At 45.7% G+C, this 40,467-nt stretch carries 34 protein-coding genes (1 of these 34 cut by a window edge); 10 read left to right on the top strand and 24 right to left on the bottom strand.

The annotated features are described in order from the left end of the window. The coding region (locus tag QUA62_RS07460; protein ID WP_333403291.1) for a DUF4347 domain-containing protein at positions 1-3,464 on the bottom strand (3,464 nt) is incomplete at its 3' end. 330 nt (positions 3,465-3,794) lie between these two features. Continuing rightward, on the bottom strand, positions 3,795-4,844 hold the full coding sequence (locus QUA62_RS07455) for a lysylphosphatidylglycerol synthase domain-containing protein (RefSeq protein ID WP_333403290.1): 1,050 nt from the start codon (positions 4,842-4,844) through the stop codon (positions 3,795-3,797). Positions 4,845-5,098: 254 nt separating this feature from the next. On the opposite strand from QUA62_RS07455, the gene QUA62_RS07450 reads away from it, so the two are divergent. Further along, positions 5,099-7,144, top strand: coding sequence for a S8 family serine peptidase (locus QUA62_RS07450; RefSeq protein ID WP_333403289.1), 2,046 nt, complete (start codon positions 5,099-5,101; stop codon positions 7,142-7,144). A 168-nt stretch (positions 7,145-7,312) separates the two neighbouring features. Here the strand turns inward: QUA62_RS07450 and QUA62_RS07445 are convergent, their stop codons facing one another. From QUA62_RS07445 to QUA62_RS07425, 5 genes are all read right to left on the bottom strand, one after another. Beyond that, positions 7,313-7,792, bottom strand: coding sequence for a hypothetical protein (locus QUA62_RS07445; RefSeq protein WP_190660196.1), 480 nt, complete (start codon positions 7,790-7,792; stop codon positions 7,313-7,315). A 177-nt stretch (positions 7,793-7,969) separates the two neighbouring features. Beyond that, positions 7,970-9,640 (bottom strand): glycosyltransferase family 39 protein, encoded by a 1,671-nt coding sequence (locus tag QUA62_RS07440; RefSeq protein WP_333403288.1) that lies wholly within the window; start codon positions 9,638-9,640, stop codon positions 7,970-7,972. 124 nt (positions 9,641-9,764) lie between these two features. Continuing rightward, the gene (gene pruA, locus QUA62_RS07435) at positions 9,765-12,740 is read right to left on the bottom strand and encodes an L-glutamate gamma-semialdehyde dehydrogenase (protein WP_333403287.1); all 2,976 of its coding nucleotides are present in this window, start codon (positions 12,738-12,740) and stop codon (positions 9,765-9,767) included. 84 nt (positions 12,741-12,824) lie between these two features. Then, a complete protein-coding gene (locus QUA62_RS07430; RefSeq protein WP_333403286.1) occupies positions 12,825-13,748 on the bottom strand; it encodes a hypothetical protein in 924 nt (307 codons plus the stop codon). A gap of 199 nt (positions 13,749-13,947) precedes the next feature. Then, positions 13,948-16,617 (bottom strand): protein-arginine deiminase family protein, encoded by a 2,670-nt coding sequence (locus tag QUA62_RS07425; RefSeq protein ID WP_333403285.1) that lies wholly within the window; start codon positions 16,615-16,617, stop codon positions 13,948-13,950. A 338-nt stretch (positions 16,618-16,955) separates the two neighbouring features. Between QUA62_RS07425 and QUA62_RS07420 the strand changes: the two genes are divergently transcribed. Further along, positions 16,956-17,966, top strand: a complete 1,011-nt coding sequence (locus tag QUA62_RS07420) for a serine protease (RefSeq protein ID WP_333403284.1) — start codon at positions 16,956-16,958, stop codon at positions 17,964-17,966. Positions 17,967-18,193: 227 nt separating this feature from the next. Here QUA62_RS07420 and QUA62_RS07415 read toward each other — a convergent pair whose 3' ends face one another. Then, complete coding sequence (locus QUA62_RS07415) at positions 18,194-18,808, bottom strand: COP23 domain-containing protein (protein WP_333403283.1); 615 nt, start codon at positions 18,806-18,808, stop codon at positions 18,194-18,196. 126 nt (positions 18,809-18,934) lie between these two features. On the opposite strand from QUA62_RS07415, the gene QUA62_RS07410 reads away from it, so the two are divergent. Next, the gene (locus tag QUA62_RS07410; RefSeq protein WP_333403282.1) at positions 18,935-19,132 is read left to right on the top strand and encodes a type II toxin-antitoxin system HicB family antitoxin; all 198 of its coding nucleotides are present in this window, start codon (positions 18,935-18,937) and stop codon (positions 19,130-19,132) included. Positions 19,133-19,309: 177 nt separating this feature from the next. Here the strand turns inward: QUA62_RS07410 and QUA62_RS07405 are convergent, their stop codons facing one another. From QUA62_RS07405 to QUA62_RS07395, 3 genes are all read right to left on the bottom strand, one after another. Next, entirely contained in the window at positions 19,310-20,719 is a 1,410-nt protein-coding gene (locus tag QUA62_RS07405) for an NAD(P)(+) transhydrogenase (Re/Si-specific) subunit beta (protein ID WP_333403281.1), read from the bottom strand. Further along, complete coding sequence (locus tag QUA62_RS07400; RefSeq protein ID WP_006633295.1) at positions 20,716-21,009, bottom strand: NAD(P) transhydrogenase subunit alpha; 294 nt, start codon at positions 21,007-21,009, stop codon at positions 20,716-20,718. Before QUA62_RS07400 ends, QUA62_RS07405 begins: the two co-directional genes overlap by 4 nt. A gap of 292 nt (positions 21,010-21,301) precedes the next feature. After that, entirely contained in the window at positions 21,302-22,450 is a 1,149-nt protein-coding gene (locus QUA62_RS07395; protein ID WP_333403280.1) for a Re/Si-specific NAD(P)(+) transhydrogenase subunit alpha, read from the bottom strand. A 445-nt stretch (positions 22,451-22,895) separates the two neighbouring features. Between QUA62_RS07395 and QUA62_RS07390 the strand changes: the two genes are divergently transcribed. After that, the gene (locus tag QUA62_RS07390) at positions 22,896-23,408 is read left to right on the top strand and encodes a DUF2808 domain-containing protein (RefSeq protein ID WP_190738368.1); all 513 of its coding nucleotides are present in this window, start codon (positions 22,896-22,898) and stop codon (positions 23,406-23,408) included. 288 nt (positions 23,409-23,696) lie between these two features. Next, complete coding sequence (locus tag QUA62_RS07385; RefSeq protein ID WP_333403279.1) at positions 23,697-24,968, top strand: MFS transporter; 1,272 nt, start codon at positions 23,697-23,699, stop codon at positions 24,966-24,968. A gap of 309 nt (positions 24,969-25,277) precedes the next feature. On the opposite strand, the gene QUA62_RS07380 is transcribed toward QUA62_RS07385, so the two are convergent. The 4 genes from QUA62_RS07380 to QUA62_RS07365 all read right to left on the bottom strand — a co-directional run bounded on the left by QUA62_RS07380 (position 25,278) and on the right by QUA62_RS07365 (position 29,556). Beyond that, positions 25,278-26,045: an ATP-binding cassette domain-containing protein gene (locus QUA62_RS07380; RefSeq protein WP_333403278.1), complete on the bottom strand. Its 768-nt coding sequence runs from the start codon at positions 26,043-26,045 to the stop codon at positions 25,278-25,280. A 153-nt stretch (positions 26,046-26,198) separates the two neighbouring features. Continuing rightward, a complete protein-coding gene (gene glyQ / locus QUA62_RS07375) occupies positions 26,199-27,077 on the bottom strand; it encodes a glycine--tRNA ligase subunit alpha (RefSeq protein WP_333403277.1) in 879 nt (292 codons plus the stop codon). Positions 27,078-27,189: 112 nt separating this feature from the next. Further along, complete coding sequence (locus tag QUA62_RS07370) at positions 27,190-28,467, bottom strand: NACHT C-terminal helical domain 2-containing protein (RefSeq protein ID WP_333403276.1); 1,278 nt, start codon at positions 28,465-28,467, stop codon at positions 27,190-27,192. Between the two features lie 66 nt (positions 28,468-28,533). Beyond that, positions 28,534-29,556 (bottom strand): NACHT domain-containing protein, encoded by a 1,023-nt coding sequence (locus QUA62_RS07365; RefSeq protein ID WP_333403275.1) that lies wholly within the window; start codon positions 29,554-29,556, stop codon positions 28,534-28,536. 161 nt (positions 29,557-29,717) lie between these two features. Here QUA62_RS07365 and QUA62_RS07360 point away from each other — a divergent pair, with 161 nt between their 5' ends. Together QUA62_RS07360 and QUA62_RS07355 are read left to right on the top strand one after the other, a co-directional pair. Next, positions 29,718-29,888 (top strand): hypothetical protein, encoded by a 171-nt coding sequence (locus QUA62_RS07360; protein ID WP_333403274.1) that lies wholly within the window; start codon positions 29,718-29,720, stop codon positions 29,886-29,888. Continuing rightward, on the top strand, positions 29,889-30,047 hold the full coding sequence (locus QUA62_RS07355; RefSeq protein ID WP_333403273.1) for a hypothetical protein: 159 nt from the start codon (positions 29,889-29,891) through the stop codon (positions 30,045-30,047). A gap of 177 nt (positions 30,048-30,224) precedes the next feature. On the opposite strand, the gene QUA62_RS07350 is transcribed toward QUA62_RS07355, so the two are convergent. From QUA62_RS07350 to QUA62_RS07320, 7 genes are all read right to left on the bottom strand, one after another. Beyond that, on the bottom strand, positions 30,225-30,512 hold the full coding sequence (locus tag QUA62_RS07350; protein WP_333403272.1) for an NfeD family protein: 288 nt from the start codon (positions 30,510-30,512) through the stop codon (positions 30,225-30,227). Between the two features lie 112 nt (positions 30,513-30,624). After that, entirely contained in the window at positions 30,625-30,912 is a 288-nt protein-coding gene (locus QUA62_RS07345; protein WP_333076309.1) for an NfeD family protein, read from the bottom strand. A gap of 933 nt (positions 30,913-31,845) precedes the next feature. Next, the gene (locus QUA62_RS07340; RefSeq protein ID WP_333403271.1) at positions 31,846-32,316 is read right to left on the bottom strand and encodes a GNAT family N-acetyltransferase; all 471 of its coding nucleotides are present in this window, start codon (positions 32,314-32,316) and stop codon (positions 31,846-31,848) included. 280 nt (positions 32,317-32,596) lie between these two features. After that, positions 32,597-33,976: an amidase gene (locus tag QUA62_RS07335; RefSeq protein WP_333403270.1), complete on the bottom strand. Its 1,380-nt coding sequence runs from the start codon at positions 33,974-33,976 to the stop codon at positions 32,597-32,599. A gap of 211 nt (positions 33,977-34,187) precedes the next feature. Then, positions 34,188-34,631, bottom strand: coding sequence for a hypothetical protein (locus tag QUA62_RS07330; RefSeq protein ID WP_333403269.1), 444 nt, complete (start codon positions 34,629-34,631; stop codon positions 34,188-34,190). 229 nt (positions 34,632-34,860) lie between these two features. Further along, the gene (locus QUA62_RS07325) at positions 34,861-35,910 is read right to left on the bottom strand and encodes a DUF1611 domain-containing protein (RefSeq protein ID WP_333403268.1); all 1,050 of its coding nucleotides are present in this window, start codon (positions 35,908-35,910) and stop codon (positions 34,861-34,863) included. A 158-nt stretch (positions 35,911-36,068) separates the two neighbouring features. Next, a complete protein-coding gene (locus QUA62_RS07320) occupies positions 36,069-37,148 on the bottom strand; it encodes a dipeptide epimerase (RefSeq protein ID WP_333403267.1) in 1,080 nt (359 codons plus the stop codon). 121 nt (positions 37,149-37,269) lie between these two features. Between QUA62_RS07320 and QUA62_RS07315 the strand changes: the two genes are divergently transcribed. Together QUA62_RS07315 and QUA62_RS07310 are read left to right on the top strand one after the other, a co-directional pair. Continuing rightward, the gene (locus QUA62_RS07315; protein ID WP_333403266.1) at positions 37,270-37,983 is read left to right on the top strand and encodes a hypothetical protein; all 714 of its coding nucleotides are present in this window, start codon (positions 37,270-37,272) and stop codon (positions 37,981-37,983) included. A 48-nt stretch (positions 37,984-38,031) separates the two neighbouring features. Beyond that, a complete protein-coding gene (locus QUA62_RS07310) occupies positions 38,032-38,478 on the top strand; it encodes an NADAR family protein (RefSeq protein ID WP_333403265.1) in 447 nt (148 codons plus the stop codon). 453 nt (positions 38,479-38,931) lie between these two features. Here the strand turns inward: QUA62_RS07310 and QUA62_RS07305 are convergent, their stop codons facing one another. Together QUA62_RS07305 and QUA62_RS07300 are read right to left on the bottom strand one after the other, a co-directional pair. Continuing rightward, positions 38,932-39,636: a hypothetical protein gene (locus QUA62_RS07305; protein WP_333403264.1), complete on the bottom strand. Its 705-nt coding sequence runs from the start codon at positions 39,634-39,636 to the stop codon at positions 38,932-38,934. A gap of 168 nt (positions 39,637-39,804) precedes the next feature. Further along, positions 39,805-40,011, bottom strand: coding sequence for a hypothetical protein (locus tag QUA62_RS07300; RefSeq protein WP_333403263.1), 207 nt, complete (start codon positions 40,009-40,011; stop codon positions 39,805-39,807). Between the two features lie 388 nt (positions 40,012-40,399). Between QUA62_RS07300 and QUA62_RS07295 the strand changes: the two genes are divergently transcribed. Continuing rightward, on the top strand, positions 40,400-40,467 hold the 5' portion of the coding sequence (locus QUA62_RS07295; RefSeq protein WP_333403262.1) for a tetratricopeptide repeat protein. It continues 3,088 nt past the right edge of the window; only the first 68 of its 3,156 coding nucleotides appear in the window; it begins with the start codon at positions 40,400-40,402; its stop codon lies beyond the right edge, outside the window.

Here is a 40,467-nt window from a genome sequence, read left to right as displayed (position 1 = left end):
GGAGTTGGTGGAGTCGGCGTCGGAGTTTCCGCAGGAGTTGGAGTTGGTGGAGTCGGCGTCGGAGTTTCCGCAGGAGTTGGAGTTGGTGGAGTCGGCGTCGGAGTTTCCGCAGGAGTTGGAGTTGGTGGAGTCGGCGTCGGAGTTTCCGCAGGAGTTGGAGTTGGTGGAGTCGGCGTCGGAGTTTCCGCAGGAGTTGGAGTTGGTGGAGTCGGCGTCGGAGTTTCCGCAGGAGTTGGAGTTGGTGGAGTCGGCGTCGGAGTTTCCGCAGGAGTCGGAGTTGGCGTTGGTGGAGTCGGCGTCGGAGTTTCCGCAGGAGTTGGAGTTGGTGGAGTCGGGGTCGGAGTTTCCGCAGGAGTCGGAGTTGGCGTTGGTGGAGTCGGCGTCGGAGTTTCCGCAGGAGTCGGCGTCGGAGTTTCCGCAGGAGTCGGCGTCGGAGTTGGCGTCGGAGTTGGCGTCGGAGTTGGTGTTGGTGGAGTTGGCGTCGGTGGAGTTGGTGTCGGAGTTAGTGGGTTGACGGTAATATTCACACGATCGCTATCGGTTTGAGCACCGCCTAATTCTGGCGCTCCGCGATCGTTTGTCGTCAAAGTCAGCGTATCCGTTCCAACAAAGTTCGGATTGGGCGTATAAGTTAAACCCTCTAAAGCAGCATTAATATCAGCCTGTTTTCCCGTATAAATCAGGCTGTTGCTGCCATTCCCCGATCCCGTTAAACCTGTCAGCGAATTGAGCGTAATAATTCCGCTGGTAACGCTGAGATTAACTTCGACAGACTCACTATCGGAATCCGATACAGAGATACTATTACCGTTGCTAGCAGAGAAGATGCGAGGAGTATTTTCAGTCGTCGTTTCTTTGCCATCAGTAGTAATGTTGACACTCCAGCTAGCAATATTTCCCGGAGTAGTAGCACCGGAAGCTTTACTATTCTCTTGGTTGGCATCAACTGCATACAATTTCCAACTACCATTGGGGTTAGTTTTATTAAAAACAGAAAGAGTCGAACCGTAAGGCCCTTCTGGTGCCCCGGTCGGTGTTTGCGTATTGTTGTTATACAAAAAGGGATAAATATCGCGAAAACCGTTTAACGAATAGTTACTCGGTTTGTACTTGCCTGAAGTAATAATCGGCAAAGTAGTAGGGTATGGCTGACGAAGAAACGCAGCCGCATTATCATCGAAGTTCAGCCTGATGTTGTTAAGTGGTGCAGAGCCCACCTGAGACATTAACACTACATTTTGTCCCTCTGGGCCAACTAGCAAGAGGTTGATTACCTGCGATGAACCATCCAAGCCATTAAAAGTTTGGACATTGTTGAGAGTGGCTGTAACGCTGTCTACATTTCCCGTCACGCCTGAAACCTCGATCTCAGACGGATACGGTGTCGCTAAAACGTTATATACCAAGTCTCCGCTGTTGAGGGTAATATTGTTAGAGTTAGTTGTGGTAGTAGTTGTTTTTCCCGGTACAGTGTTGACTGGTGGTTGAGTGCGGCGAAGGGAAAATTCCGAGGTATCCCCTGTAGTTTTGTTAGTAGCAGTAGCGGCGAGAACCGGTTTGCCTGCTACTGGAGAGTAGGCGAAGTTGATATTAGCATTGCCAGCACTATCTGTCGTAACGTCTTGGAAACCTAGAAAAGTTTCACCTTGACCTGCACCTGCCGGGTGATAACTGGTATTTGCAAAGAATTCGACGCGGAAGGTGGCGTTAGGAGTGCTGTTGAGAATGCCGCTGACTGTGTTGCCGCTAACTGAGGTCAGAACCGGGAAATTTTGCAGATTATTGCTACCTGTATCAGCGTCGCCTAAATCGTTGGGAGTGATGCCAGTATTGCCGAGTAAGTCAATTCCTAATTCTTTGTTGTTAAAGATGCTATTCCCTTGAATAGTGTTGCTGGCGGAACTTGCAATAATTTCAATACCACTACCATTATTGTTAGCAATGACATTTCCTTCTCCGGCTGCAGTACCGCCGATGATCGTATTATTCGCGTTGCGGTAGGAGATAAGAATGCCATCGCCATCGTTGCCTAAAGCTATTGTCCCCGTGGCATCAGTCCCTATGTAATTGCCAGTAATTTTGGTGTTTGTGACTCCCCCTGAATCTGTTCCAGCAATAAATATACCTGCAATACCTTCGTTACCAGAGATGACGTTTCCCGAGATAATATTGCCTGTTAGGGTGGTGACATTAGGATAATTGTTTTGAGTGTAACTTTGGATGTGGACGCCATAGCCAGTGTTGCCTACAGCCGTCGTACCGCTAATATCAGTACCAATGTAGTTGTCTTGGATGGTATTGTTATTAGTTGTAATCAGAATGCCCTTGCCAGCGAAATTTGAGCCCTTTCCAAATCCGTTAATAACCAATCCTTCAATGGTACTGCCACGGGAATCTTCTGCGCCGACAAAAGGGCTTTTCCCTAACTCTAAACCAGCGACATAGGGAGACGAAGGAGACGAAGATCTTTGTACTAAACTACCATTTAGTTCGATAAGGGGTTTACCAGCATATCCAGGTTGAGATCTGCCATTGATCCTAACTGGGCTGGTGATGACAGGTAAGGCTTCATTTAGGGTAATCCTATGAGGCCCTGGGTCGGTAATGTTAAATTCAATTATGTCTAATCCGGGATTGGAATTAGCTTCGTTAATGGCCTGTCTTAGAGAACCTGTACCGCTATCGAAAATATTGGTAACGATGGTAGCCAAAACAGACGCATAATTTTGCATCGCGTTTGACTCGAATGCTAGGGGCGATTTAATGTTGCCGATTTTTTCTTCTAGTTCCCAATTCCCACCTAATTTTGCACTCCCCGTGAGATATTTAGATGCGGCGATATTTGCACCGGTGAGGGATGCAATGCGGTGGAGGAATTGGACACCATCTACGGCTTGTTCATCGAGTCCGCCGTTCGTTTCCACCCCCGTCTCATAGCAAAAGTCCTCTTTAGAGGACTGTTTAATGAAATTGTTTTTAGTCGGTTTCAACCGACTTTCGCTTTGAGACAGGGAATTTATTCCCTGGCGGAATTTCTGACAAGCGGGGGATGCTGCTGCTACGTTGCAGCCGTAAATCAGGATGTCTGCATCAATTGTTAAAGCGCGTCGCCATTGCTGAAATTGCTTGCTATAAGCTTGTAGGTTATCGACAGACAGTCTGGTTTTACCGAGTTGCAAGCTTCCCGGTTCGCCGTGGGAAACTAGATGAATGCTGTCAATATTAGTGCGATTAGCTAGCACTTCGCTAATTTGTTCGACTCCATCTCTGTGGGAGTCGATAACTATTGCTTCTACTCCCAATTTCACTCCATCTAGAAGTGTTTGATAGTCTGCTACTGCCGCATCTATAAATACTATTGTACTGGGGTTATTGGGCCGATCGCTCTTTTCCCCAAAACTCCCCTTGTCGGCGTTGATTTGATTCGGAAGTTTGCTCGCACCTGCTGATAAAACTGGCATCATGGCTGTGTACCCTATAGCTTAAAGTTAACAATTTTTCATAAATCTAGGACAAGCACACCGGAACTAAAAAAAAACGTTTTCTTCACGGTAGAAATCCCTAAAACTGTGATTTTATGAGAGCAACTCGGTTTGTTTGCAGGTCTTAAATTTATTGAATCCGACTCTATTGTTTGTGGCTTTTTTTTTAGCACCCTAAACAAATGAGTTGAGATTTTTTTATTAACTCAACTATACCCAGCATACGTACGTATGTAAAAAATTTTAATAAAAATACATATTTTCGACTCCTCCTAATCGCGGTCAGTCCGCTAGCCTCATATATTTTCCCACTCACTTACTGTGCCGATCGCGCTGCCGATCGAGCTTTGCCAAAACAGCACCCGAAACATCCGCCAGAATGCTAATTATCCGATACAAAGCCACGGCACTCAGAATTATACCCGTAGAAAAGCGATCGGACAGCAGGGCGATCGCCGTTGCTTCAAATACTCCCATTCCCCCCGGTGCACCCGGTACGATTAAACCGACAACAAACGCAAAACAAAAAGCACCGAACAAGTTGGGAATATTGCTAAAGTTCACCGGAGTTAAAGCCGTTACAGTTAGCAAAAATCCGCAGCCCCGCAATCCGATAAAACACATTTGTCCGATTAACGGCACTAAAGGATAGCGTTTAATTGGCCAATTAATTTGGCGACCGGACTTGACACGCAATGTTTTTTTAGCTATGTTGGAAGTAGACTCTGTAGGAAAATTTAGTTGCTCCTCCGCAGCCTCCTCAGCCTTTGAATTTTCCCCCTTGTTCTTGGATAACTTCAACCGCTCTACAAAGAGAACGATCGGATTTAAAATTCGGGGATGAATCGCCGTTAAAATAGCAGTAAAACCGACAATCCGCCAAAACCAATTGAATTTGTCAAAACAAATCAACCCAATCAAAACGCCTGCCGAAGCCATCAGCAGCGGTTCCAGCAACACGCTGAGAGTAGCAGCTTTGGGGAAAATGCCGGCCTTTTTGGCCTCCAATATTCGACCCCAAAAATGCCAAATATTCCCCGGCAAATACTTGGCAATATTAGTTTTGAGAAAAACTTGAATCGCCCAGGCGGCATTTACAGGTTGGCGGAATTCCCGCAAAATCAACATCCACACCCAGCCGACAATAATTAGAGAAAGTAAAGTGACGCCGAGGGCGATCGCCAGCAACGGAAAACTTTCGGCTCGAATTTGGATATTCGCGACTTCTCGCCAGTGAGTTAAAAAAGCTTTGGCAATAAATAAAAACGTCCCGCCCAAAATCAAATAGCGCAAATAAGGCTTTAAATGCGACTTCGCGATCTTCAAAAAATTCTGAATTCGATGCAAGTGTGGTTTTCCCATTTTCTGATCCCGATTTTGAATTTGGGATTAAGTTATAGTGTTTTAGATTTTATATTTGAGATGGGCTAAGCCGGAATTGTGGTTGATTTACACGGCATGATATGACGGAATAAATCTGTTTAACCTCACCTATGCAGACCTCTACAAACTGTGCGTAATGCCCGCGTTACAGACTATTTAGGGCGTTTTTAACCACAAACTTAAATTTAAAATCTAAAATTTAGATCGATATACCTCGCTAGGAGTACATTTCTATGCCCGGCCCGAGCCCTGACGGTCTTTCCTATCTTTTAGATGATAGCCCCAATAGTTTCGCCTTGACTCCGGGCTTTTTGACTCCTTATCCTAACGGATTTTTTGCCCTCGGCGGCAACGATTTTATTATCGGTTCGTCGGATGCCGATCGCATCAGCGGCGATAATGGTAACGATCGCATTCTCGGCGGCAGCAATTCCGATACCCTGTTCGGGGGTGCAGACAACGATGTGCTTAACGGCGGTGTCAGCAGCGACATCCTGTTTGGCGATGCCGGCAGCGATACCTTGCAGGGAGGTAAGGGAGATGACGCCCTCAACGGTGACTCTGGCAGCGACGTTTTAGTGGGCGATGGCGGCAAAGATATGCTGACAGGGGGTTTGGGCTTCGATACCTTTGTCCTCCGCAGCGACTCCGCAGTCACCGATCCGGCTGCTGCAGACGTTATTACTGACTTTAACAGTTTTGTGGATTCGATCGGACTGACTGACAACCTTACCGAAGCTGACTTGATCCTCGAAGAAATCTCGATCGCCCCCGGTATTTCCAATACATTAATTAAAATTCGCCAATCCAATGCTATTTTAGGCTTGGTAGCCAACGCATCTCCACAAGACCTCGCCGATACATTCATCTCTGCAACTACCGTATTGGGCAACCAACTGGATCAAGCTCGCGATTTAGGCATTTTGGGCGACACTCAAACGATCGCAGACTCGGTTAGCAACGCCCGGCCAGACGGCCTTTACCGCTTTATTTTGCCTGCAATTAGCGACTTTAAATTAACTGTCAGCGGTTTGACGGCTGATGTTGACGTTGCTCTAATTAAAGATCTTAACGGCGACAATTCTATTGACTTCACCGATATTATTGCTTCTTCTCAACAACCGAATTTATCGCCGGAGTCGATCGACATCGACGGTGTAGCCGCAGGAACTTACTTTGTCCGAATTTATCAATACCAAGGCAGTACAGATTTCACCCTAAATCTGTCTGCAACTCCTGCAACTGTTTCTCCTAACAATCCGAGCAACTTGCAGGGTTTTGACTCTCGTTTTGGGTTCGGTTTGGTGAATGCAGCGGCAGCAGTTGCTAAAGCTCAAGGTACTGCAACTTTTCCTGATGTTCCCGATTTGGGTGGCGAGGATTGGGGCAGAGATTTAATTAAAGCTCCAGAAGTTTGGGCCCAAGGCTTGACTGGAGACGGAATTGTGGTGGCAGTTATCGACAGCGGAGTTGACTACAATCACCCGGATTTGACGGGGAATATTTGGAGCAATGGGGGGGAAACTGGTGTTGATGCGATCGGTCGCAATAAAGCTAGCAACGGGGTTGATGATGACAACAATGGCTTTGTTGACGATTTCCGAGGATGGGATTTTGTCAACAACGATAATGACCCGATGGATGATAACAATCACGGCACTCATATATCGGGTTTAGTTGCTGCGAAAAAAGATGGGGTTGGGATTACTGGAACGGCTCCCACTGCGAAGATTATGCCTTTAAAAATACTTGATGGGGCAGGAGTGGGTAAAATTCGGGATGAAATTAATGCGATTAATTATGCGGTGGCAAATGGAGCGAAGATTATTAATGTGAGTTTGGGTGGCCTACAGTTGAACGATCAAGAATTGAATGCGATTCGAGCGGCGGAAGCTCAAGGCGCGATCGTGATTTCGGCTGCCGGAAATGATGCTCGCGCACAAGCAGATTATCCAGCTCGGTTTGCCAATGAGGTAGGAATTGCTGTCGGTGCTGTTAGCCGAAATGGCTTGTTTGCGAATTATTCTAACCGGGCGGGTTCGGAGGCCATTAATTATTTTGTTGGTCCGGGCGGCGACGGTGGCACGACGGGTTCTGGTGACGTTTATTCAACTGTGTCGCTTTCGGAACCGGGGATTCCCTATCAATATTTTGCGGGTACTTCAATGGCAGTGCCACAAGTATCCGGGGTGATAGCTTTAATGTTACAAGCTAATCCGAGTCTGACTCCTGCTGATATTAAGAGGATTCTTGCGGAAACTGCCAATCGATCGGTTTGAATTCGATCTGGTGCGCTCTACAATCCTCAATCTTCTACCAATTATTAAAAGCAAACCGTGGGGACACGGCAATGCCGTGTCCTACTCCCCGCGCCGGACATGGCATTGCCCTGTCCCTACAGACGCTTCCCTAAAATTAATCTGTATCACTACTTTTGGGAATTGGTATTAAAAATTGGCGGCGTAAGTTAAGTCAAATTGGCGGCACAGGGTGATGCAGCAGTAGCTTGGTCGATCGAATACTAACTCGTAATTCATCTGGCCGTCTATTTTGGTGATCGGCTGCTTTAAGGGGATGCCCTGAATGTCGTATTGGCGGCGTTCTAAGGCACTCCAGTCGATAATTTTGAAGTCGATTTGGTTCTGCAACTCAGTTGCGATCAGATATAGGTGCATCTTGTCTTGAACTTTCCCAGTCAAGGGAACTTTTATTAACACTGACTGGGTGACAAGGGGTTTTTGGTCGTTGGGATGCTTCTGGGTGTGGCAGCTTTTGAGTTCTATATCGTAAGGTTCTACCTTGAATTTCTCTCCACTGGCGATCGCAGATGAGTGCAAATCTTTCAGGCACTTTTCTAGGTGAGGAATCAGCCCTAAGTCGGGATCACACAGCAGTTTACGAATGTTGGAGGTTTCAGTGACTGTCATTTGAGACTTTTGATGTTATTTTTTGATTCTTAACTTTAAGCTTACCGCGAAAAGCAACCCTATTGAACTATACTTGCGACATAGTTCCGAAAATACCGTTTATCGTCCGTATGTTGCAGTGAATAAGACATTTATTTTTTGGCAGCAAACCCGTGTTTTTTGCTTTAATGTTTTAGATTATTTTTTGGTAATTTTCCACAGATTAAGCTCGACATTAGGGTCAGCCGGATCTATTTGATAGTTTTGTTGCTGAATTGCCGATCGCAAAGTAGAGGACGGTCTGTATAAAAACAACTCACTGAAACCCCCGGGAATTGGTGGCGGTTGGGGTTTTTTCTTTGCCAATTCTCGATTTTTGTAGCAAGAAGTGTAACAGCGGGGTTCTATTAGCAGTTTGACTTTTGGTTCTAGGTAATAACTTAAAGGCATGATATGTGCGATATTGGCATCGCTGATAATTAGGGGATTGCTGGCTTGATTGACAGTCCCAGCTACTTCCAAGGCACGCAACCAACCGCTGCCTTTATTCCACCAAATATCTGCTTGAGAACTAACTCCACCGGATATAATACCTGCGAAAAAAACTGCAACTATAACTATTTTCCACAGTTTTTGCTGTTTTAACTTCTCCAAATTGTTACTAATTTTCGCCGACAGCAGGTAAGCCACTGCTAGCTGAATTCCCACATAACAAGGAACTAAATATCGCGGATTTGCCGATCGCCTTCCACCCTTGATTAGATCGGGTAGTGCTAAAAATAAAGCTGTTGTTGCAATTAATAACAATACAATCAACCACACTCGCTTTGGTGTTTGTCGGTATAAAAAATAAAGGGCATAGCCGACTAAAGCTAGAATCATGATACCAACTGGAATTAGCAAGGCTAGTTGTGTGGCGTTGGCAGTCCCATCAATGCCTATATCAAAAAATGCTATGCTGAGGGAACCAACCCACCTGCTGACTAATCTTAAGTAATTTGTTTGTTCGGCCCATACTGTTGTGCTTCTAACTTGATTGAAGTTTTCTACAGTATTTATGAGGGAAGGCATGAAGCCGATCAAAGCGATTAAAGCTGCTACATAATAGGAAATGAATGTTTTCACATCGCGCCAGTTGGCAATAACTGCGACGTAGATTGCGTGGGCGGCAGCGACGCAGACAAATAACAAGTGGGTGTACAATCCCAGTGTTGCTGTGCCTGCATAAAGCGCCCAGGGAAGAACTAGGGCGACAGGATTTTGATTTTCGTCAGAGCGCATTGCTCGCAGCAAGGCTGCACTGGATAAAATAGTAGTTATTGTCCACAAACTGTACTGTCTTGCTTCTTGGGCAAATATGATATGGTAGGGAGAAATCGCGAAAAGTGCGATCGCCATCCACGCTACTGCTGAAGATTCAAATAACTCCCAAGCCAGCCAATAAATTGCGGGAAATACTAGCAGACTAATCACGGCGGCCAAACTTCTCATTGCGGCCACGGAACTGCCGAACCATTGCGCCCAATATCGCGCTAGTACGTAATACAGAGGGGGGTGTTGGGGGTCTTCTGTTGCTAAAGAATTCAGGGTATCGCTTACAGTTTTTTCGGAATTTATCTGCTGATATTTTTGTAAATCCGCAGGCGAGGTTATTTTCTGGTAAGAAATTTGTTTGATTATTTCGGCTTCGGTGTAGCCCGAAACTCTCAAAGAAGTATATGTTTCGTCGATCCAGTAAAATTTGCGATCGAGATTGGCGAATCGAAATAAAATGCCTATGACTAATACGGCGATAATTAAAAATCGCAGCCACTTGTCAAGTGAAGGGTTGTGAGAATTTAGTCGATCGCGCTCTTTCGTAGATTCCATTTTATAACTAGCTAATCTGGCACAAATTTTTTCTGTTACCCCACCCGTAAGGTGCGCTAGGCGCACCCTACTAACTTAACAGCCAGAGAGAGGACTTCAGTCCTCAGTACGAACAAAGGAATGATTAATCATCCACTCCTTCAATCGGCGCAAAACCCTGCCGCTGAATATTTTCGGTTATGGTGCGGGGTTCGAGGAATTGCAGCAAATAATCCGGGCCGCCAGCTTTAGAACCAACTCCCGAAAGTTTGAATCCTCCGAAGGGTTGCCGCGATACCACAGCGCCGGTAATTCCGCGATTGATGTACAGGTTTCCGACTTCAAAATCGGATGCGGCTCGATCGATATGCGAAGGCGTGCGAGAATACAATCCGCCGGTTAAAGCAAAATTCGTGCCGTTAGCAATAACAATCGCTTCGCTGAAATTCTTTGCCCGAATCACCGACAAAACAGGGCCGAAAATTTCTTCTTGGGCGATAGTTGCTGTCGGGGATACTTCCGTAACAATGACTGGGCCGACAAAATAACCGGTTTCCGGTGCCGGCATTTCTAAAGCTATTTTAGCTTCGGCGCGGCCTGTTTCGATGTATTCGCGGATGCGCGAATGGGCATTGGCATCGATCACAGGGCCGACTTGAGTGCCGGGATTTTCTGCGGGGCCGACATTGAGCGATCGCGTCGCTTCTACCAATCTTGCCACAAAATTATCGTACACCGATTCGACCACAATTACTCGCGAACAAGCGGAACATTTTTGACCGCTGTATCCAAATGCCGAATAAACTACGCCTGCAACTGCTTGGTCTAAATCCGCACTTTCATCGACAATAATTGCATTCTTTCCGCCCATTTCCGCAATTACTCGTTTCAGGTGTTTTTGTCCAGGCTGCAAAATCGCAGCATCGGCATAAATCTGACAGCCCACTTCCTGAGAACCGGTGAAAGTAATCATGTGAACGTCAGGATGTTTCACCATGTAAGCGCCGACGGTTGAACCTTTGCAAGGCACGTATTGAAATACGCCTTTGGGGATTCCGGCTTCCAGCAAAATTTCGGTGATTTTTGCTGCAATTACTGAGGATACTTCCGCAGGTTTGAGTAAAGTACAATTACCAGCAACCAGCGATGCAACTGTCATGCCAACGGGAATTGCGAGTGGGAAATTCCAAGGCGAAATGATTAAAGAAATGCCACGTGGCTGATAGCTATAACGGTTAGTTTCTCCGGGAATGTCGTAATTTTTTCCTTGGTCTAACCGTTCCATTTCGTCGGCGTAGTAGCGACAAAAATCAATAGCTTCGGAAACTTCGGCATCGCATTCTCTGACTGGTTTGCCGACTTCAAACACCATCCAAGCTGACAGTTCGTGCCGCCGCTGTTCCATCAACTCTGCGGCTTTGCGGAGGACGCCTGCACGCTGGCGGACAGAGGTTTTCCGCCAACTGGTAGAGGCTGATTTTGCTGCTTCCAGGGCTTGTTTGGCCTGTTCTTCGGAAAGCAATCCGATTTTGCCGACTACTTCTGTGGGATTGGAAGGGTTGAGGGAATTAACTGTTGCTTCAGTATTTTGGTACTCGCCATTGATTAGGGGTAAATAGGTTTTACCTAAGTTAGCCCGCACTAATTTGATGGCTGTTTCTGCTTGTTGCCGCAATTTGGTATTGGCATAGTCGGTATCGGCAACGTTGGGAAATATTTTGCTGTAAACTAGCTGGTCATTTCCGTTAGCAACGGGCGCGGCTAACAATTGTTCGATCGGCATTTCTTCGGAACTTTGCCGGATGAAAGAACTGTTGGCGGTATTTTCCAGCAAACGGCGGATCAAATAAGCCATTCCCGGTAGCAAATCGCCGTAGGGGCAGTAGACTCGGACGCGATAACCCCGATCGACCAACAGCTTAGCCAATTTGTCGCCCATGCCATACAGTACCTGCATTTCAAAGCGGCGGCGCGGTATATTGAGAGTTTCGGCAATGGCGATCGCCCTCGCTTGCGATCGCACATTATGACTGCCAATAGCTGCATACAAATATTCGTGATTTTCTAGCAGCAACTGCGTCATCTGCTCGAAATTTGCATCGGTAGTAACTTTGTCATTGTAGACCGGCTGTGGCCAATCTTTCTGCATCGCTTTGATAGTTTCCTGATCCCAGTAAGCGCCTTTTACCAGCCGCACTGTTACCGGATTTCCGCGTTTTTTTGCCCACGCAATAAGACCTTGCAAATCTTGAGCACTGTCGCGCAAATATGCTTGCAATGTAATTCCGATATCAGTGCGACTGCGAAACTCTTCTTCTAACAATAAGTCTTTGAGAATGGTCAGAGTTAAACTTTTGTAAGCATACTGTTCCATGTCAAAATGAACAGCCGCTCCCAATTCCTTCGCGCGGCGTAGTAACAGGCGAATTCTCTCGCTTACTTTCTCCTCGCTACCTTTAGCATCCAACGGGTCAAACTGAGAATAAAAAGCCGTTAACTTTACCGATACTTGCACTCGGGGCAGAGTTTCGCCGTCAGCTTTGTCAATTGCATCTACTTGCGGCCAATTCTTCGCTGCATTCGCGAGTTCCGCCATCAATTCCAAATAGCGGTTAAGATAAATTTGCGCCTCAGCTTCAGTGATGACAGCTTCGCCCAAAAGGTCAACTGTAAAACCCATTTTATCTTTGCGAAGCCGCTCTAAGGTTTTAATTACCTGCTTGATATTTTCCCCAGAAATATACTTGTGCGCCAAAGTTTCCACAGCAGGCGCAACCGTCGTCGCCGCCAATTGACCCGGAACTGAATCAGGGCTAGCAAAGTTGAGCAATTTTTTCAATGCCTCGGGCAATTCTACCTCTTCAGCGCTCAGGTATTCTTGCAAGTGGCGGGCAATTTCCGGCCTGCTGCGGAGGGCCGGCAAACAGTCAATAAATCGAAACAACTGCACCCGCAGTCCGGGGCTGGCCATGGCCCAATCCATCAGTTTGTCGTCCCAGCGCATTTGGTCTTGGAGTTGACCGAAAAAAGAGCGCTTTTTCTCTTGAGTTACCCGCAAAATTTCTTTGGCAATTTCCTGGGTTTTTGCTTCGTAGATGTTTTCAGATACTTGTGCGATCATTGGTAATAAGTAATTTGTAATTTGTAATTAGCTACAGGGGGACTTTATGTATTTGGTAACTACCCCCTGATACAATTATAGTTGCTATTTCACTTCAATTTTAACTTGGTAGTTTGCTTGGCGATCGCCTGAAATTTCAATAGTATAATCGCCGCTACTGGCTAGTTGACCTTGCCACTGACCTGTGCTGTCAGCAGTACCTAAGTTTTCACCGTTAGGAGCAATAATTGCTGCGCTAACTTGACCTTCTTGAACACTTATTGTCATGCTTTGGCCGCTATTGCACTCCAGTAAGTAGCGCCTGGATATGTTGGCTCGCAAACTATTGCTCAGAGTAGTTCCCGTAGCACCAGGTTGAAAGTAAACTCGCTCGGTTACAGGGGTTTCAACCACAGCGGGAGAAGCAGAAGGAGAAGGCAACGGCAACGGCGACGGTGACGGCGAAGCAAGTTGGGGAACACCCGACACAGAGGGTATTTGAGTGGGACGGGGCGACGGATAGATTGTGGCGGGCAGTCGAGTTCCAGGTGCTGGGGGAAGTCCGGGCCGGCGGTTGGCGGGCGCTGTTGCGACAGGCGGAGGGCTTTCGGGGAGGGGTACGTCAGCGGGTAGTTTGATTTGCAGGTTCGCTCTTTCCTGATACATTCTCCACGCTACCAAACTGCCGACACTAAGGACAGAACCAACTAACATTCCGCTGAGAAAAACTGCTACGATTTGCCAGGAGCGAGCTGGTTTTGGTTCGGGGTTGGCAGTTGGAATTGTTGGAGGCGGATAACTTGCAATTTGAGTTGTTGCCGGCGCGCTATCGGCGGAAATTGGAATTGTTTCGGCCTCGTCGATTGGCGCTGAAATATCTTTGGGCGCGACAATTTCTGCGGGAGTTTCTACTGATGCTGAAGCTGCATCGCCACGGGCAATTTCACTGCGATCGAACTCATCACTGGCAGTGGAAATTGTTTCCGGTTGCTGAGTCAAAATTTGTTTTTTTTCCTGTTCGTCGCTCATGGGGCTAAATTTATTTTACAAAGACCGCTTTTAGACATTTTACGTTACTGGTGCGATCGCCTGCACTGAACAACTACGGCAAGGCTCTTGACAAATTGCCGTCCGTGTCTATCGAGAAATCTATCTGCTGGGGCGATCGCAATTTACCAATTTTCGGTAAATATTGAGTACAAATTGCGATCGCAAATTACTACTGGGTTCAATTATTAGGTAAAGACTGCCAAAAAGGCCGCTCTTCAGGCTTCCTCACAGTATTCGTCGCCGACTGCACGTTTCCTTTTAATTCTTGATAATACCTGTCATCCAGAAAACTAACGCTGACGCCAGCAGGAAGCAGCAGTTGGCGCAATCTTTCCTGAGTGTAATCTACACCCTCAATCATTGGTCCGCGCGGATTGGAAACTAACAATTTGCCGTTAACTGGCACCGAATTGACCATATTTGGCGACCAAGCATAACCGCTGTAGCCAAACATCACCGGAACTTGAATAATTTGGTCGTCTTTGAGCAAAAACTCTCTTTTCAACTTCTCTATAATCGGATTAAGTTTCTGATTTTGCAAATAGAGATTGTGTTGAATTAAAGCACGGTTTTGCAAAGCGGCGCTGACAGTTGTTTGAGTGCTCAAACCACGATTGATCGTCACATCGCCGTAACCTTTTTCCTGCAATTCTTCCAACAGCTTAACTCCGGCTTCGGGACTGGCGATTGCCATTACATATTGTCCGGGAGTTTGAGTGGGAATAAAATTGATAATTTCATCGACTTGGCGAGTCAGAAGCCAAGAAGTATCAATATCCACTGGCGGCCCTTGAATTCTCTGAGCTTGAATAAAATCAAGTACCTCTGGATTAAAACTAGCATTTCCCGAATTCCCGTAATAAACTCGACCCATTGGGTGTCCGGGAATCGGCGGTGTCACCTGCAAATTGCCGTATCCGTCAGACCACTGACTTACAGGGTCTAAAGAACGAGGATTGCCAATTTTAAATACTTTCAAATCCCGGTTTTGAGCTGATTTAACAGGCGGGTTTTTCTCGGGTTCGCTATTGCTTTTTATGGCTACATTAAACAGGCGTATATCCGATTTTTCTGGCAATTGAACGTAGCCGTTTTTCTGGGTATCTTGCATCCAAGTGCGATCGCCCTGGAGAATTTTTACTTTAGCGCCCGTGGGTTCTACTGCTTGTTTTAGTTGCGAGATAAATTCGCTGTTAACCGCGCCTCTGTCGCTGACCTGAACTTCGGTTACTGGTGCTGTATTGGGCGGTATCATCCAAGGACTAACGCCCATTTGGATTGTTGTGGAGGCAATTTCTTGGCCGTTGTTTTGGGCAGTTGCTTTGAGATTAACAGTGCCGTTCCAATTGCGATCGGCAAATTGTTTGGCTTCTACGCCTAAAACAATATTCGTGCTGAAAACTAGAGGTTTAGCACCGGATATATCTACAGGTTGCCAGCCGTCGCCCGTCTTCTGAAAAACGCTGATGTGAGGGCTAGCAATGCTGTCAGCCGTGATAAATAGTTGAGAGGTTTTGAAGTTTTCAGACAGTGTTAAGTTAACTTGAGAAAGCATTGCTGCACGGCGGGGAGCGCTAACTTTGGTTTGTTTCCAAGTCGGTATCTTGCCGCGATCGTTATTGCGATCGTTAAATAAAATTAGCGCGCCCTTGGACAAAGACCATTGTTCTTTTCCCGCTTCGTCTTGCTCGTTAATTTGGCCATCTCTGTTGGTATCTCCCGCAAAGAAAAAGTTCGGCGGCGACGCAGCAGGCGTAACTGGGGCGGGAGTTGGTGTTGCCGTTGATTCAGGAGTTGGTGGAGGAGTTGCTTGCTGATTTCTCTCTAGTTCTTGCCTTTCTAATTCTTTTTGCGCTAATTCTTGTCTGGCTAACTCTTGCCTTTCTAGTTCTTGTCTTTCAAGTTCTTTTCTGGCTAATTCTTGCCTTTCTAGTTCTTGTCTTTCAAGTTCTTTTCTGGCTAATTCTTGCCTTTCTAGTTCTTTTCTGGCTAACTCTAGCCTTTGGAATTCTTGTCTTTCTAGTTCTTTTCTGGCTAATTCTTGCCTTTGGAATTCTTGTCTTTCTAGTTCTTTTCTGGCTAATTCTTGCCTTTCAAGTTCTTTCCTGGCTAATTCTTGCCTTTGGAATTCTTGTCTTTCTAGTTCTTTTCTAGCCCGGTCTTTTTTCTCTTGTTCTTTTCTCTCAATTTCTCGACGAGCAAATTCTTTTTTCTCTTGCTCTTTGCGGGCTCGCTCTCTTATCTCTTCTTCCTCAGCTCTAACCTTCTCAACAGAACGTGCAACTTGCATTTCATAGGTAGCGACACTGAGGTTTCCTTGGTATTCGATGGTTTTGTCCATCGCCCCATCGGCCAAAAAAGAATCGTGAGGAATGAGTCGCAGCGTATTGATAGCCAACTGCCACAGCCGCTGGGACTGTTCCCAAGTAGCAGAAGAAGGATTAGAAGTGCGTCCAATTAAGACTGCTTGGGCGGCTAATTTAGCAGCATCGTCCCAATTATATTTGGCTCTTTCTTCTATTTGAATCTGACTTTGAACGTTTTGGAGTTGCTGCGTCAGAGTTTGAGATTGCTGACGGTGGATTGCTGATTTCCAAAGTTCTGCCGGAAACGGGGCGCTGTCGGGAGTTTTGGCAAGGTTATCTAATTGTACTTTCAGCCGATCGCGCAATTTGTAGAGTTCGGAAAGGGATTGCGGAGTTTCGCGCTCTGGCTGTCGCGCAGAGAGTGCGAGTTGGTAGTTTAAGGAAGGTTGAGCCAGTGTTGTGGGGACTGCAACCCAAATAATACCGATGACGACACCGAAACCATTGACGATCGCGATCGCAATATATTTAACCAAGCGCATATAGTTTATCCTCAGACACGCCAATAATTTTACCTAATCTCGGGAGCAATGGGGGATTTAATTATAAGGACTTACGCATGGCGGCCCAGAAATCGGGTTTTTTACGAAAATACTTTGTTGCTGCGGACTGATTCGGTAAAAACCCGGTTTCTTTGTCGAAGTCCGTAAGTCCTAAATCTTAACTTGTCACCTCTGGGCACTACCGTGTCCTTACCCGTAGCTACGACTTCAAAAAAATGCTATGATTTCCTGTTAATCTCCTACCTGGAAAACAACACATCACTGTTGTAGAAATTATTCATTTACTCCCTTATTCCCTAAAACTATCAGCAAAATTCATGAAATTCCGCTCTTGCTGGCTAATTTTTATCCTCATCGTACTCTCATTAATAAGTTGTTCGCAGCCGAAGTCATCTCAAGAAATTGCTGAAACAGTTAACAAGAGCCTCGTGCTGATTTACTACGAAAATCAAGGCGGACACGGTACGGGGTTTATTATACCGGGAAAAAAGGGAGTTTGCACTGTTCTCACGGCCGGTCATGTGGTTAAAGGCTATAGTTTGAAACTGCAAACTTATCAGGATAAACAAAGTCATACAACTGACAGAATTCAAACAAGTCCTACTTACGATTTAGCAGTGGTGACGTTTAAGTCTGCCGGGGAAAGTTGTCCTTATCCCAGTGTCAATTTTGGTGATTCTAACGAGCTGAAAGTAGGACATAAAATCTATATTTCGGGTTTTCCAGTTCTTCAAAACGAAGATTTAGCGCCGGAATTTTTGGAAGGTTCAGTATCGAGAATTAATGTTGTCTTGGCGGAGGGATATGGAATTAACTATACAGCTCAACTTTCTGTTGGGATAAGTGGCGCGCCTGTTTTAGATGCTAGCGGTAAAGTGGTTGCAGTTCACGGGCAGGCGAAGGATAAATTGCCGAGGGGAATTCCTATTAAAACTTATCTGGCAAATTTTAATACAAATGCACTTACAGCCCGCCTTGCTCCAACTCAAGCCGAGAGTGGGAGTGTGTGGTCACGATGGGATGATGGGTGGAGGAGTAGGGGTTTGGGTGGGGGTGAGACGGGGGTGGTTTGGGTGGTGGTTGAGGTAGTGGCTTTAATGGGGTGGTGGTGGTGGGAGCTGTCTATTGGTGATAGGCGTGGTGCGTTTTTTGATGTGATAATGGTGTTGTTTTTTGTTTGGCTAGCTTTTTATCTAGAATTAGATGGTGCGGGGGTTGTTTTGTCTGCGGGAATTGGTGGTGTTATTTGCGTGTTTGGGTCGTTGTTTGGGAGTGTATGTCGGTGGGTGGGTGCTTTGCTGTGGCGTCTTCTCACCAATAAAAAATGATAAAATTGTAACCTAATAAACACCTCAAGTTTTTATTAAGAATTGTGAAGGATTCCCAATCCACAGAGTCATGCGGTGTCTGGGTTTCCGATACCGGGCACTGGGCGCTTATATGATGTCTATTAACCTCATTCTTGTATGTCATTGCGAACGAAGCGAAGCAATCGCAGAGGCTTGCGATTGCTTCGCTTCGTTCGCAATGACAAAGTTGGGAATAGCACCTGATATCACTTAGCAGAATTAGATCCAGCAAGGCGATCCTCTTCAGCCAAAAAAGGAGTTAAATCAATCTCGGGCGAAGACGGAGAAAACTTAGGAACTACCTGCTTACCCTCGCTATTTTGATAAACCCCAGTACCGTTCAGCAAATTTTCAGTCATATCTCGCATTGCGTTATAAGCCTCCGTTTCGCTACCGGGATTCAACGTCACCAACAGCGGACAACCCTCGCCACTCAACTTAGTTTTAGCACAAATCACGTATTGATTCGGCGTCTTAGGCTCGTCTCTATAAGCTAACCGAATTAAACCATCTTTGCGATAACCGTTCAAGCTTTCAGAAATTATTTGGCAGCGTCTTACAGGCGTATAATCACCGCCTAAAGTTGTGACCATTTTCAACCAAGGTTGTTGACCTTTATCGTGACGGTACATGACAGTCCAAACTTCACTACCCCGCTGAGTATCTGGCTGAAGTTGGCAGGAAAAACGAGCATCTTTTTCAAATAACAGCGGCTGCCAACCTTGAGCATAAGCAATTCCGGCACCGACAACAGCCGCTAACAAACTTAGTACACCGATAGTCAGGTTTGCGACGTTAAAAAACTTTCCACCATTATTCACGGTACAGAATCCTCGATAAAGTTTTGATAGACGACAAGAGCGATAATTAAGTTGAAAAGTTCTACATCAACCAAGTAACGCATTCCCGAAAACTTGCCTGATGTCGAATAATGCTATTATAGTATTATGAAGTCAACACAACAGTTGACAGCAATTATTGAACGAGAAGGCGACGGATATATATCCCTTTGCCCAGAACTTGATATTGCCAGCCAAGGTGACAATATAGAAGAAGCGCGACGAAATCTGATCGAAGCGTTGGAACTATTTTTTGAGACAGCCGATCCTTCGGAAGTCAAGAATCGACTGCATACAAACTATTAGCTTATAAGACTCGGCGATTGAAATCGCTTAAGAGTCAAACGAAGTCCCTCTCGCTGGAGACTGAAGAATATTGATATCAAAACAAAACCCCAACAAAAACCCGGTTTCTTGTAGAAACCGGGTTTAATCATCCGCGTTAATCCGCGTTAATCCGCCTTCATCAGCGGTTGCAAAATCCTACAACTGCTTCACCTCAGAAACCAATTTGGCAACCACATCCTTAGCGCTACCAAACAACATCATCGTTTTATCCTTGTAAAACAACTCATTGTCAACACCGGAAAAACCAGCACTCATCCCGCGCTTAATCACGATCGTATGTTTGGCCTTATCAACCTCCAAAATCGGCATCCCGTAAATCGGGCTCGCCGTATCGTGACGCGCCGCCGGATTCACCACATCATTCGCACCAATCACCAACGCCACATCCGTTTCTTCAAACTGCGGATTGATGTCGTCCATATCGTACAACTGCGGATAAGGCACGTTTGCTTCCGCCAACAGCACATTCATGTGCCCCGGCATCCGCCCAGCCACCGGGTGAATCGCGTATTTCACGTCAACACCCATTTTTTCCAAACCGTCGGCTAACTCGCGCACCGCGTGCTGTGCTTGCGCTACAGCCATTCCGTAACCGGGAATAATTACAACCGATCGCGCATAACCCAACATCATCGCACTTTCTTCGAGATTGATGCTGCGAACAGTTTTGTCAGTAGCACCAGCAGCCCCAGCAGCCCCAGCAGAACTACCGCCACCGCTACCAAAGGCGCTAAACAGCACACTAGAAAGCGATCGATTCATCCCCTTGCACATGATTTGCGTCAAAATAATCCCCGACGCGCCCACCAATGCACCAGCGATAATCAGCATATTGTTCATCAAAATGAACCCAGCCACACTCGCCGCAATCCCCGAATAAGAGTTAAGCAGCGACACCACCACCGGCATATCGCCACCGCCAATCGGGAGCACAAACATGATGCCCAAAATATTGGAAATCGCCACCAAAGCCAGGAATACCGGCACATTCTCCGGGTTAAACAGCATATAACCGCTGCCGGCTAAAAGTGCGATCGCCAGCATGGCATTAAACGGCTGTTGCAGCGGAAACGTCATGGGCGCACCAGGTAGCAATTCTTGCAGTTTCGCAAACGCCACAAGGCTACCAGTGAAAGTAATTCCGCCAATCAACACACCCAAAAGAATCGTGATTGTCGCGTCTGGAGTTGGCGATTCCGGGATGCTGAGATAGCGCCAGAATTCGCCCACAGCAACGAGTGCAGAAGCCGCGCCCCCGAAACCGTTAAGCAAACCCACCATCTGCGGCATATCCGTCATCGCCACGGTATTCGCCATAATCGTTCCCAAAATGGAACCGACGATAATTCCGACAGCAATCAATTCGTAGCTGACTACTTGCTTTTCCAGCAACGTACCGACGATCGCAATTAACATCCCGATCGCAGCTAACACATTTCCTTGACGCGCGGTTGCAGGGGAACCCAACTGTTTCAAACCGATAATAAACAAAGATGCGGCAACTAAATAACCTAGTTGAATGCCACTGGGCAGAAAATCGCTCACGCTTTAACCTCTTTTTTCTTGAACATTTGCAGCATTCGATCGGTTACTAAGAAACCGCCGACTACGTTAATTGTGGCCAGGGCGATCGCGATCGTCCCCAAAATCGAAGTAACAGTCACATTGCCTTGGCCAGAAATCAGAATTGCACCTAAAACCGCAATTCCCGAAATCGCATTCGATCCCGACATCAAAGGTGTGTGCAGCGTCGGCGGGACTTTATTGATTACTTCAAATCCCACAAACGACGCCAGAGTAAACACCACTAAACCTGCAATCAATCCTTCTGCCATAACAATTGGTAATTGGTAATTGGTAATTGGTGTGAAATTAACGCTAAAGTCCTTTATATCTCTCGTTTGTTGCCGAGTCTCGATCCCCCTAAATCCCCCTTAAGAAGGGGGACTTTGAATACTTCTTGTTCCCCCCTTCTTAAGGGGGGCTAGGGGGGATCTGGCCCTAGTCACCAAACAAAAAAAGCCTTTTTGGGAGATATTTAATCAGTTCTTCAGTCCTCTTAAGAGGACTTTAGCTTTGAGGCAGGGGTTTCAACCCTTGCCGGACTTTGCCTCATAACGACAGAATCTAACTGACGGCTGAAGCCTGAGCTGCCAAAGCATCGCGAACTCGCTGGTTGCTAATTTCACCGTCGCGGGCAACGCAAGCACCAGCGATGATATCGTCTTCAAAATTCAAATTGAGCTCCTTATCTTTCACCATCAACTGAAGTAAAGAGGAGATATTCTTCGAGTAAGTTTCGCTAGCGTGTACCGGCATCGACGAAGGCACATTAATCGGGCCGATGACATTAACGCCGTTCCATTCAACATCTTTCCCCGCTTCCGTGCATTCGCAATTGCCGCCTTGTTCGCCCGCGAGGTCAACAATTACCGATCCGGGCTTCATTTGAGAAACCATTTCTCTAGTAACTAAAATAGGTGCTTTTCTGCCGGGAACTTGAGCGGTTGTAATCACTGCATCGGAAGCGCTGACGTGTTGGGTGAGCACTTGGCGGGTGTATTCTTTGGCGGCTTCTGATAATTCTTTAGCGTAGCCTCCAGCGGCGACGGTTTCTTCCTTGAGTTCGACATCAAGGAATTTAGCGCCCAAACTTTGCACTTGTTCTTTTGTTTCCGGGCGGATATCGAAAGCTTCGACTACCGCACCCAAACGGCGCGCCGTGGCGATCGCCTGCAAGCCAGCAACGCCCACACCCATTACCAATACTTTCGCGGGGCGAATTGTACCCGCCGCCGTTGTCAGCATCGGAAAATACTTTGGCAAAGCTGCGGCTGCGATCAGTACCGCTTTGTAACCGGCGACGTTACCCTGAGATGACAGTGCATCCATGCTTTGAGCGCGGCTGGTGCGCGGGATCATTTCCATGCTGAAAGCCGTTACTTGGCGATCGGCTAAACGCTGCACTAAAGCTGGATCTCCCAGAGGATTCAAAAATCCGATGAAAACGCCTCCTTCCCGGAGTTGATGAACTTCTGATTCTTGCAGGGCCCCGATTTTCACGACGACATCGGCTTCGCCCCACAGCCTAGCTGTATCGGCGACAACCTGAGCTCCCGCTTCTTCGTAAGCAATATCCGAGAAAAAGGATTGTGCGCCGGCACCGGCCTCAACCCAAACTTCGACGCCCTGTTTGACTAATCTGGCTACAGCGTCGGGTACTAAAGCCACCCGGCGTTCCCCTGCTGCTATTTCTTTTGCGATCGCTAATTTCATACACTCTCCTTATTTAAGCCTTCCTAGGACGGTTGAAACCGCGCCTACACAGACAAAACCTGCCTCCGCAGGTTTCTTGAAGTGCGATTTTTAATCGCCCGATGCCTTGCTTTACATTGAAGCAGCCGTTCCCCTAAACTTCTCTCGTTGATACTAAAGCCGATCGCCCAAATTCGACCCGTATCTTTAACTTATCTTATACATTCAAATTCGCTAAATTGTTAAGTTTGCCACCGATTATGATATAATTTTATGTCGCCTACTTATGTAGTTTGAATGTCTGTTATCAGTATTACGCAAAAATTACGCAAAAAAAAGTGACCTCAGCCGCCGGTCGCTCGCCCTCATCAAATTGCTGAGACATTCGATATTATTGTAGGCACGATCGCAAATTTCGGGCGAGCAATATTTAAGGTTCACCAAGAGTTTAATTAGAGGAGTTGTTATGCGACGATTATTTTCAGCACTAGCGGTTACAGGTTGCTTGGTGGCTGGATTGCCCGCCATCAGTTTAGCCCAGTCGATGCCAGGATTGACGATTTTCGGCGGCCCCGAGCGGGCCAACCAATTAAGCTATCGCTTGGATTACGGTACAGCCGGGATGAGCGGCGATAGATATCGGCTGCGAATTCCTTCCAAAAAAGTAAGTTTGGCGATCGCCCAACTGAACATATCCTATCCAGACTACTACAAAGGCGAATTTGACCAAAAAGACATTAAAGTGCGCGTCAAAGACAAAACAATAGAATTGCAAGAAGTAATCTGGGACAAAGAAAATCGATTCATAGAAATTTATCCCAAAGAACCAATTGCCGCCGGCAACAATGTTGAGGTTGTACTCTCCAACGTCAGAAACCCATCTCCCGGCGGAATGTACCATTTCAACGTCCGCATCCGCACCCCCGGTGACGTTCCCTTGCTGCGTTATCTCGGTACTTGGCTGTTGAGCATTAATTGAGGGAAGGGTTCGGGGAAGTAATTTCTCGTTAGTCAAGCGATCGCGACAGAAAAATTAAATGTGGCGATCGTTTTGCTGCGGGCAAAAATTTAACAATACTCAAATCCGGGTTTTCGGGAGCTGTAAAATAGAACTTTCGGCTCATATCGCAATTCTCAATGATTCGTAATAATGAGTCTAGGGGCAGTCCCTCGATGGTTGCCCTTCGCTAATTAGGGGTAAGCCCAGGGGCGCTACCCCAACAAAATGTTTACAAATCAAATAGGATTGCTCTAGCCGTAATCTCGCATGAATCTACTAGCAAAAATCAAAACTATACAAATTCCTCCAGCGCTGCGATCGAGAAATTATCGCCTGTTTTTTGCAGGACAAGGCCTCTCACTGATTGGCAGTTGGATGACGCAAGTCGCTACTGTTTGGCTTGTATACAATTTGAGCGATTCACCTTGGATGCTCGGCGTGGTGGGATTTACAAGTCAAATACCCACATTAATTTTACTGCCTTTTGCAGGAGTTTTAATCGATCGCTGGAACCGCCACCGAGTGATAATTGCCACTCAAATATTAGCAATGGTTCAATCCTTAGCCCTAGCATTTTTAGCGCTAACAGGAGTGGTGAACATTTGGCAGATCCTGGTACTGAGTTTCTTCCAAGGCGCAATTAATGCCTTTGACGCGCCGGCACGGCAAGCTTTTGTGCCGGAACTTGTAGAAAAGAAAGAAGATTTAGCAAATGCGATCGCCCTCAACGCTTCCATGTTCAACGGCGCCAGATTAATCGGCCCAGCAATTGCAGGTTTGCTAATAGCTACAGTCGGCCCAAGTTATTGCTTTCTCATTGACGGGCTCAGCTACATCGCCGTAATTGCAGGCTTATTAGCGATGCAGATCAAAGCCCGTAAAATTGCCGCAACTAATACCAAACCCTTACAAAGATTAAAAGAAGGATTCGTTTATGCCTTCGGGTTTCCCCCGATTCGAGCAATTTTACTGCTATTAGCCTTAGTCAGTTTTGCCGGAATGTCGCACACAGTATTAGTCCCAATTTTTGCCACCAAAATTCTGCACGGCGACGCACAAACCCTCGGCTTTTTGATGGCTGCTTCGGGAGTTGGCGCCTTTGGGGGGGCGATTTATTTGATTTCGCGCAAAAGTGTAGTTGGCCTCGGCAAATGGATTGCGATTTCACCGGCAATTATGGGATGTGGACTGATAGGTTTTGGTTTGTCCCGCGTCTTGTGGCTGTCATTAATCATGATGTTGTTTGTAGGGTTTGGCTTCATTTTGCAATTTGCAGGAGGAAACACATTTTTGCAAACAATTGTGGAAGACGACAAACGCGGAAGAGTGATGAGCATATACACGATGGCATTTTTTGGAGTGACACCGTTTGGGAATTTAGTTGCTGGCGGAGTGGCAAATTATATCGGCGCTCCCAATACAGTCATCATTGGAGGTATAATTTGTGTTTTAGGCTCCATAGTTTTTACCAAACAGTTGCCAGCTTTAAAAAACTTAGTCCGGCCACTTTATCAAAAAATGGGTTTAATTCCGCAGTAGCGATTTAGCGTAAAAGCACAAATGCCAACATTAAACAACATTCCCAAAGCTAATATCTGACTGTATCTCTAGCAATCCTCAGCAATTTGTAAACTTCTCTCTTTCCCTCTTATCTTCTCTTTCTCTGCGCCCTCTGCGCCCTCTGCGGTTAAAACATCCAAATGAATTACGCAAGCAGAGGTTAAACCAAGCCAATACAAGTGCAATCGCATCTCTCAGAGAGATTCAAGCAGCCTTAAGCGCAACTTGAGAAAAAGGTTCTGGGATTTCCACCGCGTATCTAGTCGCAGAAAATATTTTTTAGCTGGTTCACCATTCTTGTTGGGCTTCTGCTTCTGCTTGGATTAAATTTTGCCGCAGTTGCACCCAATTTATTTGATGAGAGGGCAAATCTTCGATCAGCTTTCCGCGCTGTAAATGCAGAATTCGCGTGCTAAATTGCTCGGCTAATTCTAATTGATGGTTTACCATTACAATTGTGGTTTGGCCGTTTGTTAGCTGTGTCAATACTTGCAAAAGGTGAGCGGCTTTTCCTGCGTCTAGGGCGGATGTTGGCTCGTCTAAAAGCAAGATTTTTGGTTGCAGGATGATGCCGCGGGCGATCGCCACGAGCTGTTTTTGGCCTGTGGAAAGCTGCAATTCGGTGCGATTGAGCCATTCTTGGGGTATATGCAGTTGTTCGATCGCCCCGCTAATTCTCTCAGAAATGTTTGATGAAGTCACGCCCCGCAGCTTCAAAGGATAAGCCAATGCTTCTCGCACCGACATTCCCAAAAGCTTGGATTCTTGCAGGATGAGGGTGATTTGTTTGCGGAGTTCGATCGCAGGTATTTGGCGATATTCTGTATTTTCCAGATAAATCGAGCCGCTGGTGGGAGTGCTGAGGCGATTTAGCAACCGCAACAGCGTTGTTTTGCCGGCACCTGAAGGGCCAACAATTGCCATGCGAGATCCCTTGTTTACCTGAAATGATATATTTTCCAACAAATGACTTGAGGCGATCGGTGTTTTCAAGCTTACACTGTCAATTCGCAGTTGAGGATTTGTTTCTGTATTATTTTCGGAATAATTAGGCATTTAATTAATTAAAAATATGGCTTTCGTGGAACGGGCATCTTGCCCGTTCTTAAGGCAGGCAAGATGCCCACTCCCCTATTTAACTCACTCTTTGTGGAACGGGCATCTTGCCCGTTCTTAAGGCAGGCAAAATGCCCGCCCCACAATTCAAACTCAAACTTTTACAGCTTTTTCTAAAGGAAAACCCAGCTTTTCGCGCTGTTCTAAATAAAGCTGAGCAACTCGCCGCGCTAAGTTGCGAATTTTTGTGATGTAGCGGGTTCTTTCAGTTACCGAAATCACACCTCTAGCGTCGAGCAAATTGAAAGTGTGAGAACATTTTAACACATAATCAAGACTAGGCAAAACCAATCCTTTTTTTGTCAATTGTTCGGCTTCTTGCTCGTACAATCCAAATAGAGTAAACAGCAATTCTGGATTGGAAGCTTCAAAGTTATAAGTACACTGTTCTATTTCTCCTTGCAGGTGAACGTCGCCGTAAGTTATGCCATCTTTCCACTGAATTTTCGTCATGGCCTCGACTTCTTGCAGATACATTGCTAGGCGTTCTAGTCCGTAGGTAATTTCAATGGAGACGGGGCGACAGTCAATGCTACCGCACTGTTGAAAGTAGGTAAATTGGGTGATTTCCATGCCGTCGAGCCAGACTTCCCAGCCGACGCCCCAAGCTCCGAGGGTGGGCGATTCCCAGTTGTCTTCGACGAAACGAATGTCGTGGTCTTCAGGGCTAATTCCTAATGCTCTGAGGGAGTCTAAATAGATGTCTTGGATGTTGGGAGGAGAGGGTTTAATTAAAACTTGATATTGATAGTAATGTTGGAAGCGGTTGGGATTTTCGCCGTAGCGTCCGTCGGTGGGGCGGCGACAGGGTTCGATGTAGGCGACTGACCAAGGTTCGGGGCCAATTGCTCTGAGAAAGGTGTGGGGATTCATGGTTCCTGCACCTTTTTCTGTGTCGTAGGATTGGGCGATCAGGCAGCCTCGATCGCTCCAGAATTTGTTTAAGGTGGCAATGACTGATTGAAAGTTCACTGGTTTAAATATGGTTAGCGAGTGTCTAAGCTTATTTAAGCATACTCAAGGCACGGTTTATTCAAATAAACCCTGCCAAAATTAGATAAGACAGGATTTATAGCGAATTGCCCTACTCGGTTTTTTCCAGTTTGCATTTTTCGATTTCCGCGATCGGTAGTAACATTCTCTCAAGAACTGATTCCCATGTTTTTAGCGAAATTTTTACTGCCCTTTCTTTACAAGCTATAACCATTTCGTTTGCATATAGATAATTCCATAATTCCCCTTCGGTTCTAAATATTGCTTTCCATTCTTGCTGAAGACTTAAACTTTCAGCCCATACTTGGAAAACCCGATCTACAAAACATCGAAGTAGATTGTAGGATTCTCGGTCATAAACTCTCTCAATTTTCTCAATTTTTGGAGTTTCAATTTCTAACATCTGAAAATTTTTTATTAAAAGTTCAAAATCAACCACACTAAAAATTTCTAATTCATGAATGATAGGCACAATTTCTTGAGCTAAATAAATAACTTTATTCTGAGGGCGCTCGCGATGGCGAACTAAGGTATCGAACTTTCTCAATACCTCCTTAATATCGTCAGAATGTGCTATTCTATCAATTAATCTTGAAAGGTAATTCATACATTCTGCCAGAGCCATATTATGGATAATATCTGGAGACAATGCACAAGCTATGTACATAGCTGCCGCTCTTTTTATAACAGGTTTAAAATCTCCTGTTGCTTTATTTGTTGAAGAATGTGCCCAGTTCAACCAAGCCGTAAGTTTACCAACGGCGCTCAATTTTTGGACTGCTGATTCCATGTTCAATATTAGAATACTGGCATCATCCAACATTTCTGTAGTCAAAAAAAATACTTCTTTCCATTGATACTCATTAACATGATGAGCTAGTGCTTGCAATGTTGCTTTGTCTTCTGAGTCACGACTGTGAATCTTTGTAAAGAAGTAAGCAGTACAATATTCTTGAAAAGTTAGATGCGAAAAAGACCATATTTTTTGCGATCGCTCAATCAACAATCCATGCTGCGCTTCCATCGCCCTCAACACCGCCCGACTATCCCGCTTCCCAATCCCCAAAAACTCCGCAATATACTCCTCAATTTCTGCCTGCTCAAATAGCACATATTGCTCTTTTTCAAACTTCTTCACTGCCAGAAAGCTCAATAATTCTAGCTTTCGCTCCACTGACAAATCGCGATAAATTTCATCTCGCTCGATTCCCCTACGTTCGTCCCACTCCTCTAGCAATAACTCCAACCCTTCTTCATAAAGCTTGGAACGCTTCGAGTAAAACTTTCCCTTGCGGTGAAACACCGCACAAGTCAAACTCAGCAAAATCGGCGTAATTGCTAACTCCCGAATCGGCTTATTCTCCTCCAAAAAGAGCAGCCCGAGAAACTCCTTGGCTTTTGCCAGTCCCCCCGACTCATCCCCCATCACCGCCTTCTACCAATGTTGGGCAAAAGCCCGCGCCTGCGTTTCATTAAAATCCGCCACCTCCACATAATCAAACCGCTCAAACCGCGATTCCTGACTCTGCGTTCGACAGGTCACAATTACCTGCACCTGCGGATAAGTGCGAGCAAACCGCTTGATTTCCTTGGCGATGTTCTTCCCATCTTCTCCCGTCACTTCATCCAACCCATCCAGCAGCACCAGCGCCCGACCTCGATCGAGTATCGATTGAGCTTCTGGGTCCGACAACCGCCAGCATCCCTCTAGATAACGCTCTAGCGAATAGGCAACCTCACGCCCATCCTCGACAAAATCTCGCAGTTTAATCAAAACCGGAATCCGGCGCGCTTGTAAATTACCTGCGTTGCACTCCATCACCACTCGCTGCAAATACGTGGTCTTTCCCGAACCCGGTTTGCCCACCACCATCAGGTTCGCATTCTTTGTCAGCACCTCTAAACCTGATACCCGTTTTAGCTCTTTGCCCAAACCAATGCGATCGAAACTGCGGTAGCTGCGATTTTGGCTGAAGTCCTGCCACAAGTCATCCAATTCCGATTTACGACTACTACTGAGTTCCTCCAGAATATTGACATCCACAAACAAATCACCCAACGGCACCCAACGATCGATCCCCCAAAGCGGCATGGTGCGGTGCAACCGTTGGATATCATCGTGGAGGCGCGATCGTACCTGCTGAACCAACGCATCAACAGGATCTTTGACGCTCTCTGCAGGCAGATTTGACAGTGAACTCGCTGGTTTACGTTTCTGCTGCTCCTCTAAATAGCGCCGTAACTCCCTTTCTTTAACAGGACCCGGCTCGTTGATTCCAAACTTTTTGTAAACCCCTGTTAGCCGCGTACTAACAACGGTTTCAGTTGTATTAAGCTCAATGGCAATTTGCACCTTATTTTTATCTTGACCAAATAGCAGCAAAAAAACAGCTATCTCTAGGTCAGTCAGCTTTTTCGTGCGAGCGATTTCGGTCAAGAAGTCATGAGGAAAGGGCATTACGAGCAAACGAGCAAAGGGTACACAGATAGTTTAGCTACTTTTTTTGCCCGAAGCCAGTCTAAGTCAGGTTAAATCAGCCTAAGTCAGTCAAATCAGTTTAAATAACTCTCAATTCTAATTGTTCCAATGGATTTAAGCATTAAAAAAAGGTGATTCTAATGTCTAAATCCAACAAAAAGAAAGGGCTCAAAGTAATCGAGTTTACTGTAGTGGGTGTTGCCACCTGGCTCAATCCCCAAGCAGGATTTCTGCTCTTTCTGCTCCGGCTGTGCTTTCAAATCTTGGCTGCGTTGCAGAAAGATGAGGAGAGTGAAATAGATAAAAGCTAAATGCTAAACGAGTATAGTGAGAAAAAATTGTCGTTGCCGAGCGCCGAAATCGACAAGCGAAAAAAGGCATCAGAACAAGCAGCAGTCACCGGAGAAAGTAGCGAATCTCAACTCGGCGATCGCCTCAACAAACAAGCTCTCAAAAATGCCCTTTTATAGTAGCGCGAGCTGCCATATTTCTACGGGCAAATAAACGGAGGCAGATATTGCTGTCTTGCGTCAGGTGTTGAGTGGAAGCGATCGCCAAATTGGCATTAAAAAACAGAATAGTCAGAACCCCGACTTATTCAATAAGTCGGGGTTCTGACAGTGAAAAAGTTGAGATTACTTTCTAGTTTAGTCTGCGGGAGCGAGGGAAACTAACAGAGTGATGTTGTCAACGCCGATGACATAAACGGTGTCTCCCGGTGTGAGGGTGATTTGGCCATCGCACCGTGCGGGCCACCAGCTACCTTGGAAGCGGACGCGACCTGTTTGATTCGGGTAAATCGATTCATCAACGACTGCTTCTTCGTTGAAATAGTTAAAATTGGTGTTGATGTAGTTATCCATTAAGAGATTCTTTTCTGTGCTGTAGGTGTGAGTAGAAAAAATTGAACCGAAAGCTTTTATTACGTTGAACATTTTCCTGACTCCTTTTGTGTTAAAATATATTGATTTTTACTCGCCTATTTATGCTCTTTGAAAAGTAGCATTTCCTGGTTGGGATTTATTACCAGGTTGTTCATGCTCTGATTTAGTCTGCGGGAGCGAGGGAAACTAACAGAGTGATGTTGTCAACGCCGATGACATAAACGGTGTCTCCTGGTGTTAGGGTGATTTGGCGATCGCAACGTGCGGGCCACCAGCTACCTTGAAAGCGGACGCGACCTGTTTGATTCGGGTAAATCGATTCATCAACTACTGCTTCTTCGTTGAAGTAGTGGAAATTGGTGTTGACGTAATTTTTGATGAGCATATTGTTAGCGCCGCTGTATCCTTGGGTGGAGAAAATCGATCCGAAAGCTTTTACTACGTTGAACATGATATTTACTCCTGTGGTGTTAAAATATATGGATGTGTAATTGTCGGTTTATGCTATTTGAGAGGCTGCATTTCCTCGGTTGAGATTGATTGATTGCCTTGATATTTCATTGTTCTTGCCTTCCGTGGTTTTATCAGGATAAAAAGCAAAGAATTTTTGAAATGTTGAGGGGATTTGAGAAGCGGTTGGGGGGAGTATAAATCCACTAATTCCGAGGTATTGAATTAAGGATTTCATGGTTGAGCAGTTGGTGGGATTTGCCTCAAGGGTAGATGTTGTTAGCTACATTAGAGATTGACTGATTCCGCATTACTGCTGCTGTGAAAATGTTTTATTTTTGGGTTAAATTTTTGGGTTGAATTTTTTGATTGGGTTGTGACTCACTTGCTTTACATTTACTAATTTGCCAGGAGTCGAATATCTTTGGTGCGATCGCCAGTCCACTTTCCGAGTCTGGTACTGGCACATGACACTCGCCAACCTGCAAACAACGATTTTGCAACGGTTTGGGCCTAACGATCAGGCTTGTGGCTGTGCCAATTTAGCCAACTGGACTACCGCGAACAGTGAATTATGAACTTACGCCGTCTCGATCGCCCAATCCGGAATATCCATACATATCTAGTCCGTGACTTACGCACCAAACCCCTAAAAACCCGGTCTCTGACACCCTGTGCGCCATTAGCGGCCCGTAAGCGGATCTATGATATAAGCAAGTCAACTTCGCCTCTCACCCGCCCTCCCCATGCGATGTTGATTTGTACCTACCTATTTAGGCATAGAAAATAGGCGATCGAGACTGACGCAGATATCAGGAGGCTGTAGGAGTTTTTGATCGATGTAGCTCGATCGCACCCTGTTATCCAATTATTGAACAGGTCGAACTTAAAATCCATTCATAAATTCAGAATCTTAAACTCAGAAAAGTCATAATTATAGACAACCTGCTTGATACTGCATAATTGTTACAGGAATTCTGAATAAAGTTTTAGCTAATTGAGACAAACCGAACTTGAATTTAAGCGACTGCGGCAATTCTTGTACGGAAACTTCTACGAAGCCAAAGCGAGTATAAAATGATGCGAGCCGCTTTCCCAAACATTCTAAATATAGCGGTTCTGTAGCTTGTTGAATTAAATATTTTGTGAGGTAGCTTCCCAAACCTCGATCGCGCCAATCTTTCGCCACCACCAAACTGCCCAATTCTTGCGCGCCCGCAAAGTTCCGCAACTGTCCGCAAGCTGCCAATTTTCCCTCGCATTCGATGACCCAAAATTGCTCCCAGCGCAACTGAGTTGGATCGAGTCGGGCGCTCCACACTAACATTCTAATTGATTTGATGTCTTGAGCTGATGCTGGGCGGATGGCGCATTCAGACGGCAACGAAAAAAAACTTTCATTCATTATGATTCCATAAAATTAGCTTTAAGTAGGTAGGCGCTGTAAAACACAATTATGTTAAGGATTGTAAAGTATCCAAATGCCCTAAGCGTGGCTAAGTTAGCCCTGTTGACATATTGTTACATAGCTCGGTTTAATCGCGCTTACCTACTTAACTACCGTCAGGCTTTTTTCAAGCTATACCGTAGGGTACAGAGTAATCTTTATGGGCTGGGACAACGCCGATGGCTCTTGGTCATTGCTCCCGCAGTCAGATGCCCGACACCAATGACAAATGACATTTCTAATACCCAGGCGGGCGTTGAAAAAAACCAGTTACTTGAGTTAACTTTTCCGCAATCTCTAGCAGTTTCAGATCGCTTCCACGCCGTCCCACCACTTGCACGCCGATGGGTAGTCCTTCTTTTGACTGGGTAAAGGGCAGCACTACGGCAGGGTTGCCAGTTAAATTGAAAATTGTTACGTAAGCACCTATTGTTGTCCAATAAGAGAACTCGCGACCATCCACCTCAATGGGTTCTCCTGGCTGACGGTGGGTGAAAGCAGGCACTGGCACCACTGGACACAGCCAAACATCCCAATTAGATAAGAAACTTTCGATATTAGCAATCAGAATATCGCGCTCAATGAGGGCGGTGACATATCGTTGTTGCCGTTGAATCTGCGTCAGGTGTGGCCCGGATAAACCCAATTCAAATTTATAAATATTGAGGTAAGTATCACGTACCGCATTGCTATCAAAATTTGGCGGCTCGTTCAGTTGCTCTACACAGCATCCTATATCTGTCAGGGATGATGCTAATTTCTCTAGAGCAGCTTTGGTTTGAGCTGTGGCTGGAATCTCACCAAAACCTTCTGTCCAAGCGTAGCGGTACGATTGTAGCGTGGTTGCTGGGTTAACTTGTTTGGATATCGGTATTACTTCTGGCTGGCGGGGGTCTGGATCTTGAATCAGTGACAGGCACAATCGCAAGTCTTCTACAGAGCGGGCAAGAGGCCCTATTGTTTGTAAGTGGTGGATAGTTTTAGGTGTTCCTGGTAATTCTGGAATATGTCCAAATGTTGAGACGCGATTCTGGCTTGGTTTCAAGCCGAAAATGCCACAGAAGTGAGAGGGAACGCGGATTGACCCACCAATATCACTACCAAGTTCAAGAGGGGATAACCCCGCAGCTATAGCACTCGCTCCACCCCCAGTGCTGCCGCCTGGCGTATATTCATGGTTCCAAGGGTTGTTTGTTCTACCAAACAGAGGACTGTTGGTCTGAAAGTTACCAGCTAGTTGTGGTGTATTCGTCTTGCCCAAAATAATTGCTCCAGCAGCACGCAGTCGAGCGACGACGGTAGCATCTTGCTTTGGGACATAATTAGCTAAGGGTTGATAACTGCTGGTTGTGCCTAATCCTTTGGTTTCGAGGGTGTCTTTGATAGTTACGGGTACTCCATGTAAGGGCCCCCAATTTTCTCCTTGAGCTAATGCTCGATCTGCCACTTTCGACTGCGCGAGCGCATTTTCCGCATCCAGAGTCACAATCGCATTTAGTGCTGGGTTGTATTGAGCAATCTGACTCAAATAAGCTTCTATTACTTCTGTTGAAGAGACTTGACGAACGCGGATTGCTTTTGCTAATTGATGAGCAGTTAAATAAACTAAATCATTCATTATAATTAACTCTTGTTATCAATACCTAAGTAGGTAGGCGCTGTAAAACACAATTATGTTAAGGATTGTAAAGTATCCCAATGCGCTAAGCGTGGCTCAGTTAGCCCTGTTGACATATTGTTACATAGCTCGGTTTAATCCCGCTTACCTACTTAGTAAATTTATTCTTATTTTCCGGGTCGAGTTCCCGAGGGTGCATTTAAGTATAACTTCAATCACTAGAAATTATACCAGCTAGCCGCTTCAAAATGCGAAAAACTTCGTAAAGTTCATTTCCGGGATTCGCAATATCGAAAAGTTTAGAGACGGCATACTGCGGTGTGTCTCGTTTGGTCATTTTGATAAATCGAAAGCTGCTATCATTCGTCAGAAGCCCAAATGTTACTGGTTCGGGGCTGGGGTCATTTAGCATATAAAATAGTAACTGAGGAAGCCCAGCTTCAACGGAATATTGAGAGAGTTTTGCTTCGATCGCAACTACCCAAAAAGATTTCAGCAATAGCAGGACATCGATGCTACCCTTGACAATTGTATCTTCATCTTCAATAGTCAGTTCTACTGATTTTTCTGCCTCTATGTGAAAGGGAGTCAAGTAGAAATCTGCTAAAAATAGCAAGGGAGCCAGTACCACCATTTTTACGGTATCTTCCAGCATCGCGTACTTGACACTGTTGATATAACCTGCTTTTACGTTGTCGAGCGCTCGCTTTTTGTCATTGCTAATTTCCGGTAAATCGTCAATCTACTCCCGGAAGAATTGCTCGTCTTCACAAAGTTGAAAATTAAATTTTGTTTCGACATCTAGCAGAGTCAGTGTTTTTGCTTGAATGCTTTGTGTAATAGTTTTCTGTAGCGATTTGCTAGTTGTAATTTCTTGTAGCATATCAACTGTCGATCGCCTCCAACAACACCTCCGCACCAAACCTTACCGCATCGGTACAAGGCAATCCCGTTTCTGCTTGAACTTCAGCTATTGCTAACAGCGCATCTGCCTCATTTAAGTGATGAGTGTTGAGGGCGATCGCGCTCACTTTTCCCCCTGAAAAAGCACCCGCAGCAGCAGCTAACATTTCGTACAATTCGACCACTTTTGATAACCTGGGAATCGATACGTGCGGGTGATTGCGAATGCTAGTTTGTCCGGCTCTGTGGGCTAAAATTAAGTGAGTTGGCTGGGAACCCCGCAACAGCGGCAGAGTCGCCGTCGAACCCGGATGCAATAACGAACCTTGCCCTTCTACGTGCAGAATATCGCATTCAGAACCCAATTTAATCACCATTTGTTCGACAGCACCAGCGGCGAAATCAACTCGCACGGCATCCAAAGGAATGCCTTCATTTCCGATCATTAAACCCGTTTGTCCGGTTGCCAAAAATTTGGAACGCAAACCCCGCCGCAAGCAAGTGCGATTGAGTTCCAGACTGGTTGACATTTTGCCAATGCTCATATCGGTGCCGACAGTTAACACGCGGCGACAACTTAATTTAGCAGCAGCAGCAGAGGCGATCGCACCCACAGATTTCGGTTCCTGACGCACGTCCCAAATCCATTGATTTTCGCTTAAGGGAACTGTTATCAAAGGTGCAAGTTTCGCGTGCAAACCGTTGACAACTGACAAACCTGCTGCTACCGCTTGATTAATTTCGGGCAGCCATTCCGCAGGCAAAACACCGCCGGAAGGAGCGATACCAATTAGCAGAATATCCGGCCCCAATTGCAGTGCTTCTGCAACGGAAGCAACTATCGGTACCTGTTGAGGAATGCCAGTTAATTCAGGTAAAGATTGTCCTACACATTGGCGGTCTATTACTGCTACAATTTGTGCTTCGCTGTAGCGCAAAAAGGCTAAACCTGTTTTGCCGGAACGGCCGAGAATACCCTCGTGGAACAATATAGCAACTTTGCCATTTTTGATGGGATAGTTTTTAGTCATTGGTTTATTGTAAGTAAATGAAACTTGAAAATACATCAGCCCGGGAGGCAGTGAGTGAATCTGTAGCTTTCGCGAGCCGAAGGAAAACAATTGCAAAGGTTATGATAGCTTGATATTCTGTTACATGGTAAAGTTTATTTGCGCCAACCTACTTACTTCTATTCTCCAATCTCAATTCCCCGCACTCCCAATCCCGATCGCCCGTTTGGCAGCAAACACCCATTTTCGACGATCGCACCGGTGAAAGGATCGTCTAATAAATTTAAGTGACTGTCCAAATCCAAATAGTCAGCTAGGGGGGAAAGTTGTGCTGCTGCTGTATTTGCGATCGCGCTATCTGAATAGCAGCCGAACATTACTTGCAAATTACAGGCTTTTGCTGTGTGAATCATCCGCATTGCTTCGGTCAATCCGCCTGACTTCATCATTTTGATATTGATGCCGTGGACGCAGTGCGCTAACTTGGGTATATCGGAACTATTAAAGCAACTTTCATCAGCAAAAATTGGCAGCGGCGATTGACGGTACAGTTCTGAGAATTCCTCCATATCGGCGACGGGTGAAAGCGGCTGTTCGACATAATTTATCTTATATTTTTCTAGCCAGTGACACATCTCGGCAGCATCTTTTAAACTCCAACCGCCGTTAGCATCAACACTAATTTTAAGGTTAACTGGTGCTTCGTCAAGCACTGCTATTAACATAGCTTTGTCGGCTTCGATTCCTGCGGGATTGCCTAATTTGACCTTGACGGCGCGGTATTTGATGCTTGCTGGATCTGTGGCATCTTTACCAAACCAATCGCGCACTCTTTCTCTTGCACCAGAGGGGGAATTAATGCCGATTGTGACGGAGGTGGGGACGATGCGCGATCGATCTAATCCCCACATTTTCCACAGCGGCAAGCCTGCTTTTTTGCCCAGCCAGTCGTGCATTGCCATGTCGATGCCGGCGCGGGCGGCTGAGGGTAAGTTGACCTCTGTTAATACTTGTTCGATTTTTTGGCGATCGAACGGAGTAAACTTTTCTAGCAGCGGTGCCACTTCCTGCAATGCGGCTAGCAGAATTTCAGTAGTTTGGGGCCGAGAACCTGTGGAAAACGGCGAAGCTTCTCCCCAGCCTTCGATTCCTTCGTGTGCTAATTTTACCCATAAATTGGTACTTTGGGCTGTTGTACCGCGGCTGATGGTAAGGGCAAACCGCTTGCGGACAGTGAAAGTTTCAATTTGAACGTGCATTGTCAGTGATTGGTGATTTTTTGTAGAGAAAAACCCGAGGTGGCGGATTGCGCCGCTCTTGCGATTTCTAACTTTTTACTTTATAGTTTGATTTTGCTTGTTCTAGTTTATCAAAAACTTGATGAAATTCCTGATTTCTGTTTCGCCGAAGAGAGTTGCTTTCTCTCTCAGCATTTGGGTGCTCTTCTTTGCTATTGCTGGTTGCATCGTACAAGTTCTGCGCTACGGTTTTAACTATCAACAACGTTGGATTAGTTTGTTTAACTTAGACAGAGAAATAAATTATCCTTCGTGGTACTCGTCATTTACTTTGCTGTTTTGCGCGATTTTGCTAGGTATTATTGCTACTGCTAAGAAGAAGCAGGGCGATCGGTATTTTGGACACTGGAAAGCGCTGGGGTTCATCTTTGTATTTTTTTCTTTAGATGAAATCTTGAGTTTGCACGAAATATTAATTATTAACGACTTGCGAAAGGCACTGGATTTAGGGGGACTTTTTTACTTCATTTGGGTAATTCCGGGGGCGATTTTTGTTGTAGTTACTGGGCTGGCTTATCTCAAGTTTCTCCGGCACCTACCCCGGAAAACCAGGGATTTCTTTTTACTGGCAGGCAGTATATATGTCGGTGGAGCACTTGGCATGGAAATGGTTTGCGGCTATTATGCAGATGCGGTAGGTCAGCGAAACTTGATCTACGGTTTGATGGCTTCTGTTGAAGAAATTTTGGAAATGGTAGGGGTGATCGTATTTATCTACGCCCTGCTGTCTTACATCGGTTCCCATCTTGAAACTATTGATTTGCGGTTGAAGATAGTGGATAATCCACAGAGGTAAAACTGACGATAAACCAAGATTCTTAACGAAATTGAGGTCGCAGACTTTATGCCTATCTACTTCTACACCACTGGCAGCGAATACGGCTGTTTTTCTAATTTTTCCAGTCAGGGATTCGAGTTAGACGGAGAATATTGGGCAACTACCGAACATTATTTTCAAGCACAAAAGTTTCCCAAAACGGCTCATTGCGACCAAATTCGCCAAGCAAAAACGCCGAAAGATGCAGCAAAAATGGGGCGCGATCGCTCTCGTCCCCTCCGCAAAGATTGGGAAGAAGTAAAAGATGATATCATGAGAAAAGCCGTACTCCGCAAATTTGAAACTCATCCCGAAATTAGAGAAATTTTACTAGCTACTGGCGAGGAGGAAATAGTCGAAAATTCTCCTAGTGATTACTATTGGGGTTGCGGTAAAGATGGCAGCGGCAAAAATATGTTGGGACAGATTTTAATGGAAGTAAGGGAGATATTGCGAAAAGGCACGTCTGAGTAAAAGATAATTTAAATTTCCCATCATAAAGCAGGACTTATTTAATAGTAAGTCCTGCAAAGCTCTAAGCGAGCATTTTCCCAATTTTATTAAACACGCTGACTCAAAAATCCGCCTGACCAACTGTCGAATTTTGTGCCAATCTCCTCAGGCTGTTCTGGTAGAGGGTTTAGCCTCTCCGAGAAGACTGCAAAGCAGGGGAAACGGTAAAAACCCTGCACCACATTTTGATTTCAACCACTACTGTCAACCCGAATTAACTTTTATCGTCGCAAGTACAGCATTTGTTCGCCAGTCGCCTCCCGGACACCGTTCTCCTTAGGTTGGCGATTCACAGGTCAAATAGCAAAACTCCTGTTCTGGTTAAAGTTGGTTTTTTATTGATGCTGTATCTTTCTATTGTGTACGATTTATGGAAAGTGTTAGCTATTGTACAGAATTCTTTACATTTGCGATTTATTCGGATACAATCGCGCCACTCTGTCGCAGTTGCTGTTGAATTCTGTTAAATTCTTTCTGTTCTGCGCTTAGCAAAGTATTGTCGATCGGCGATCGCATATCCCACTGCAATTCGGACAATAACAACAAACAGCCAGTCATAATTATTCCTGTGGTTAGATATTGCCAAGGTGCAACAAAAGTTAATAGAGGGATGCTAAATAAATGAGTTAGTCCAATCAGGAGAAAAGTGCGCGATCGCAAACCGAGTCCCGTCAACAAATAGCCGATCGCGCTCAACCCCAACCACAAATCGCAAAGGTGCAGCAACACACCTCCCCAACCGGCAAAAATACTGCAATCGGTCAGAACCAAACCAGTTATCATCAAAATCGCCCAACAGTAAAGAATCCAGCTAACTCGCTCGACTCTTACCCAAAACAAAGTCAAAATGGCCATTGCCGCAGTGCCAATTAGAGTCAAAGTTGACCACAGAATCGCCTGAAAGCTCCAACTGATCGGGAAAAACTGAGCCGTAAAAAAAATCCCCGCTGTCACCAAACCCCAAAGCAGAAAAGTTTGGTCGATGCGGGTATAAAATCCTGAGAAAAGAGTAATATTTCCAATTTGCCAGCGGAGTTGCAACAGGCCTTCGCGGTCTTGTACGTCGAGATGTTCCTGTTTGCAGCGGATTAGGGGTTCGGAGGCGTTGAAAAAGGTCATCCAGTGTTGGGGAAAGTATGAAGTTTTGTGTATTGTAACAAGTCTTAAGGAATATTTTTCAGATTTTTTCTTGTTCGCCGGCTCAGCCTGGGGACGTAGATTTGGAGGCTCTGCCTCCCCCTAGTCTAAGACTGGCGAGGCAGAGCCGGGGAACCAGGAAACGCGTGATTATTGGCGTTTTTTGTTCAGGGTTTTGGTCAACTCAGTAATCGAGTTGAGCAAAGTTCGGGAAAAGTAAGCCATTGCAAAAATCACGGCTACTGCAACTCCTCCGTTCATCAGTAAGGGCATGAAACCTCCAGTTTCAGGCGGTGTTGCCGAATCAGTTGGAGCCGTAGAAACCAGAATGACTTGCTTGGTGCTAAAATCAGACATATAAACTCCTAGGTCTGTACAAAGACCGTAAAAATGGGAACTTGACGAGCGTTTCTGGTGGCAGCCAGTCGCTCTGAAAAAAACAAGCGATCGAAAGCGTCTCTAGTAAAAGCTAGGGGCGCTTGTTTGCTTGTTTGCTTCTTAAGCATAACATTGTTGGTTTTTAAAAACAAACAACATATTTAACGTATGTTTTTTATACCTATGGTAAATTAGACGTATAACAACTAAAAGCCTTGTCTAACAAGCATTTTCTCCTTCCCGGCTCTGCCTGGGGACGCCGATCCGGAGGCTGTGCCTCCTGTTTTCCTCCGCAACCGACGAGGCACAGCCTCTAGATATAGGTTCCCAGGCACAGCCGGGGAACCAGTTAAACTCAATAGATATTATGAAAAATACATTTATCTCTCGATTTACTCCTAGCTTGATGGCCCCAGAAACCCTGGAAGCTATCTT

It is taken from the genome of Microcoleus sp. MON1_C1, from assembly GCF_036701945.1.
In the GTDB taxonomy this organism is placed as follows: Bacteria; Cyanobacteriota; Cyanobacteriia; order Cyanobacteriales; family Microcoleaceae; genus Microcoleus.
Note: the sequence above shows the minus strand (reverse complement) of the source record. Positions and strands in the feature narration are given on the sequence as shown.

Bases quoted from the DNA above. Each gene is read 5' to 3' on its own strand.
- QUA62_RS07455 (WP_333403290.1), bottom strand. From the start codon at position 4,844: ATGGGAAAACCACACTTGCATCGAATTCAGAATTTTTTGAAGATCGCG.
- QUA62_RS07450 (WP_333403289.1), top strand. From the start codon at position 5,099: ATGCCCGGCCCGAGCCCTGACGGTCTTTCCTATCTTTTAGATGATAGC.
- QUA62_RS07445 (WP_190660196.1), bottom strand. From the start codon at position 7,792: ATGACAGTCACTGAAACCTCCAACATTCGTAAACTGCTGTGTGATCCC.
- QUA62_RS07440 (WP_333403288.1), bottom strand. From the start codon at position 9,640: ATGGAATCTACGAAAGAGCGCGATCGACTAAATTCTCACAACCCTTCA.
- pruA (WP_333403287.1), bottom strand. From the start codon at position 12,740: ATGATCGCACAAGTATCTGAAAACATCTACGAAGCAAAAACCCAGGAA.
- QUA62_RS07430 (WP_333403286.1), bottom strand. From the start codon at position 13,748: ATGAGCGACGAACAGGAAAAAAAACAAATTTTGACTCAGCAACCGGAA.
- QUA62_RS07425 (WP_333403285.1), bottom strand. From the start codon at position 16,617: ATGCGCTTGGTTAAATATATTGCGATCGCGATCGTCAATGGTTTCGGT.
- QUA62_RS07420 (WP_333403284.1), top strand. From the start codon at position 16,956: ATGAAATTCCGCTCTTGCTGGCTAATTTTTATCCTCATCGTACTCTCA.
- QUA62_RS07410 (WP_333403282.1), top strand. From the start codon at position 18,935: ATGAAGTCAACACAACAGTTGACAGCAATTATTGAACGAGAAGGCGAC.
- QUA62_RS07400 (WP_006633295.1), bottom strand. From the start codon at position 21,009: ATGGCAGAAGGATTGATTGCAGGTTTAGTGGTGTTTACTCTGGCGTCG.
- QUA62_RS07395 (WP_333403280.1), bottom strand. From the start codon at position 22,450: ATGAAATTAGCGATCGCAAAAGAAATAGCAGCAGGGGAACGCCGGGTG.
- QUA62_RS07390 (WP_190738368.1), top strand. From the start codon at position 22,896: ATGCGACGATTATTTTCAGCACTAGCGGTTACAGGTTGCTTGGTGGCT.
- QUA62_RS07385 (WP_333403279.1), top strand. From the start codon at position 23,697: ATGAATCTACTAGCAAAAATCAAAACTATACAAATTCCTCCAGCGCTG.
- QUA62_RS07380 (WP_333403278.1), bottom strand. From the start codon at position 26,045: ATGCCTAATTATTCCGAAAATAATACAGAAACAAATCCTCAACTGCGA.
- QUA62_RS07365 (WP_333403275.1), bottom strand. From the start codon at position 29,556: ATGCCCTTTCCTCATGACTTCTTGACCGAAATCGCTCGCACGAAAAAG.
- QUA62_RS07360 (WP_333403274.1), top strand. From the start codon at position 29,718: ATGTCTAAATCCAACAAAAAGAAAGGGCTCAAAGTAATCGAGTTTACT.
- QUA62_RS07355 (WP_333403273.1), top strand. From the start codon at position 29,889: ATGCTAAACGAGTATAGTGAGAAAAAATTGTCGTTGCCGAGCGCCGAA.
- QUA62_RS07350 (WP_333403272.1), bottom strand. From the start codon at position 30,512: ATGTTCAACGTAATAAAAGCTTTCGGTTCAATTTTTTCTACTCACACC.
- QUA62_RS07345 (WP_333076309.1), bottom strand. From the start codon at position 30,912: ATGTTCAACGTAGTAAAAGCTTTCGGATCGATTTTCTCCACCCAAGGA.
- QUA62_RS07340 (WP_333403271.1), bottom strand. From the start codon at position 32,316: ATGAATGAAAGTTTTTTTTCGTTGCCGTCTGAATGCGCCATCCGCCCA.
- QUA62_RS07335 (WP_333403270.1), bottom strand. From the start codon at position 33,976: ATGAATGATTTAGTTTATTTAACTGCTCATCAATTAGCAAAAGCAATC.
- QUA62_RS07330 (WP_333403269.1), bottom strand. From the start codon at position 34,631: ATGCTGGAAGATACCGTAAAAATGGTGGTACTGGCTCCCTTGCTATTT.
- QUA62_RS07325 (WP_333403268.1), bottom strand. From the start codon at position 35,910: ATGACTAAAAACTATCCCATCAAAAATGGCAAAGTTGCTATATTGTTC.
- QUA62_RS07320 (WP_333403267.1), bottom strand. From the start codon at position 37,148: ATGCACGTTCAAATTGAAACTTTCACTGTCCGCAAGCGGTTTGCCCTT.
- QUA62_RS07315 (WP_333403266.1), top strand. From the start codon at position 37,270: ATGAAATTCCTGATTTCTGTTTCGCCGAAGAGAGTTGCTTTCTCTCTC.
- QUA62_RS07310 (WP_333403265.1), top strand. From the start codon at position 38,032: ATGCCTATCTACTTCTACACCACTGGCAGCGAATACGGCTGTTTTTCT.
- QUA62_RS07305 (WP_333403264.1), bottom strand. From the start codon at position 39,636: ATGACCTTTTTCAACGCCTCCGAACCCCTAATCCGCTGCAAACAGGAA.
- QUA62_RS07300 (WP_333403263.1), bottom strand. From the start codon at position 40,011: ATGTCTGATTTTAGCACCAAGCAAGTCATTCTGGTTTCTACGGCTCCA.